Source organism: Chromobacterium sp. Panama (assembly GCF_003052555.1).
GTDB lineage: Bacteria > Pseudomonadota > Gammaproteobacteria > Burkholderiales > Chromobacteriaceae > Chromobacterium.
The window spans coordinates 647506-702252 of record NZ_QARX01000001.1 but is presented as its reverse complement, the minus strand read 5'-3'; the positions used below and the strand labels follow the sequence as shown (position 1 = coordinate 702252).

Below are 54747 nucleotides of genomic sequence, written 5' to 3'. Positions count from 1 at the left end.
GCAGCGACGGCATCCTCTGCGTGCGCAACGACAGCAGCAACGGCCGGCCGGAACTGGAAATCCTGGCCGCCTCCGGCAATTACGAACCGCTGGGGCAAAGCGGCGACCTGAGCCCCTTCCCCGAGCTGGAGCAGGTGATCCTGCGTTCCTTCGCCGAGAAGCGCAGCATCTACCAACACCCCTACGACGTGCTCTACATCACATCGCGCAACGGCCGCGAGTTCATCATCCACTTCACCCCGCAATGGCCGCTGGAAGAAGTGGAGCGCGATCTGCTCGACGTGTTCTGCCAACGTATTTCCGCCGCTTACGACAATCTCTACCTCTACAGCCAGCTGCGCAGCGCGCAGGAGGCCACGGTGGTGGCGCTGGCGGATCTGGCGGAATTCCGCGACACCGACACCGGCAATCACGTGCTGCGCGTGCAGCGGCTGACCGACGCCATCGCCGGGCAGATGCGGGACAACGGCGCTTATCCGGAACTGATGGGCAAGGAGTTCATGGACATGGTGGGCATGGCCAGCATCCTGCACGATGTCGGCAAGGTGGGCACGCCGGACCACATCCTGTTCAAACCGGGCAAGCTGGACCCGGACGAACGGGTGATCATGGAGCAGCACGCCACCATAGGCGCGCAGATTCTGGCCAGATCGGCCAGCATGGTGGAGGGGATGAGTTATCTGTCCCTGGGCTCGGAAATCGCCGGCGGCCACCACGAGCACTTCGACGGCAACGGCTACCCCAGGAAGCAGAAAGCGCACGAAATCCCGCTGTCGGCGCGCATCGTCGCGGTGGTGGACGTATTCGACGCCCTGCTCAACAAACGGCCCTACAAGGAGCCGTGGACGCTGCACGACACCATGGAATACATTTCCGGCCGCTCCGGCAGCCAGTTCGATCCCGAAGTGGTGCGCGCGCTGGAAACCCTGGTCAAGGAGCGCCGGCTGCAGGACTTGCCGGACGCCTGAGCGAGCGCCAGCGTCCACGCCGCAATAAAACAGGGCGAAAGCAGCGTTTGCGCTGGTTTCGCCCTTCTTCTTCGTCCCGCCGCGGCGCGGAGGACTTCAAGCCTCGGCTCAGGCCACGTAGAACAAGACGCTGACAAACTGGCAGACGCTGCCGCCCAGCACGAACAAATGCCAGATGCCGTGGCCGTGGCGGATTTTCTCGTCGTTGAGAAACCAATAGATGCCGACGCTGTACAGAATCCCGCCCAAGGCCAGCCAGAACAGGCCGCCGCTGGGCAAGGACTCGATCAAGGGCGGCAAGGCCACCAGCACCAGCCAGCCCATCACCACGTAAAGAATCATCGACAGCAAACGGGTGCGCCGGCCCAGGGTCAGTTCCTGGATGATGCCGAACACTGCCAGGCCCCAGCTGACGCCGAACAGGCTCCAGCCCCAGGCGCCGCGCAAAGTCACCAGCGCGAACGGCGTGTAGCTGCCGGCGATCAGCAGATAGATCGCCGAATGGTCGCACTTCTGCAGCACCGCCTTGGCGCGGCCGCGGAAGCTGTGATACAGCGTGGAAATCAGATACAAGGCCACCAGCGTGGCACCGTACAGGCTGAAGCTGACCACCTTCCAGGGGTCGCCCTCGCGCGCGGCCATGGTCACCAGCACCACCAGGCCGGTAATGGCCAGCAAAGTGCCGATCAAATGGGAAATCCCGTTGAAACGTTCCCCGTGATACATAGGTATTATCCTTGCGCCGGCATCGCGCCGGCTTGACGCACAAAAACTTTTGGAGCCGCTCACGGGCTCCGGGTTCAATTGTCCGCCTGTTGCCGCCGCCGCGCCAGCCCTTTCTCTACACGTCAAAAGAAAAGCGGGCCAGGGCCCGCTTGTCTTCTTGGAGAACCCGGAACAGGTTCTCAGGCGCCCAGCGCCTTCAGCACCTCGTCGCGCACCACTTCCACCGCGCGGGTGCCGTCGATCTTGACGTATTTCGGCGCCTTGGCGTCGCCGCTGGCGGCGCGCTCGCCGTAGAAGCCCACCAGCACCGCAGTCTGTTCGTGGTAAACCGACAAACGCTTCTTCACGGTTTCTTCGCGGTCGTCGTCGCGCTGGACCAGCTCTTCGCCGGTCACATCGTCCTTGCCGGCCACTTTCGGCGGATTGAAGCTGATGTGGTAGGTGCGGCCGGAGGCCATATGCACGCGGCGGCCGGCCATGCGCTCGACGATGGCCGCGTCCGGCACGTCGATCTCCACCACGTAATCGATGTCCACGCCGGCGGCGATCATCGCCTCGGCTTGCGGAATGGTGCGCGGGAAGCCGTCGAACAGGAAACCGTTGGCGCAATCCGCGTCGGCGATGCGCTCCTTGACCAGGCCGATGATGATGTCGTCGCGCACCAGGCCGCCGGCGTCCATGATCGCCTTGGCTTCCAGGCCCAGCGGCGTGCCGGCCTTGACCGCGGCGCGCAGCATGTCGCCGGTGGAGATTTGCGGGATGCCGAATTTTTCCTTGATGAAATTGGCCTGGGTGCCTTTGCCGGCGCCAGGCGCCCCCAACAGGATCAGTCGCATGAAGATCGCTCCGTCAATTTGAATAAGATGATTTGATATCGAAATCCGGGCCGCGCCGACGCGGCCCGGCTTATGAGTTCCGTCCGGCGCCCAGCAAGCGGCGCACCCGCTCCAGGTCCTCCGGCGTGTCCACGCCGGCCGGCGGCGCGGACTCGACCACCGCCACCTTGATGGCGAAGCCGTGCCACAACACCCGCAACTGCTCCAGCGCTTCGAAACGCTCCAGCGGCGCCGGTTCCAAACGGTTATAGGTCTTCAGAAAACCCGCCTGATAGGCGTACATGCCGATATGCCGCAGCACCGGTAGGTCCGCGGGCAGCGCGCTCACATCCTGTGCGAAGGCGTCGCGGGCATAGGGAATCGGCGCGCGGCTGAAATACAATGCGCGGCCGGCGTGGTCCAGCACCGTCTTGACCACATTGGGATTGAACATGTCGGCGGCGTCGTGAAACGGATGCGCCAGCGTCGCCACCGGCGCGTCGCCGGCGGCCAGGAGCGCCGCCAGCTGATCGATCAGCGCCGGATCGATCAGCGGCTCGTCGCCCTGGACATTGACCACGATCTCATCGTCGGCCAGGTTCAAGGCCTGCGCCACTTCGGCCAGCCGGTCCGTGCCGCTGGCGTGGTCGGCGCGCGTCATCAACGCCTCGACGCCGTGAGCGCGACAGGCGTCCAGCACATCGGCGTGGTCGGTGGCCACGATCACTCGCGTCGCGCCGCTCTTGGCCGCCTGCTCGGCGACCCGCGCCACCATGGGCTTGCCGGCGAGATCGGCCAGCGGCTTGCCCGGCAAGCGGCTGGACGCCAGACGCGCCGGGATCACCACGCAAAAGCCGCGGCTCATTTTATTTCTTCTTCCGGCGCCAGCTCGCGGGCTTCGGCTTCCAGCATCATCGGGATGCCGTCCTTGATCGGGTAAGCCAGTCGGTCGCCCTTGCAGACCAGTTCCTGCTTGGCCTTGTCGAAAACCAGCGGGCCCTTGCACAGCGGGCACACCAGAATATCCAGGAATTTAGCGTCCATGTTTTATCTTCAGTCGATCCAGAATCCAAGCGCTCAGATCAGGCTCCAACTCCGCCTGAACCGGCAAAACCCATAGTCTAGCACGCTGCGCTGCATCATGAATCACCCGCCGCAGCTTGACCGCGTCCTTGCTGGTGACGATCACCGCGTCCATGTCGGCCGGCAGGTCCGCCGCGGCGAATTGATGATGGTCGGGCCAGGCCAGGCAAAGCTCAGGCCGCAGGCCCAGGCCGGCCAGCGTGTCGAAGAAGCGCTGCGGGTGGCCGATGCCGGCCATCGCCGCCAGCCTCAGCCCGGCGAAATCCGCCGCCGCCCTCGTCTCCTCGGGCCGGTCCAGCCGCTGCAGCGCGGCCGGACGCAAACGCATGGCAAAACGCCGCGGCCCGGCCGGCAAGGCCAGGCCGGCGGCGTCCCCGCCGTTGATCACCACCGCGCCGACGGAGCGCAGCCTAGACCACGGCTCGCGCAGCGGACCGGCCGGCAGCAGCCGCCCATTGCCGCCGCCGCGCGCGCCGTCCAGCACCACGATCTCCAGATCGCGGCTTAAGCGGTAATGCTGCAGACCGTCGTCGGTCAGTATCAATTCCAAATCGGGATGCAGCGCCAGCAAATGACGGCCGGCGGCGACCCGGTCGCGCCCCACCACCACCGGCGCGCCGGCGGCGGCCAGCAAGAGCGGCTCGTCGCCCACTTCTTCCGGCGAGCTGTCCGGCCGCACCAGCGTGGGCTGGCGGTGGCTGCCGCCGTAACCGCGGCTGATCACCCCCGCCTTGACGCCGCCTTGTTGCAAATCGCGCAACAGGGCCAGGGTCAGCGGCGTCTTGCCGACGCCGCCCACATTGATGTTGCCGATCACCGCCACCGGCGCGGCCAGGCGCTCCGCGCGCAGCCAGCCGCGGCGGTAAGCCAGCCGCCTGGTCGCCGCCGACAGGGCAAACAGCCCTTCCAGCGGAGCCAGAAGGGCCGTCAGCCACCAGCGCGGCCGATACCATTGCCGTTCTATCCAATGCATGCGGCTACTGCGAACGAGTGGCGAAGGTCAGCTGATTCAGACCGGCCTCGCGCGCCGCCTCCATCACCGTCACCACCGATTGATGGGTGGCCTTGGCGTCGGCGTTGACGATGACGATCACATCGCTCTTGCCCGCGGCGTCGTCCTTCAGCTTGCTCAACAGCGCCGCCTTGTCGCCGGCGGCCAGCTTGGCCTCGCCCACCGCCATTTCGCCGTTGGCGGCCACCGCCACGGTGATTTCCGACGACTTGGTCTTGGCCTGCTCGCCCTGGGCGGCCGGCAGATTGATCTTGAGTTCGGCGAACTTGGAATAAGTGGTGGTGACCATCAGGAAGATCAGGATCACCAGCAGCACGTCGATCAGGGGAATGAAGTTGATCTCGGGCTCTTCGCGGCTGCGGCCTCGGCGGAAATTCATGCTCAACCCCCGTTTTTACGCTCGCCGTGCAGCACTTCCACCAGCTTGACCGCTTGGGACTCCATCTCCACCAGCAGGCCGTCCACCTTGGAGCGGAAATGGCGATAGAACATCATGCTGGGAATGGCGACGATCAGGCCGAAGGCGGTGTTGTACAGCGCGATGGAAATGCCGTGCGCCAATGCTTGCGGGTTGTTGCCCGCCGGCGACTGCGAACCGAAGATCTCGATCATGCCGATCACCGTGCCCAGCAGGCCCAGCAAGGGCGCCATCGCGGCGATGGTGCCCAGCGTGGTCAGCAAGCGCTCCAGTTGATGCGCCACCACACGGCCCTCGTCCTCGATCGCTTCCTTCATCACTTCGCGATTGCCGCCGACATTGCGCAGGCCGGCGCAGAACAGGCGGCCCAGCGGCGAATGCTCCTGCAGCTTGCGCAACAGCTCCTCGCTGGCGCCGGCGCGGCGGTACTCCTGCAGAGCCTGCCCCAGCAGGCCCTCCGGCGCCACGCTGCTCTTCCTCAGGCTGAACAAGCGTTCAAAGATAATCGCCAGCGACACGACCGAGGCGGCGATGATGGTCCAGATCGGCCAGCCGGCCGCTTCAATGATTGACCACACGAGGAGGCTCTCCGAAAAACGATTGCAAACGCTGAACTTTAGCGGCATCCATGCCGGTTCAGCAACCGGCTCCGCTACGCGCCGCCGCCGCCGCGCCCTCAAACAGGCGCTTAGCGGCGAAAACTACGCAGAGTTGTCAACAAAGCCGTCTAAACCCATCTTTTATAAAGGCTTTCGAATGCCGGCCCCATTTCATCGGCGCCGCTCGAAACTCAAGCCGGCGAAAGCCGCGCCAGGCAAGGCTTTCAACCCAGACTATCAAGATCCGCGCCATGATTGGAGGCTGCCGCTTTTTTAACCTTTGCCAGCAAAAGCCAAGCCCTGGCAAGCGATCCACACAGTTATCCACAAGGTTATTCAGCCGCCGCTGTGGATAATTGCCGCGCCTCAATCGCGCAGCGAAATCACCCGCCAGCCCTCTTGCTCGGCGTGGGCGCGCAGGGTGTCGTCCGGGTCCACCGCCACTGGATGATCCACCAGCTTCAGCAAGGGCAGATCGTTGTGCGAGTCGCTGTAGAAAAAGCTCTGGCCGTAGCTGTCCATGCTCAGGCCGCGCTCGTCCAGCCACTGCTGCAAACGGGTGATCTTGCCCTGCTGAAAGCTGGGCACGCCGCTGACGCGGCCGGTGAAGCGGCCCTGCTCGTCTTCCTCCAGCTCGATGGCGATCAGATGCTCCACGCCCAGCTCGCGGGCGATAGGCCCGGTAATGAAGCGGTTGGTGGCGGTGATGATGATGATCTCGTCGCCCTGGGCCGCGTGCGCGGCCAGCAAATCGCGCGCCTTGCGGGTGATGATGGGCTTGATGTGTTGTTCCAGGTAGTCCGCATGCAAGGCGTCCAGTTCGGCGCGGCTGAAACGCTTCAAGGGCTCCAGCGCGAACACCAGGTATTCGTGGATGTCCAGCGTGCCCTGCTGATACTGCCGGTAGAAATAATTGTTGCGCTCGTCGTAATGCGCCTGCTCCAGAATGCCGCGCTGGATCAGGAAGCGCGGCCATTCGAAATCGGAATCGCCGGCGATCAGGGTGTGGTCTAGGTCGAACAGCGCCAGATTGCGCAATGCAGAAGTGTCGGTCATGGTTCCGGGCTTGCGGTTTGCAAAACGTTTTTCACCAGCGGCACGGTGATCGGCCGCCTCATGGCCAGAGAATAGCGGTCCAATATGTCAATCATGCCGATCAGGCTGGACAGGTCGCGCCGCCAATGGGTCAGCAGGTAGCGGTAGACATCGTCCGGAATCGACAGCTGGCGGCTGGCGGCGTGGCTGCGCAAGGCGGCCAGCTTGTCCTCGTCCGACAGCGCCTTGACTTCGAACACCAGGCCCCAGCCCAGGCGGGTGCGCAGATCGTCGCGCACCGCCAAGGCCATCGGCGGCTGGCGGCCGGCCATCAACAGCCGCGACTCCCCGCTCTCTTTCAGCGAGTTGTAGAAGGAAAACAGAGTGATCTGGTCGTCCGGCGCCAGGTCGTCGACATGGTCGACGGCGATGAAGCTGGCTTCGCGCGCGAAGTCCGGCAGATGCTCGGTCTTGCCGTCCAGATAGATGGAGGCGCGCCCCAGCCGCTCGGCGTGGGCGATCCAGGCCTGCAACAGATGCGTCTTGCCGCAGCCGGGCTCGCCCCACAGATAGATGAAGCGCTCGCCGGCCTCGGCCGTCAGCGCGGTAATCACCTCGCGGTTGCGTTCGGCCAGGAAATTGTCGAAGGCCGGCAAGGGGGTGGGCGTCAAATCAAGTATTAACTGGTCCAAGTGAAGGCGATCAAACTAGGTTTTGATGTCTATTCCTGATTTTACGCTGATAAAAGCGTGTGTTGAAATAAGCGCGCGCCAGAAAGCGGCAGATCACCAAGGTGGCGGCCGCCATCGGCAAGGCCAGCAGCAGGCCGGCGAAGCCCAATAACTGCCCGAAGGCGAGCAGGGAAAAGATCACCGCCACCGGCGACAGGCCGATGCGCTCGCCCACCAACCAAGGCGTGATCAGCAGGCTTTCCAGCAATTGTCCGGCGCCGAACACGCCCAGCACCAGCAGCACCTCGCCGGCGGAATCGAACTGCAGCGCGGCGGCCAGGCCCGCCAGCGCGAAACCGAGAAAAGTGCCCAGATAGGGAATGAACACCAGCAGGCCGGCCACCACGCCGATGGCGATGCCGGACTCCAGGCCCAGCAAGGCCAGGCTGGACGCGAAGATCACCGCCATGATCAGCATCACCGACAGCTGGCCGCGCAGGAATTCGCCCAGCACCCTATCCAGCTCCCGCGCCAGGGCCGTCACCTCGTCCGCCCAGCGCCGCGGCACCAGCGTGGCCAGCGTCGCCGCCATCCGCGGCCCGTCCTGCAGGAAATAAAACAGCAGCACCGGCAGCAACAAGAGATTGAACAACAGGCCGGCCAGCATGAAACCGCTCTGGGTGGCGCGCAGGGCCACCGCCGACAGCGCGCTCTTCAAGGCGCCGGCGTTGGCGGCCAGCACCCGCTTCCAGCCGGCGGCGTCCAGCTCCAGCTGGATGGCGAACTCGGCGCGCAGCCAGGGCAGCACCCGGCCCTGGGCGAAATCCACCAAGACCGGCAGGCGGTCGATCAGGCCCTGGGTCTGCTTGAACAGCATGGGCGCCACCACCAGCAGCAAGGCGAAGGTGGCGGCCATGCCGGCCAGCGTCACCAAGCCGGCGGCCAGCGGCCGCGGCAGGCCTTTGCCGGCCAGATAGCGCATCGCGGGATTGAGCACATAGGCCAGCACCGCGGCCACCGCGAACGGCGTCAGCGCGGCCGCCAACTGCTGCAACAGCCAGCCGGCGAACAGCAGGGCTGTTGCGCCGATGACCCAGGGAATCAGACGGTTTTGGGAGCGTTTCATCGCGACTTCAGTTAAAATGTGCTGCTTTCGCGTCGGCGAAAGCTTGATGTAAAAATACTTCAAGATTTGCAGAAAGCGAGTTTACCTTGAACACCACTTCCCTCAGTTACCGTGATGCCGGCGTCGACATTGATGCCGGCGACGCGCTGGTCGAGAACATCAAGCCTTATGCCAAGCGCACCATGCGCCCGGAGGTGATCGGCGGCATCGGCGGTTTCGGCGCACTGGTGGAGATTTCCAAGAAATACAAGGAACCGGTGCTGGTTTCCGGCACCGACGGCGTCGGCACCAAGCTGAAACTGGCCTTCGACTGGAATCGTCACGATACCGTGGGCATCGACCTGGTGGCAATGAGCGTCAACGACATCCTGGTGCAAGGAGCGGAACCGCTGTTCTTCCTCGACTATTTCGCCTGCGGCAAACTGGACGTGCCCCAAGCCACCGACGTGATCAAGGGCATCGCCGCCGGTTGCGAACAGGCCGGCTGCGCGCTGATCGGCGGCGAGACCGCGGAAATGCCCGGCATGTACCCGACAGGCGAATACGATCTGGCGGGCTTCGCCGTCGGCGTGGTGGAGAAGAGCGCCGTGATCAGCGGCCGCGACATCGCCCCGGGCGACGTGGTGCTGGGCCTGAAATCCAACGGCGTGCACTCCAACGGCTACTCGCTGGTGCGCAAGATCATCGACCGCGCCCAGCCGGACCTGGACGCGCCGTTCGAGGACGGCCGCAGCCTGCGCGACGCCATCATCGCCCCCACCCGCATCTATGTGAAGCCTCTGCTCAAGCTGATGCAGGCGCTGCCGGTCAAAGGCATGGCCCACATCACCGGCGGCGGCATCACCGAGAACACGCCGCGCGTGCTGCCGGAACATGTCGTCGCCCAGATCGACGCCGCGGCCTGGCCGCAGCCCAAACTGTTCCAGTGGCTGCAACAGGAAGGCAAGGTCGATAGCCAGGAAATGTACCGGACCTTCAACTGCGGCATCGGCATGGTGGTGATCGTGGCGGCGGAACAGGCGGAACAGGCCGTCGCCCTGCTGCAGGCCGAAGGCGAGACCGCATACCGGATCGGCGCGGTGCGCGCCCGCAATGGAGACGAACATCAAACTCAGATCGCCTAAAGCGCTGCGTTGGATGCTACTGGCGCCGCTGGCCCTGCTGGCGGCGTTTGTCATTTATCGCGAGGCCGCCATCCTGGCCGACCTCGATCGCTGCCTGGACCTGGGCGGCGGCTGGCACGAACAAGAGTTGCGCTGCATCACCGATGCCGCCGACTGGGAACACTATCTGGCAAAGTCTCCGTCGATTCCATCATGAAGAATATCGTCATCCTGATTTCAGGCCGCGGCTCCAATATGCAGGCCATCGTCGACGCCAAGATCGCCGGCGCGCGCATCGCCGCGGTGATCTCCAACCGACCCGACGCAGCCGGCCTCGCCTGGGCGGCCGAGCGCGGCATCGCCACCGCGGCGCTGGACCATAAAGCCTTCGCCAGCCGCGAAGACTTCGACGCCGCGCTGGCGCAGCTGATAGACGGCCACCAGCCGGACCTGGTGGTGCTGGCCGGCTTCATGCGCATCCTCAGCGCCGGCTTCACCCGCCGCTACGAAGGCCGCATGCTGAACGTGCACCCCTCGCTGCTGCCGGCCTTCACCGGCCTCAACACCCACCAGCGCGCGCTGGAAATGGGCTGCAAGGTGGCCGGCTGCACCGTGCACTTCGTCACCGCCGAGCTGGACCACGGCCCCATCGTCGCCCAGGGCGTGGTGGAAGTGCTGGACGGCGATAGCGCCGACACGCTGGCCGAACGCGTGCTGCAACTGGAACACCAACTCTACCCGGCCGCGGTGCGCCGCTTCGTCGCCGGCGAGCTGAACATCGTCGCCGGCAAGATCGCCAGCCGCGCCGCGCTTGCCGGCAGCCTGATGGCGCCCGCGCCCTGAACCCATGAAAAGCCGTCGCCTGATCCTGCTGGCCCTGGCCCTGTCGCTCGCCCTGCATCTGGGCGTGCTGGGCTCCGGCCTGCTGCCGGAAGCGGCTTTGGAACTGCCCCCGGATCAGGACTTGCGCAGCATCAGCGTCAAGATGCAGGCGCTGGACGCCGATGAGCCGGCGGCCAAGCCGGCGCTGCAAGGCGCGGTCGCCCAATTGCGGCCGGCCGCGCCCAAACCGGCGCCGGCCAAGCCCAAGCCCGCCGCCAAGAAGACAGAGGCGTCGGCGCCGCGGGCGGCGTCGGAACCGATGGCCGCCCAGGTGCGGCCAAACAAGAACGCCGGCAGCGCGCCGCTGGCGGAGGCCAAGCCCGACGCCTCCATGCCCGACGCGGAGAACAAACTCGCCTCGTCGGCGCCGGTCGCCGATAATGTGGCGGCGAACGACAAGGACGAGGCCAGCGCGCCGGCGGCCGAAACCGCCGCAGCCGACGACGGCTACCTCCATCCCAAGAGCAAGCTGCGCGGCTTTCCGCGCCAGGCCACGCTGGGCTACCAGGTATTCTACGGCTCGGCGATGCTGGGCACCGGCACGCTGGAATGGGGCCGCGGCGACGGCGGCTACCGCTTGGAGATCAACGCCAATCCGTTTATCGGTCCCAAGCTGCGTTACCTTTCCGAAGGCCGTTTCAAAAACAAGGCGGGCTTGCTGCCGGACAGTCTGCAAGCCTGGCGCGGCGGCCAAAGCAAAGAGTCCGCGCATTTCGACTACAATGCGGGTCAGCTGCGTTATGGAGATCAGGGCGACAAGCTGCTGGACTTGAAGCCCGGCGCCCAGGATGTGTTCAGTCTGGCTTTCCAGCTGGGTCTGAAAGGCGGCGAACTGGGACCGGAAGCGATCCAGATCACCACCGGCAAGAAAGTGTACGAATACCCGATGCGCCCCAGCGGCGAGGCTGACTACGACACCGGCGCGGGCAAGATCCGGGTCATCGTGTTCCGCGCCCAGGGCGACGGCGACATTAATGAATTCTGGCTGGCGCCGGAATTCTCCAATCTGCCGGTGCGCATCCAGCGCATCGACAAGGACAAGCGGATCGACCTCAGAGCCGTCCGCATCGACGTGAACGGCGCGCCGCAATGGAAGCTGCCGCCGCAACCCACGAGAAAACACAAGAATGACTATTAATCACCATCAACTGAAACATATCGAAACCGTCATCGGCCAGATGATCCGCTTCGACCGCCCAGCCGACGCGGTGCTGTCGGCCTATTTCCGCGAACACAGCAAACTGGGCGCCAACGACCGCCACATCATCGCCGAAACCGCCTTCGGCGCGCTGCGCCGCCTCTTGCAGCTGCGCGCGCTGATCGCGCCGGACAAGGCCACCCCGCGCCGGCTGGCCCTGGTGGCCCTGCTGAAAATCCACAGACTCAACGTCAAGGAGCTGGGCGACGCCGCCAGCGCCGGCGAAAAGGAATGGCTGGGCCAAATCAAGGGCAAGGCGCTGCCGGCCAGCCTGGAAGTGGACGCCGAACTGCCGCAGTGGGTGATCGAGCGCCTGGGCGAACAGACGCCGGAACAGGTGATCGCGCTGGGCAAGGGCCTGGCCGAAGGCGCGCCGCTGGATCTGCGCGTCAACACCATGAAGATGAAGCGCGACGAATTGCTGGGCCGGCTGCAAGCCGACGGCCTCGAGTGCGAAGCCACGCCCTACTCTCCGCTGGGCATCCGTCTCAAAACCAAGCCCTCGCTGGCCAAGCACGAGCTGTTCAAGGCCGGCGTGTTCGAGGTGCAGGACGAGGGCAGCCAGCTGCTGGGCCTGATCACCGGCGCGCGCCGCGGCGAAATGGTCGTCGACTTCTGCGCCGGCGCCGGCGGCAAGACCCTGCTGTTGGGCGCGCAAATGGCCTCCAGCGGCCGCTTGTACGCCTTCGACGTTTCGGAAAAGCGCTTGGCCAAGCTGAAACCGCGCCAGGCGCGTTCCGGCCTGTCCAATGTCCATCCGCAGCTGCTGGCCTCGGAAAACGACACCAAGGTCAAGCGCCTGGCCGGCAAGGCCGACCGCGTGCTGGTGGACGCGCCCTGCTCCGGCCTGGGCACGCTGCGCCGCAATCCGGACCTGAAATTCCGCCAGAGCCCGGAGAGCGTGGCCGAGCTGAACGCCAAACAGGCGTCCATCCTGGCCTCCGCCGCCCGCCTGGTGCGCGCCGGCGGCCGCCTGGTCTACGCCACCTGCAGCCTGTTGCCGCAGGAGAATCAGGACATCGTCGCCGCCTTCCTGGCCGATCACCCCGAGTTCAAGCTGGTGAAAATGGACGAGGTGCTGGCGGAGCAGAAGATCTCGCTGCAAATGGGCGATTATCTGGAACTGAAACCGCAGTTGCACAATACCGACGGCTTCTTCGCCGCGGTGCTGGAAAAAAACGCCTGAGCATGCTCAAACCCCGGCCCTTGATGCGGCCGGGGTTTGTCATTCCGGGCAATACGCCTTACCATTGAATATTAGAAAAATCTCACATATTCATTCGCAAAGGCCGGCTCCATGCCAGACACCCCCACTGCCAGACAAGTCCGCAGCCGCGTCCAGCGCCGCCTGCGTTACCTCTACTTGTCCGCAGTCCTGTGGCGCCGCCACATCCCGATCTGGACCGCCGCCATTCTGATTGGCCTGATGGCCAGCGTCTTCGCCAACGGCAGCCATCTGTCGCACGCCATCTTCACCCGCATCTACGACAACTCGCCGTACTGGAGCCTGCTGATCACTCCGGCCGGCCTCGCCCTGGCCATCTGGCTGATGCGCCATTACTTTCCCGGCTCCGCCGGCGGCGGCATCCCGCAGTCCATCGCCGCGCTGGAAGGCGGCATGCAGGCGCTGCGCGAGCGCATCCTGACCATACGCGCCGCCATCGGCAAAATGCTGCTGACCCTGATCGGCATCAGCTCCGGCGCCACCTTCGGCTATGAAGGCCCCATCGTGCAGGTGGGCGCGGCCATCAAATACTCGCTGAACCGCCACGCGGCGCTGCGCCACGAGGGCGCGGCGCGCAGCTTCATCCTGGCCGGCGGCGCCGCCGGCGTGGCCGCCGCCTTCAACGCGCCGCTGGCCGGCATCGTGTTCGCCATCGAGGAAATGGGCCGCACCTTCGATTTGCGCGCCAGTTCCACCATCCTGCTGTCCGTGATCGTCTCCGGCCTGACCGCCACCGCCATCCTCGGCAATTACAGCTATTTCGGCATGGTGTCGGTGAATATGGAACTGGAGCAGTCCTGGCTGGCCATCCCGGTCTGCGGCATCATCGGCGGCCTGCTCGGTGGCGTCTGCTGCCGCATCATGCTGGCGCTGACCCAGCGCCTGCCCGGCCCGCTGCACGGGTGGCGGCTGCAAAAACCGGTGCTGTTCGCCGCCGGCTGCGGTCTGGCGCTGGCGGTGATCGGCATCGCCAGCGACGGCGTCACCTTCGGCACCGGCTATTTCCGCGCCCGCGAAATCATCGAGGGCAGCGGCGCCGGCATGCAGGGCTACGGCCTGCTCAAACTGCTCAGCATGTTCATCAGCTTCATCAGCGCGGTGCCCGGCGGCATGTTCGCGCCGTCGCTGGCGGTGGGCGCCGGCTTCGGCCTGAACATGGCCAATCTGCTGCCCTTCCTGCCGCAGACCCTGATCGTGCTCTTGGGCATGGTGGGCTTCTTCGCCGGCATGACCCGCGCGCCGATGACCGGCTTCATCATCGTGATGGAGATGACCGACTCCTCGGCGATGATCATCCCCTTGATGGCCACCGCGCTGCTGGCGTCCAATGTGTCGCGGCTGATTACCCGCCGCGCGCTCTACGACGGCCAGGTGCACATCTTCCTGCGGCAATGGCACGCCGCGCAGGCGGCGCCCGCTGCGAAGCAAATTGACCCGCGGGCGGCCGAAAAGTAAAATAACCCATTGAAACGCTCGGGTATTTCGCCGCAGGCGGCCCCGCAGCCACATTGACGATCCAAGCAAGGACCACTGAATGAGCGCGCAACAAACCATCCAGCAAACCGTGACCGACAACCCGGTAGTGCTGTTCATGAAGGGCTCGGCCCAATTCCCGCAATGCGGCTTCTCCTCCCGCGCGGTGCAAATCCTCAAGGCCTGTGGCCTTGAACAGTTCGCGACCGTGGACGTGCTGCAAGACGCCGACATCCGCCAGGGCATCAAGGACTTCTCCAACTGGCCGACCATTCCGCAGCTCTACGTCAAAGGCGAGTTCGTCGGCGGCTCCGACATCATGTATGAAATGTTCCAAAACGGTGAATTGCAAGAGCTGCTGAAAGACCTGTAAGCGCCTCTCCCAGGTCCCGGCCATGGCCGGGACCTTTGTTTTTGAAGCGGAATTTAGCGTTTCGAAAACACCCGCCATGTCATACAATCAGGGTGACATCCGCTTGCCCGACCCAAATCGCCCCATGCCGACACATCAGGAAACCAAAGCCGCCCTCAGCCCCGCCAGCGCCATGCCCATCGAAGAGATCTGGCGCGCCTTGGTCAACGATCAGCTCATTCCCTGGTTTCAGCCGATAGTCGAAATCTCCAGCCGCAAGGTGATCGCCGCCGAGGCGCTGGCGCGCTGGCAGCACCCGGCGCTTGGCGTGCTGTCCCCGGTCAGCTTCGTACCGGCGATGGAAGAGCGCGGCATGATTCGCGAACTCACCGAACTGATCCTGGAAAAATCGCTGTACGCCTGCAGCGACTGGCAGGAGCGCGGCCACGACATTCCGGTCACCATCAACCTGACCTCGATGTCGCTGGACGATGAAAGCCTGTGCGAGCAATTGCTGCAGAAAGTGCGCATCCTGGGCCTGGAGCCGGCCAAGCTGACGCTGGAATTCTCCGAATCCACGCTGCGCCAGCACTGGCAGAAGGCCGACGCGCAGCTGTCCCAGTTGCGCGCCGCCGGCTTCGGCATCGGCATAGACGAGTTCGGCATCGGCGTCACCCTGACCGACAAGCTGTTGATCAGCCATTTCAGCCTGCTGAAAGTGGACCGCGCCTTCGTGCAGGGCGTCAGCTCCAATCAGCATCTGCAAGCCATCCTGCGCGAAGACATCGGCCTGGCCAAGGCCTCCGGCCTCACCACGGTGGCCATCGGCGTGGAGGACAGCGCCGACTTGGCCACGCTGGCCGAGCTGGGCTGCGACGCGGTGCAAGGCTATATCTGCAGCCCGCCGCGGGCCGCCGCCGAATTCTTGCAGTGGATTTCGGAATGGGAAAAGGGGTAAAATACCGCCCCATACCAAATACCCCGCACCGGCAGCCCGGGATCATCGAAGGCTGCCGGCTTCATAATTAATACCAAGAGCTGCTTTTGGCGCGCCCGCGCCGAAAGCAGCTCTTTGCCAAGGTATGGGAACGTCTCATGAACATCACCGTCGTCCAGCATCCGCTGGTGCAACACAAGCTCGGCCTGCTGCGCGAAGCCGACACCAGCACCATGAAATTCCGTCAGCTGACCCAAGAGCTGGCGCGTCTGCTCGCCTATGAAGCCACCCGCGACTTCGAACTGGAAAACGTCACCATAGACGGCTGGTGCGGCAAGATCGACGTCCAGCAGATCAAGGGCAAGAAGGTCACCGTGGTGCCCATCCTGCGCGCCGGCATCGGCATGCTGGACGGCGTGCTGGACCTGGTGCCCTCGGCCAAGATCAGCGTGGTCGGCCTGGCCCGCAACGAAGAAACGCTGGAACCGGTGTCCTATTTCGAGAAGTTCGTCGGCAATCTGGACGAGCGCATCGCCATCATCATCGACCCGATGCTGGCCACCGGCGGCTCCCTGGTCGCCACCATAGACCTGCTCAAGCGCAACGGCTGCAGACAGATCAAGGCCGTGGTGATGGTGGCCGCGCCCGAAGGCGTGAAGATCGTCAACGACGCCCACCCGGACGTGCAGATCTACGCCGCCTCGCTCGACAGCCACCTGAACGAGCACGGCTACATCATCCCCGGCCTGGGCGACGCCGGCGACAAGATCTTCGGCACCAAGCAAGCCTGATCATGAGCCCGTCCAGCGCCGCTGCTCCCACTCCGGAAGCGGCGCTTTTTTGCGCGCCCAGCCCGGCCCCAAGCATGAAAATACGTCCCGCTGCCGCAAGCGACCTCGCGGCGATCTGCCGCCTGGCCGACGAGATCAACCTGCAGCACCATCGCGCGCTGCCGCACATCTTCGCCGCCAACGGCGCCGCCGACCGCGACCGCGCGTTCTGGGCCGGCCTGCTGGACGCGCCCGGCGGCGCGCTACTGCTGGCGGAATCCGGCGGAGAGGTCAGCGCTTTCATCGCCCTGTCCCTGCTGGAACTCACCCTGCCCTTCCTGCGGCCGCGCCGCATCTGCCGCGTCACCACCCTGGTGGTGACGGCGGCTGAGCGCGGGCAAGGCCAAGGCAGCGCGCTGCTGGCGGCGGCCGAAGACTGGGCGCGGCGGCATTCGGCCGACGAGATCCGCCTGGAGGTGAAGGACTTCAATCAGGCCGCGCTGAATTTCTACCTGCGTCGCGGCCTGGAACCGCAGTCGCGCATTCTGGGCAAGCGGCTGGACCAGGCCCCCGCCCCCCATTCAGACCAAGACGAGCCAAAAGGTTAAAACCATGTTCCAACAACTCAAGCTGGCCGTGTCCGGCGCCCAGATCCTGTTCGTCGCCTTCGGCGCGCTGGTGCTGGTGCCGCTGCTGACCGGCCTCAATCCGGCGATGGCGCTGCTGGGCGCCGGCGTCGGCACCCTGCTGTTCCAGCTGTACACCGGGCGCCAGGTGCCGATCTTCCTCGGCTCCTCCTTCGCCTTCATCGGCCCCATCATTTATTCCATGCACACCTGGGGCCAGGGCGCGACGCAGTTCGGCCTGTTCTGCGCCGGCTTCATGTACTTCCTGTTTTCCGCCGTGGTCCGCTGGCGCGGCATGGCCTTCGTCAACCGGCTGCTGCCCCCGGTGGTGATCGGCCCGGTGATCATGATCATCGGCCTGTCGGTGGCCTCCGCGGCCTCCGGCATGGCGATGGGCGTCGCCGGCGGCAAGCAGGTGACGCCTTACGCGGTGTCCATGCTGCTGGCGGCGATCTCGCTGGCCACCACCGTCATCGTGTCCATCTACGCGCGCGGCCTGTTCAAGCTGGTGCCCATTCTGGCCGGCGTCATCGTCGGCTACATCGCCGCCGCCCTGCTCGGCGTGGTGGATTTCGCCAAGCTGGCCGCCGCGCCGTGGTTCGCGATGCCCGCCTTCCACAGCCCAGAAGTCAATTGGGCCGCCGCGCTGTTCATGCTGCCGGTGGCGATTGCGCCGGCCATCGAGCACATCGGCGGCGTGATGGCGATAGGCGGCGTCACCGGCAAGGACTACACCAAGTCGCCCGGTCTGCACCGCACCCTGTCCGGCGACGGCCTGGGCGTCTGCGTGGCCGGCCTGATCGGCGGCCCGCCGGTCACCACCTACGCCGAAGTCACCGGCGCGGTGATGATCACCCGCAACTTCAACCCGGTCACCATGACCTGGGCCGCGCTGTTCGCCATCGCCATGGCCTTCTTCGGCAAGTTCAACGCGCTGCTGCAGTCCATCCCGCTGCCGGTGATGGGCGGCATCATGGTGCTCTTGTTCGGCACCATCGCCTCCATCGGCCTGAAGACCCTGATCGAGGCCAAGGTGGACCTGATGGAACCGCGCAATCTGGTGATCATCTCGGTGGTGCTGACCTCCGGCATCGGCGGCCTCAGTCTGAAGCTGGGGGATTTCGAGCTGGCCGGCGTCGGCCTGTGCTCGCTGCTGGCCATCGTGCTGAACCTCTTGCTGCCCAAGCGCGCCGCCAGCCATGACGGCATCGTCGAGGGCCAGGACGTGTAAGAAGCTGTTTACGATCTGCTGCGTGTTGAGAGACGTGGCACGGCGAGTACGCCTTCGAAATGCTCATATACCACGTGTACATTCCGCTTTCTCAGCCGTTTTCGCCTTGTCTCGCCTTAGCTCGCGGGATCGTAAACACGCTCTAAGCACCCCCACGCAATTGAGCCTATCCGGCCGGCCTCCTCGCGGACGCCGGCTTTTTCACGGCCGCAGCTCGCCCGCCTCCACCGCCTGCTCCAGCCGCTGGATGAACCACTGCAAAGCCTTGCCCGGCTGCGCCTGCTTCCAGGCGAAACACATCTGGTGGTCCGGGCTGTCCTCGGCCACCTCCTTGGCCACCAAGTCCCCGCTGGCCAGATAAGACCCCACCATGGAGCGCGGCAGATAACCGCTGCCCAGGCCGGCCAGGATCACGTCCAGCTTGGCGCGGCTGCTGTGCACGGTCAGCACGTCCTGGCCGTCCAGCAAACCGCCGGTGCGCGGCTGCAAGCGCCGCGAGGTGTCGCCTATCGCCACCGCGCGGTGCTGGCGCAACACATGCGGCGGCAGCGGCTTGTCCTCCGCCGCCAGCGGGTGGCCGGCGGCCACCACCAAGACGAAATCGTAACTGCCTATGGTGCGAGTGAAATAATCCCCGGGCGGCGGCATATTGGGCGCGCCTATCACCAGATCGGCTCGGTCGTCGTACAGCGCGTCCCAGGTGCCGCCGAAAATCTCGCTGCGGAAAATCAGCCGCGTAGCCGAGGCCAGTTGATCGAATTCCGCGATCAAGGGAATCACCTGGGCGAAATCCACCAGGTCTCCGATCACGATGCGCAACTGGTGTTCCCAGCCCTGAGCCTGCTTGCTGACCCGCAGCTCCAGCTGACGCGCCGCGTCCAACAGATGCCGGCCGTCCTTGAGCAGGCGCTCGCCGGCCGGCGTCAGCCGGGCGCGGTGGCCGCTGCGGTCGTAGATCTGCACGCCCAGACTCTGCTCCAGTTTCTGCACGGTATAGGTGACCGCGGACGGCACCCGGAACAGGGCGTCCGCGGCGGCGGCGAAGCTGCCGTGATTATCGATGGCGTCCAGCACCAGCAAAGCGTCGAGAGATAGTTTCATATTCAAATTTACTGATGGTTCAGTGCAAATCATTCCGCTATCTGCGGCGAAAAAACATCCTTAATATTCAGTCACTAAGTCGCACAGCCCGCCAGAGCAGGCTAAGCGGCTTCTTAGCGGAGCGCCGGATCGATTCTAGCATTTTGAACATCCTCGCCGCCGCCAAGCCACTCAATCACACAAGGATTTTGACCATGTTGAAGCAAACTCTTATCGCCGCCCTGTCTCTGATCGTTCTGTCCGGCGCAGCCGCCGCCGGCGGCGAGGGCGCCGGCAACGCTCGTGAAATGCGCGAACGCATGCAAGCCCAGATCGACGCCAAGCAGGCCCAAACCCCGGCCCAGGCTCCGCAAGCCAAATAAGCGCCCGTCCCACACTTTACAAGGAATTCACCATGTTGAAACACAGCCTTATCGCAGCCCTGTCCCTGATCGTTCTGTCCGGCGCCGCCACGGCCGGCGGCGAAGGCGCCGGCAACGCCCGTGAAATGCGCGAACGCATGAACGCCCAGATCGCCGCCAAGCAAGCGCCGACAGCGCCTCAAACCAGCCAGGCCGGCCGGTAATCCGGCTTTGTAAACGCCGTCAAAACTCATTAGCACACGCTCACAATCGTTTACCGCACTGCGGCAAAGCCCGCCATAGAATGTCGACTCAAGCCCTGCCGCCGGACGCAGCAAGTCCGGCCCCGGCAAGATCGCAATGAAAGGAAACCATCATGAAAAAGACCGTACTCACCGCGCTGTCCCTGATCATTCTGTCCGGCGCCGCCATGGCCGGCGGCGAAGGCGCCAGCAACGCCCGTGAAATGCGCGAGCGCATGGAGGCCCAGATCGCCGCCAAGCAAAGCGCCGCGCAGCCAAGCGCGGCAGCCGGCGCTCAGACCAGCCAATCCGCCAGCTAAGATGGCGAACCGCCCCCTCCCGCCCGCGCTCCGCGGCGGGAGGCCAGGCCCCGCGAAACGCGATTCACACTCGTTTGCAAATTGATCACCGCCATGGCCGGACAAAGTCCCTGCCTTCACTAGAATTCAATGGCGATGCAGGCCGCCCAAACAGCGACAGGCTTCGCCAGGCCCGCAGCCGACCTCCGTCGACGCCCTGCGCCGAGCCGGTCGACCGGTCGATTTGCCATGAAAGGAAACATCATGCTGAAGAAAACCGTACTGACCACCCTGTCCCTGATCCTGCTGTCCGGCGCCGCGATGGCCGGCGAAGGATTGTCCAATATGTGGGAAATGCGCGCGCGCATGGACGCTCAGCTGCAAACGCAGCAGCCGGCGCCGCAAGCGCAGGACGCCGCAGCCAAATAAGCGCGCAGCCACGCCAGCGCCCGCCCACGCGGGCGCTTCGTCATACCGGCCGGCGCAAACGCGCCATGATCAAGGTGTCTTCATAACGGCCGGCGCGCAGTTGTTCCATCCGCCGCCTCCCTTCCAATTCGAAACCGAATTTGCGATACAGGGCGATCGCCGGCTCGTTGTCGTGCACCACCGCCAGCTCCACCCGCAACAATCCCAACCAGTTGTCGGCCAGCTCCAGCAGCGCCCGCAACAAGGCGGAACCCACGCCGCGGCCGTGCCAATCCGGATGCACGACGATGAACAGGCTGGCCGCGTGCCGGATGCGCGGACGCTCGTCGCCTATCAGGCCGGCATTGCCTATCACCCGCCCTTCGGCATTGCAGGCCACCAGGGAATGCACGTGCGGCGGCGTTTGCGCCAGCTTCCGCCGCCAATCCTCAACCGATTGGTAGGGCAGTTGCAAAGTATTGGCCACCACCTCCTCCAACACCATCATCGCCGCCAAGACGGGCGCGTCTTCCGGCTCCACCTTGCGGATATGCAGTCCATCCACGATTCACCTCCTGTCGATTATTGCGATTCGGCCTTTGAGTCATCATCAACGGAACGGGATGAGGCCGGCAAGCGAAAATGACAAAAGGATTTCGGCGCGGCGCAAGCCCGCGTCAAAACAGGTATCCTGAATGCTGCGACAAACCCCTCACACGCCCCAAGGAGCGCATTATGCTGATGCACAAGGAGTTGGCCAGCCTGCTGGTGGTGGACGTCCAGGAAAAACTCGCGCCGGCGGTCGTCGACGCGGCCGGCATGGCGGCGCGCTGCCGCTGGCTGATCAGCGTGGCCGGCGACCACGGCCTGCCGGTGGTGTTTTCGGAGCAATATCCGCGCGGCCTGGGCCACACCCTGCCCGAGCTGCTCGCCCAGGCGCCGGAACCCAAGGTGGTCGAGAAGACCCATTTTTCCTGCGTCGCCGCCCACTGTCTGCCGGACGCCGTGCTGACCCGGCCGCAAGCCATCGTCTGCGGCATGGAAGCGCATGTTTGCGTGCTGCAAACCGTGCTGGAACTGCTGGAGCTGGATAAGCGGGTCTTCGTGGTGGCGGACGCGGTGTCCAGCCGCAAGGCGTCCGACATTGAACTGGGCTTGCAAAGGATGCGCGACGCCGGAGCCGTCATCGTCAGCAAGGAGATGGTGCTGTTCGAATGCTTGCGCCAGGCCGGCAGCGAGCACTTCAAGCGGATGAGCCAGCGCTATCTGGTGGGCGAGCAGCCCTGATGCGCTGAAAATGAAACGGGGTCGCCGGCTTCGCCGATCGACCCCGATCCAAGGCGGCTTTGCCGCTCTCTTATCCCCTTTGGAGACTGGCGCGAGACGCCGGGCCATGCCCTGGCGTCACCAGATCGCTTTATAGTTAGCAATTGCCGTGCCAAGTTAACAATCACAGGCCAAGCCTTTGATTCATTAACAAATCCGCAACACAAAGTCATCCAAAGCATGGTGTAATGAAGAGCTGTCGGCATACATTGCACCAAATCAAGGCAAGACGGCCGAGCGGCCGCACCAAAAATGTGCAACGCGCGGCAGCCGGCTGAACTTTCTCAGCCGGCCCGCCGCCTAATACCCGGCTACACTGGAACGGTCTTGCATCCGGCCCGGCCCGACGCCGCGGCCCATGCGCAACGCCCCCCTCAACGGGCCGCCCCGGCGGCCCGCCACGATAACGACAATAGGAAACACATCATGCAAGCAAGCGCTTTCAAGGACATCCTCAACACCCTGCCCGCCGTCGACGACATTCGCGCCATCGTGCTGCTGGACGCCAGCGGCGAGCCGGTCGGCCGGCTGGACAATCAGCCCGGCACCGCCGGCTCGGTGCGCGTCTACCACGCCCTGATCAAGACCCACGGCCATATCGACCGCAAGGCCGCGCGCGAGGGACTGGCGCTTTACGCCGAACACACGCCGGACGCGCGCGCCAATCCGGGAAAACACCCCAATATCGACCGCCTGCTGTCCATCGCCGAGGCCGACGCGCCCGGCTTGCGCGCGCGCCTGGTGCTGAGCCAGGACGATTGATCCGCGCCCCGGCGCGCGCCCAAACAAAAAGCCCGCTCGAATGAGCGGGCTTTTTGATAAAGCGTTCCTGAAAACAGGAATTAAGCTTCGGCAACCACCACGATCTTGATCGGGGTCACGACGTCGTGATGCAGAGCGATCTCGATGTCGTACTCGCCGATGGCCTTGAACGGGCCGTTCGGCAGGCGAACTTCGGTGCGCTTAACCGCAACGCCGAAGGCGGTCACGGCTTCAGCCACGTCGGCGTTGGTCACGGAACCGAACAGACGGCCGTCAACGCCGGCTTTCTGAGCGATGGTGACAACGGCTTCGTTCAGCTTCTCGGCGCGGACCTTGGCGTCGGCCAGGATCTCGGCTTGCTTGGCTTCCAGTTCGGCGCGACGAGCTTCGAACTGTTTCAGGTTGGCTTCGGTAGCGCGCTTGGCTTTGCCTTGCGGGATCAGGAAGTTACGACCGTAACCATCCTTGACTTTAACCACATCACCCAGTTGACCCAGGTTGGCAACTTTTTCGAGCAGAATGATTTGCATCTTTTAAGTTCCTTTTCCCGGCTTAGTGCTGGTCGGTGTACGGCAGGAAGGCCAGGAAGCGAGCACGCTTGATAGCGGTGGTCAGCTGACGCTGGTAGCGGGCCTTGGTGCCGGTGATGCGAGCCGGAATGATTTTGCCGTTTTCGGCGATGAAGTCTTTCAGGAGATCAACGGATTTGTAGTCGATTTCCTTGATGCCTTCTGCCGTGAAGCGGCAGAACTTCTTGCGCTTGAAGAGTTGACGAGCCATTTTGACTAACCTTTTACAAATTCAACATATTCGATATTGAGCACTAACCGCGGATTCCTGAGGCTGCGCTGGGACAGAAAGCCGGTGAGATTCACCGTGTTTCCCGCCAGTTTCCCGGAAAACTTCCGGGCGTCTTCGCCTATCAGCACGGCCTGTATTTCGCAGGCCACATCCCGATCAAAACCGTGAGCTGTCTGTCTGGACTGATGCTTGAGCCACATTTCCAACACCGGCAAGCCGGCGGGCGTGTATCTCAGCGCATCCTCTCGGTCGACCGTGGCGGTCAGCGCCAGACGGTTCTGCAAGACTTTGCTCCGGCCAATTAGGCGGAAGCTTCAGCCTCGGCTGCCGGCTGCTGGGCGTCCAGCAGGTTCTTGGCCTTTTCGTCCTTCATCATCGGGGACGCTTCGGTAACCGCGCGCTCCAGCTTGATGGTCAGGTGACGCAGAACAGCGTCGTTGAACTTGAAGGCGTGTTCGATTTCGGCCAGGGTCTCGGACTGGCACTCTACGTTCATCAGAACGTAGTGAGCCTTGTGCAGCTTCTGGATCGGGTAAGCCAGTTGACGGCGGCCCCAGTCTTCCAGACGGTGGATCTTGCCCTCAGCGGCCAGAACCATGCCCTTGTAGCGCTCGATCATGGCCGGAACCTGTTCGCTCTGGTCCGGGTGGACGATGAACACGATTTCGTAATGACGCATGTTAACTCCTTGTGGCTATTGAAGCCTTTTGCCATGCAGTTGCAAAAGGCAAGGGGTTGAAACCGCAGCATTCTACGCGCTAAGCCGGCGGCAGGCAAATAAATCAGGGGCTTCCGCGCGGAACGGCGGCAAGGCTGTGGCGAAGACGGGATTCGGAATCCGCCCCAAGTCGCGATTCAAAGCCTCTCAAGCGAGGGCGAGGCAAGGCGAAAACGAGCGAAAAAGCGGAATGCACGAGGGGTACATGAGCATTCTGAGCTCGTACTCGCCGTGCAACGCTTCACGACGCGCAGCAGACTTTGAACAGGTTCTCAGAGCTTTTTGTCGCGGGAGATATCCACCACCACCCCATTGCTCAGCGTCACCGTGGTGGTATAGGGCACGGCGTCGTTGGCGAGCCAGGACAGCGAGCGGGTGCTGGTTTCCACCACCGCGTTGGCGTCCTTGGTTTTGACCGTGGGGCCGTTGCTGCTGTAATCGGGCGCGCCGGCCTGGGACACCAGTTCGGCCTCGGACATGCCCTTGTGCAGCTTGATGTAGACCTCGAACGGAATCGGCCCCGCCGCGGCCAGCGCGGAAGCGAGGGACAACAGGACGGCGAGCGGGGTTTTCATGTGCATTCCTTTGCGGCGACGCGGCTCAGCGCACTTTTTTGACCACGTCTATCAGTTCGGTGACCATGCCGGTGGCGTCGCCCTGATGCAGCGCGCGCGCCACGCAGCCTTTCATGTGATTTTCCAGCAATTGCATCGACACCGCGTCCAGCGCCGATTTGACCGCGGCCACCTGGGTCAGGATGTCCACGCAATAACGGTCCGCCTCCACCATGCCGCTGATGCCGCGCACCTGACCCTCGATGCGCGCCAAACGCTTGATCAGCGCGCTCTTGCCCGGCTGCACCACGGTTTTGTCGGAAAGCGGGGCCGCTGCGTCGCAACAGCCGTCCTGCGGTTTTTCTTGCGTCATGTCCATCCTAATCCAAGCGGGTTCAAAGCGAGCCCGGCCGCCGTCCGGCGGGCCGGGCTGCGGCCATTGTGACGCAGTTGCGCGCGGCCGCCTAGGCCTCCACCCGCAGCATGCCCATCATCCCCGCGTCTTCGTGCTCGAGGATGTGGCAATGGAACATGCGCAGGCCCGGCATGTCCTGGCGGAAACGCAGCCGCAGCGTCTCGCCGGCGGAGACGTTGGCCACGTCGCGCCAGGCCAGGAACGGTTCTTCGCGCCAGACGCCGTCCTTGCGGCGCGCCAGCGCCTGGAACTGGGTGCCGTGAATGTGGAAGGGGTGGTCCATATCGGCCTCGTTCACGATCTCCCACTCCTCCACCGCCCCCACCTTGCCCAGGAAGTCCGCCCGCTCCATGTCGAAGGTCTTGCCGTTGATCAGGAACATCGCGGCGGGATTGGCCATGTCTTCGGACAACACCACCCTGCGCCGCACCGCCGGCGCGCCCAGGGGCCGGATTTCACGCAGCCGCTCAGGCAGCGGCGCCGTGGCTTTGGCGACGGCGCCCCGGCGCAGCTCCAGCAGCGTCAGGCTCGCGTCCTGCTCGGCCGACATCATCTTGCCGCGCCGATACGGCAGGGCCAGCAGGCCGGCGCCGTGGCCGGGCGCGAAGCGTCCGGTCACCACCAGCTCGGCGCGGGCGCCGGGCGGCAGCGTCAGGCTGTCGATGCGTCGCGGCCGCTGCAGCAGGCCGCCGTCGCTGCCCACCAGTTCCAGTTCGTGGCCGGGCAGGGCCAGCTTGAGCACGCGCGCGCTGCTGGCGTTCCAGACCCGCCAGCGCTGGCGCTCGCCGACGCCCAGCGTCAGATGCGGCCGCCAGGCGCCGTTGACCAGCAGGAACTGGCCTTCGCGGCCGTCCATGCGATCGGCTTCGCTATTGGCCGCGATCTTGCCGTCGGCGTCCAGCTTCAGGTCCGACAACACCAGTCTTTGCTCCGGCAGATGCGCCAGCGGATCGCTGCGGCTCTTGACCACGAACACGCCAGCCAGTCCCCTATAGACCTGCTCGGCGGTATGTCCGTGCGGGTGCGGGTGATACCAGTAACTGCCGGCGCAGCCCTGCGGCAAGGTAAAGCGGTATTCGCGGCTCCCTCCCGGCGGCACCGGGTCTTGCGGATTGCCATCCTGGTCAGCCGGAATCGGCAGGCCGTGCCAATGAATGGTGGTGGGCTGGGACAGGCGGTTTTCGAAATGCAGCCGCAATTCGTCGCCTTCGAACACTTCTATCGTCGGCCCCGGCACCTGGCCGTTATAGCTCCAGAACACGGTGGCGGGCTTGCCGGGCAACAGCGGCAGCGCCTGCGCGCCGGCGCTGAGCGCCGCGCTGAACACGCCGGGCAAGGCGCTCTGGTTGCGCAACAGCGGCAGGGCCGGCAAAGCCAGGCCCGCCGGCAGGCCCAAAGCGGCCGCGGCCGGCATTGTCTCCGCCGCCGCGCCCATGCCGCCATGTCCCATCGCCGCGTGATCGACGGCGGGCGGCTGCGCCGCCCAGACCTGCCGCAACAACGGAACCAGAGCCAACGCCGCGCCGGCGCCGATGAATCCACGTCTATCCATCACTGCACTCCCCCTCTCGCAAATAGGATACCCAGGTAAGGTATCAACAAGACTGCGGCGGCGCCAGATCGGTTCCGTATTCTGTCTACTTTTTTAGGCTCGCATCTGATCACAGTCAAACCCCGCGCCCAAGAAAAAGCCCCCGAGGACGGGGGCTTGGCGGTGCGGGCGGCCAGGGCTCAATCGGCCTTGGCCTGCGCCAGCGTGCGCTGGCGGCGGCTTTCCGACAGCACCATGCCGGCGGACACCGACACGTTCAGGCTTTCCACCGTGCCGAACATCGGGATGGACACCAGCACGTCGCAGTGCTCGCGGGTCAAGCGGCGCATGCCCTCGCCTTCCGAGCCCATCACCCAGGCCAGCGGGCCGGCGGCGTCGCAGTGGTAGAGGTCGGTATCCGCCTCCATGGTGGTGCCGGCGATCCAGATCCCGGCGTCTTTCAAGTCGCGCAGCGTGCGCGCCAGATTGGTGACCGTGAGATAGGGAATCACCTCGGCGGCGCCGCACGCCACCTTGGATACGGTTGCGTTGAGGCCGGCGGAACGGTCCTTGGGCGCGATCACCGCGTGCGCGCCCATCGCGTCCGCCACCCGCAGGCAGGCGCCCAGATTGTGCGGATCGGTGACGCCGTCCAGGATCAGCAACAAGGGCGGTTCGCTCAGATTGTCCAGCACGTCGTCCAGGTGCACGAAGTTGCGGCTGGCGTCTATCATCGCCGCCACGCCCTGGTGGCGGGCGTTGCCGCTCATGCTGTCCAGGCGTTCCTTGTCGACGATGTGCAGCTTGATGCCCTCCTCGGCGGCCTTGTCCAGCACCGCCTTGGCGCGGGCGTCGTGGCGGCCGCCGGCCAGCCAGACTTCCAGCAGGCTCTTGGGGTTCTGCCACAGACGGGCATTGATGGCGTGAAAGCCGTGGATCAGGCGTTTGTTGCTCATGGCGATTCTCTAATGACAATCCCGCCATTTTAGAGCGCGCGGCGGTTCAGGGCAAAACCGGCTTGCGTTCAGCTGCCCAGCACCTCCACGCCGGACATCAGCCCGAGCTGCCGCTGCTCGCCCACGGCGACGATGCCGGCCAGCAAGGCGGGTAATTCCGCCGCCGGCACCGGGCGGCCGAAGTGATAGCCCTGCAGCAAGGCGCAGCCCTTGCTGGTGAGGAATTGCGCCTGGCGCTCGCTCTCCACGCCCTCCGCCACCACTTGGAACTGCAGCTTGCGCGCCATCGCCAGAATGGCTTCGGCGATGGCGGCGTTGTCGCCGTCGTCCGGCAGGCCTTCGACGAAGGATTGATCGATCTTCAAGGTATCCAGCGGAAAACGCTTCAGATGGGACAGCGAGGAGTAACCGGTGCCGAAATCGTCGATGGACAGGCCCACGCCCAGCGCCTTCAATTCGCCCAGCTGGCGCACCGCCTCGCCAGGGTTGAGCATGATCATGCTTTCGGTGATTTCCAGCTCCAGCCGCGCCGCGGACAGGCCCGCCGCCCGCAACGCCTCCGCCACCTTGAGCGGCAGCAGCTGCTGTTCGAACTGGCGCGCGGACAAATTCACCGCCAGCCGCGGCACCGCCACGCCCTGACGGTCCCATACCGCCAATTGGCGGCAGGCTTCCTGCAGCACCCAGTCGCCTATGGGCTTGATCAGGCCGGTTTCCTCCGCCAGCGGGATGAAGCGGCCCGGCGGCACCAGGCCCAGTTGCGGATGGCGCCAGCGGATCAGCGCTTCCGCGCCCAGCACCCGGCGGCTGACCGCGTCCACCTGCGGCTGGTAATGCAGTTCCAGCTCGCCGCGCTCCAGCGCCAGCCTCAGGCCGTTCTCCAGCAATAGGCGTTCGAAGGTCTGGGTGTTCATTTCCGCGGCGAAGAACTGGTAAGTGTTCTTGCCTGCTTCCTTGGCGCGGTACATCGCCACATCGGCGTTCTTGAGCAGGGTCTGAGCGTCGGTGCCGTCATTGGGGTAGACGCTGATGCCTATGCTGCCGGTGACGTAGACCTCGTGGTTTTCCAGCCGCAGCGGCTGGCCCAGCGCCGCCAGCGTGTCCTCGGCGGCGGTCACCAGCGCGGCGGCGTCCTTGAAGCCGGTCATCACCAGGGTGAACTCGTCGCCGCCCAGCCGCGCCAGCAGGCCGCGCCCCCCCACCGCCCGTTGCAGGCGCAGCGCCGTCTCCCGCAACAACTCGTCGCCGGCCTGATGGCCGAAGGAGTCGTTGATCAGTTTGAAACGGTCCAGGTCGATGAACATCACCGCCAGCGAGCCGCTGGCGCAATCCAGGCTGATGATGGCCTCGTCCAGACGCGTGGTCAGGCTGCTGCGGTTGGGCAGCTGCGTCAGCGGATCATGATTGGCCAGAAACTGCAGACGTTCCTCGGACTGCTTGCGCAGGGTGATGTCGGAGAATACCGCCACGTAATTGCTGAGCGCGCCGCCGGCGTCGCGCACCGCCGAGATCGCCAGCTCGGCCGGATACCACTCGCCGCTCTTGCGGCGGTCCAGCATCTCGCCCTGCCAATGGCCGCCGCCCGCCAGCGCCTCCAGCATCGCCTGCCGGCTCAGCTGTTTCTGATCGCCAAAAATGCGCGACACCTTGCCCAGCGCCTCGGCCTCGGCGTAACCGGTAATGCCGCTGAAGGCGTGGTTGACCGCGATGATGCGCGCCTCGGCGTCCATCAGCAGAATGCCTTCCGCCGAGTTTTCGAACACCTTGGCCGCCAGCCGCAGATTGGCGTCCGCCGCCAGCCGTTCGGAAACATCCATCACCACGCCGATGATGGCCTTCTTGCCCTCGTAGTCGAACAGCCGGCTGTGGATTTCCACGTCCACCACCACGCCGTCCTGGCGCACCGCGCGGGTGCCGTATTGCAGCACCGCGATATTCTCGCGATAGCGCTTGACGATTTGCTGGCGGATGCGCGCGGCCTCGCCCGGCACCAGCAGTTGCTCCAGACCCATGCCCTCCATTTCCTTGGGCTGATAACCGATGATGGCGGCCAGCTTGGGGTTGGCGTAGATCAGCTTCTCGTCCTGCAGGATGTAGATGCCCACCAGCGATTGCTCCACCAGCGCGCGGTAACGCTCCTCCGTTTCGCGCTTGGCTTTCTGCTCCTGACGGGTTTGGGTGATGTCGGTGTCCACGCTGCCCACCCCGGCCGGGCGGCCATGGGCGTCGAACAAGGGAAACTTGGTGACCAGCAAATGGCTGAGCACGCCGTTGAACAGAAAGCTCTCCTCGAACTGGCGCGGCTCCAGGCAGGACAGCACCACCGCGTCCTGCTCGCGGATCTGGGCGGCGTCCTGCTCGTCGAACAGCTCCTCCACCGTTAGACCCTGCATGCCCTGAGGGGCGCGCCCCACCCGGCGCGCATAGGCGGCGTTGGCCAGCAGAAACCGGCCGTCCAGCCCCTTAAGCGACATCATATTGGGACTGTTGTTGACCAGGGACTCCACCCGCGCGCGAAACTCGCGCAGCGCGCTCTCGTTCTGACGATGGCCGTCGGCCAAGACCGACACCAGCAGGGTGGCGCAACTCAAGGCCAGGGTCAGCGCCACCTCGCTGGCGCCGTTGAGCACGCTGGCGTGCATGGTCAGCTCCGGCGCCAGCACGTATAGCGACAGCAGGCCGAGCACCCAGGCCCCCACCAGCGCCGCGCCGCGGAAACCGACGCGGAAAGCCGCCCACAGCATCAGCGGGAAAAACAGCAATTGGCAGGGCAGCGAATAGGCGACGCTGCTGCCCAGCAGGCTGAACCACATCACGCTGGCCAGGGCCAGGATCAGGGCGGTTTCCAAGACCTGGCGCCGCGTCGGCGGCGCGCCGGACGCGTACAAGGCCGGCGGCGCGCACAAGGACAGGGCCAGGCCGGACACGCCCCAGGCCTGCGCCGCCCACGACCACAAGCCCTCCATGCCGAACCAGCGCCAGCCGGCGCCGGCGGCCAGGCCGGCCAAAAGCACCGAGGGATAGCAGGCGAGCCGCAGCAGCAGCCGCAGCAAGTCCGCCGGCTGACGCACCGCCAGCCCCCCGCGCAGGCCGGCCGCGTATAGGCCGGGCGCCAGCGCGTACAGGCTGATCAGCAGCAGGGCCGCCCATTGCGGCGGCGACCATTGCGCCGCCAGCGCGGCGGCGGCCAGCGGCCACCACCAGGACTGGCGCCAGCCGCGACGCAAAAAACGATAGCTCCATACACCGTGGGCGAGGAAGGCCGCCAGCGAAAATCCCAATACCGGCTCGCGCGGCCAAAAAGCCGTGCACGCCAAAAACCCCAGAAACACCGCCGCGTCCCGGCAAGCCGATCCGACTGTCACGCCACCCCGCCCCCATTCGCGCCGGCGCCCCGCCGCGCGCCGAAATTAATTTTGCATTAACAAATCAAGCGCATATATGCCAAACGAAAAACAAAATCACCCGGCTGACATACAATATATGCAATTGCCGGATGCAGCCAGACAATGACGATGAAAATATTCACCCCGCTGGACACAAGCGACGCCCGCCCAGCGCAAGCCGGGTAAACGGCGCGCGCCGGACGGCTGCTATAATCCCGAAACCGCCAAGCCCGAAACCGCCAAAACTAGTGAAGCAGCATGCTGGATAACCTCCCGCGGATCCCTCCCGCCAGTCAGAAAACTCGTCACGGACGCCTGCCCGCCGGGCTGGACGCCAACATCGTCGCCCGCCTCGCCGCAGAGCGGCGTCCGCTGCTCATCCTCGCCGCCGACGCGCAATCGGCGCAGCGCCTGCAAGCCGAAGCTCCGTTCTTCGCGCCCTCGCTGCGCGTGGCGCTGCTGCCGGACTGGGAGACCCTGCCCTACGACCATTTCTCCCCCCACGGCGAACTGGTCAGCGAGCGGCTGGCCACCTTGTGGCAAATCCATCAGCGCGAATGCGATGTGATCATCGCCCCGGTCAGCACCGCGATGACGCGGCTGGCGCCGATCGGCTATCTGCTGGGACGCACCTTCTTCCTGCAGGCCAAGCAGCGGCTGGATGTGGAGCAGCTGCGCGCCAATATGGTCACCGCCGGCTACCACCACGTCACTCAGGTGATGGCCCCGGGAGAATTCTCCATCCGCGGCGGTCTGATCGACCTCTTCCCGATGGGATCGGCGCTGCCCTACCGCATCGATCTGTTCGACGACGAAATCGACAGCCTGCGCACCTTCGATCCGGACAATCAGCGCACCCTATACCCGGTGCCGGAAATCCGCCTGCTGCCGGCGCGGGAATACCCGGCGGATGAAAGCGGGGTCACCGCCTTCCGCCAGCGCTACCGTGAGCGCATCGAAGGCGACCCCAGCAAGAGCCGCATTTACAAAGACGTCTCCCAGGGCCTGTGGCCGGCCGGCATCGAATACTTCCTGCCGCTGTTCTTCGACGACACCGCGACTCTGTTCGACTACCTGGGCGAAGACGCGCTGATCGTGTTGCACCACGATGTGCAACAGGCCGCCCAGGTCTTCTGGCAAGACGTGGAAAGCCGCTACGACATGGCGCGCGGCGACACCGAGCGCCCGGTGCTGCCGCCGGCCGACATCTTCCTGCGCCCTGACGAACTGATGGCGCGGCTCAAGCCTTACGCCCGCGTGGAACTGGCCGGCGACGGCGAACTGGCGGAAGGCTGCGCCCCGCTGCCGGAACTGGCGGTGGAGCGCCGCGCCGAACAACCGCTGCACAAGCTGGACGCCTTCATCCGCAGCGGCGGGCAACGCATCCTGATCACCGTGGAAAGCCTGGGCCGCCGCGAAACCGTCCATCAATTCCTGCAAGAGCACGGCATCAAGCCGCGCCCGGTGGACGGCTGGGCCGAGTTCCTCGCCGGCGACATGCCGCTGGCGCTGAGCGTGGCCCCGCTCTACACCGGCTTCGCCCTGCCCGGCGCCGGCATCGCCGTGGTCACCGAATCCGAGCTCTACCAGCATGTGGCGCGCAGCCACACCCGCCGCAAAAGCGCGCGCGCCGGCTCCGACTCCATGCTGCGCGACCTGGCCGAGGTCAAGGCCGGCGACCCGGTGGTGCACGAACAGCACGGCATCGGCCGCTACGTCGGCCTGGTGTCCATGGACCTGGGCGAAGGCGAAACCGAGCTGATGCAGCTGGAGTACGCCGACAGCGCCACCCTCTACGTGCCGGTCAGTCAGCTGCATCTGATTTCCCGTTACGCCGGCGGCGCGGCGGACCAGATCCACCTGCACAAACTGGGCAATCCGGCCTGGGAGAAAGCCAAGAAGCGCGCCGCGGAAAAAGCCCGCGACACCGCCGCCGAGCTGCTCAACCTCTACGCTCAGCGCGCCGCGCGCGAAGGCCACAGCTTCAGCCTGTCCCACCACGACTACGAAGCCTTCGCCGCCGGCTTCGGCTTCGAGGAAACCCCGGACCAGGCCAGCGCCATCGAAGCCGTGGTGCAGGACATGTGCTCCGGCAAGCCGATGGACCGCCTGGTCTGCGGCGACGTCGGCTTCGGCAAGACCGAAGTCGCGCTGCGCGCCGCCTTCGTCGCCGTCCTCGGCGGCAAACAGGTGGCGGTGCTGGTGCCCACCACCTTGCTGGCGGAACAGCACTTCCAGAACTTCTCCGACCGCTTCGCCGACTGGCCGGTGAAAATCGCCGAACTGTCCCGCTTCCGCAGCGCCAAGGAAAGCAAGGCCGCGCTGGCCGGCCTGGCCGACGGCGGCGTGGACATCGTCATCGGCACCCACAAGCTGGTGCAGCCGGACATCCAGTTCAAGAACCTGGGCCTGGTCATCATCGACGAGGAACATCGTTTCGGCGTGCGCCAGAAAGAGCAACTGAAACGGCTGCGCGCCAATGTGGACGTGCTGACGCTGACCGCGACGCCGATTCCGCGCACGCTGTCGATGGCGCTGGAAGGCCTGCGCGACTTCTCCGTCATCGCCACCGCCCCCAGCCGCCGGCTGGCGGTGAAAACCTTCGTCAGCCCGATGGCCAACGGCGTGATCCGCGAAGCGGTGCTGCGCGAACTCAAACGCGGCGGCCAGGTGTTCTTCCTGCACAACGAGGTGGACACCATAGAAAACATGCGGGAAAAGCTGGCGGAGCTGGTGCCGGAAGCCCGCATCGGCGTAGCCCACGGCCAGCTGCGCGAACGCGAGCTGGAACAAGTGATGCGCGACTTCCTGCAGCAGCGCTTCAATGTGCTGCTGTGCTCCACCATTATTGAAACCGGCATCGACATCCCCAACGCCAACACCATCCTGATCAACCGCGCCGATAAGTTCGGCCTGGCCCAGCTGCACCAGCTGCGCGGCCGCGTAGGCCGCAGCCACCATCAGGCCTACGCCTATCTGCTGACGCCGGACGGCATCACCAAGGACGCGATGAAACGGCTGGAAGCCATCCAGATGTCCGAGGAACTGGGCGCCGGCTTCTACCTGGCGATGCACGATCTGGAAATCCGCGGCGCCGGCGAAGTGCTGGGCGAAGGCCAGTCCGGCGAGATGCAGGAAGTGGGCTTCTCCCTGTTCACCGAAATGCTCAAGCAGGCGGTGCGCGATCTCAAGAAAGGCCGCACCCCGGACCTGGACGCGCCGCTGGGCGTCACCACCGAAATCAATATGCACAGCCCGGCCCTGCTGCCGGACGGCTATTGCCCCGACGTGCACGAGCGGCTGGTGCTCTACAAGCGGCTGGCCACTTGCGAGAGCGAACAGGAAATCGACGATATCCACGAAGAACTGATAGACCGCTTCGGCCTGCCACCGCAAACCGTCAAGACCCTGATAGACAGCCACCGCCTGCGTCTGCTGGCCAAGCCCTTGGGCGTGCAAAAGCTGGACGCCAGCGAAGTGGCCATCCAGGTCCACTTCGCCAAGAACCCGCCGATAGACCCGATGAAAATCATCCAGCTGCTGCAAACCAAGCGCAACTACAGGCTGGCGGGACAGGACAAGCTGCGCGTGGAGGCCGATATTCAGGACGTGGCGCTGCGCGTGGTCAGGGTCAAGGAACTGTTGAAGGAGTTAAGCTCCTAAAGTCTGTCGCGCGGCCTCGCGCAACGGCGAGGGCCGGGCAATGCCCATGCGCCAAACACGCATGCCGCTTTCCCGGTCCCGGCGCCTTTATCGCTCAGGCTCGCAAAAGGCAACACCCGCTTTGGGATGGCAAACGCCCGGCTCAGCCAGGCGGCCGGCAAGCCAATCCAAAGGCATAATGAAGCAACAACGCCAAGCCTTCGGCATGGCCTGCGGACGAAAGAAGAAAGCGCTTACTTGAGCAACATCAAGATAAACGAGGACAGCGACTCTGAGGCAAAAAGCCTTGCCCCTTGTTTTTACAGGAAAAAATAGCGTCACAGGATTGAAACCGAAAACCCTGTGGATAACTTTGTTGATAAAACTGTGCAAATATGCTCTCAAGCCAAGCGCCAAGCCGTTTTGAGCTGAAAGCCGCCCTGGATAAGAAAACAATCAAGTTATTGATTTTATTGATTTTTTTAGAGATATCAAACGCTACGCAAGCCAAGTTGCAACTCGCTTTAGCTGAAAATATTTTCCACCCACCGCTGTGGATCACTTGACAATCATGTTTTTTACCGCACCCCAGAACGACGTCATCAGCGTCTCCTCCCTCAACCGCATGGCGCGCGATCTGCTGGAAAGCGGACTGCCGCCGATGTGGATAGGCGGCGAAATTTCCAACCTCACCCTGGCCGCGTCCGGGCACGCCTATTTCTCCCTGAAAGACGGCGGCGCCCAAGTGCGCTGCGTGATGTTCCGCGGCAAAGTGTCGCAACTGCCCTTCCGCCCGGCGGAAGGCATGCAGGTGGAACTCAAGGGCACCGTCACCCTGTACGAGGCCCGCGGCGACTTCCAGATCAACGTCGACCAGATGCGCTCCGCCGGCCTGGGCCGTTTGTACGAGGCCTTTGAAAAACTCAAGGCCAAGCTGCAGGCGGAAGGCTTGTTCAACCCGGCGGGCAAACGTCCGCTGCCGGTCCACCCCGCCGCCATCGGCATCGTCACCTCGCCCGCCGCCGCCGCGCTGCGCGACGTGGTCAGCACGCTGCGCCGGCGCATGCCCTCCATCCCGCTGATTCTCTACCCGGCCCAGGTGCAGGGCGAAGGCTCGGCCCAGCAGGTGGCCGACGCCATCCGCCGCGCCGGCGAACGGCGCGAGGTGGACGTGCTCATCGTCTGCCGCGGCGGCGGCAGCATCGAGGACTTGTGGTCGTTCAACGAGGAAATCGTCGCCCGCGCGGTGGCCGCCAGCCCCATTCCCACCGTCAGCGGCGTCGGCCACGAAACCGACTTCACCATCTGCGACTTCGTCGCCGACAAACGCGCACCCACGCCCACCGCCGCCGCGGAACTGGTGTCCCCCAGCCGCGAGCACCTGAACGCTCAGCTCGAAACCGCCAAGCGCGGCCTGGAGCGCGCGCTCGGCCGCCTGCTGACCGACAAATCCCAGCAGCTGGACTATCTGGCGCGCCGGCTGGCCCACCCCGGCGAAAAGCTGCAACGCCAGCGCGAAGCGCTGCAGCGCCAGCAAGAGCGGCTGCAACGCCGGCTGGGCAGCCTGTTCGAACAACGGCGTTGGGCGCTGCAACTGGCGGACAGCAAGCTGCAGCGCCGTCGGCCGGACCTGGCCCAAACCGCGCAAACGCTGGACCGGCTGCAAACCCGGCTGCAGCGCGCGCGTCGGGATCTGCTCAACCGGCAGGCCCAGAAACTGGACACCCTGGCCGCCACCCTGCTGGCGCTCAATCCGGAAGCGGTGCTGGCCCGCGGCTACGCCATCGTGCAAAAACAGGACGGCACCGCGGTCAAATCCCCGGCGGAACTGCGCGACCGCGAACGCGTCAGCCTACGCCTGGCCGAAGGCAGCACCGAGGCCGTGATCGACCATCCGCAAGGCGCGCAGCCCAGCTTGTTCTGACGCCGCCGGCGCCCGCGCAGGCCGGCGCCGGCGGAAAACCGCACGCCCCCATTGCCACTTCCGATCAGAAATATCCAAGAGGACGCTCAGCCAGCGCCAGCATGGCGTCCTCCCACAGCTCCGGCGCGCATAGCATCATCCCCAGCGCATCGCCGCGCGCTTGCGAAGCCTCAGGCAAGACTCGGAAGCCAAAGCGTCGATAAAACTCGCAGTGGATATCGGCGTACAGCAAAAACACCTCCGCCAAACTTTGTTCTCGGTAGGCGCTCAACACTTCCTTCAAAAATAGGCTGGCAAAGCCCTGACCACGCCTGGCGGGCGCCGTGGCGATCGAACCGATGCCAACTGCCTCCCGTTCCGCCAGCGACGGCAAGCGATAGGCAATCGCCGAACACAGCAAGCTTCCATCCGTATCCGCCAACACATGCCAGCTGCCGCGTCGATACTTATGCGAATCCCGGCAGATTCGCAAATACTCGGCCTCGGAGCAGCCCTCGCCCCAAACATCCCGGCCCATCAGATAAACCGCCTCCATCTCCTCCGCAACCGCCGCCCGCAAGAGCAGACCGTTGCCATGCCGGGCCGGCAATGCCGGCGCCGGGCTTAAAGCTTCAAGCGCCATCCTCTCCCCCAATCAATGCTGGCCGGACATGACCAAAGTCTCGCAGGCCCAAGCAATTTATGCGCTTGGACTCAAGCTATGCTAGCATCCGGCCCCTAGCGCGGCCCGCGCCCGCAACCATCCCCCCTCCAGCCACCGCCAGGGAAGCCCCATGTCGCCAGTACACAAATGGGAAATCACCGTCGCCGCCGGCGGCTACTATCCCGATCTCGCTCATCATTTCTTCGGCAACGACATCGATCTGGGCTACGAGAACGACCACATCGGCATGCAGTTCTACGCCTATTCGCGCCACATCGACGAACTGGACGATCCCGATCACGTATCCGAACGCCTCTACAGCCTGCAACTGCTGCTCAACGGCGCCTTGCGCGCCGCCGCCGGCTGCGTGAGCAGCATGCCCATCCAGTTTCTGGGCTTCAGCGCTTATGAGAACGGCTGCAGCTATCCCGTCAGCGCGCACCGGATCGAAGAAGACCCGTTCAGCCGCAACCCCAGGATCGACCAGATCCACACCCGTTACGAAGATCCGCGCCAGCGCTACCCGTCCTACCTGCTCTACCTGGCCAAGCGCGACCCCTGTCTGCGCGATCTGCTCTTCCTGCTGGGCCTGATTTCCACCAACACCACGCTGGAAAAAGTGCTGGCCTGGAGCACGCTGTACAAGATACTGGACAGCGTCAAACACTACGCCAAGGAGATCGACGCCGGCATCGACGCCTTCGCGGATCCGGAACAGCTCAGCCTGTTCACCGCCGCCTGCAACAACACCAGCATCCTGGGCATCTACGCCCGCCACGGTGCGTCGGAAAACCCGCCGCCCAAGCGCGCGCTCACCAATATCGACGACGCCAGCGCGCTGATCGCGGGCATGACCGCCCGCTTCTGCCGCGGCTATATCGCCGCCAAATATCCCTGAGCCGCGCAAGCCGCGCGCCATGCCCACCGCCCGCGGCCGCAGGTGCGCGACGACGCCGATCCCCATGAGGAGATCACTTACCAGATCCACCTGAACAACGTGTCGGTCAGCGCTGACATCCCGCCCAATGAACCACGGTCTATTCCGCGGATTGAAAACGGCAAGGGCATCGCCACCTTCGCCGGCCTGCTGCCCGGCGGCACATGGTCGGTGGCCGTGGCTGGCGGCGAGCGGCCTAACCCGCTGCAAGAAGGCATGACCGTCACCATCGCCGGCACCAATGTCGCCACCGGCAAGCCCTTCCACATTCCGGCGGTCTTCGAGACCAAGGAAACCGGCGATCCCGCCGAGTTCGTGGAGTGGCGCGTGCTGCGGGAACGATAAGCGGAACGGCCGGCTGTCCGCCGGCCGCCTTTGACGTCTCTTTGCGGACGACAACCCAAGCTGCCGTCCGCAACGGTTTCCAAAGCGCTTACTTGACTTGCAGCAGGTCCGCCAGATGCACGTCCACGCCGCCGGCCGCGCCCACCGCGTTGACGTGATCGAAATAATCGTACCAGCCGCTGGCGCGGATGCCGGCCAGCATCCCCTCACAGGCCTCTTGGTCAGGCAGGCTCCACACGCCCAGGAAGTGATAGGGCGCCGCCTGATCGGCGTCGGCCGCGATCTGGCTCAAGGTCAGCAGTTGAATGCCCAGGCCGGGCAGCGCCTCGATATTGCTTTTGACCTGATCCAGGAAGTCGGTGCGGTGCAAAAAACTCAAGGCCAGCCAAGCCGGCTTCGGGCTGTACAATTCCACCAGATAATGCGCCATAGAAAATCTCCGTGAGTGTGAACGGCCTAAGAACCGGTTTACGATCTGCTGCGCGTCGTGGAGCCTTACACGGTGAGCACACCTTCGAAATGCTCATGTACCACGTGTACATTCCGCTTTCTCAGCCGTTTTCGCCTTGCCTCGCCTTAGCTCGCGAGATCGTAAACAGGTTCTAAGCCGCGGCCTGCTGATTAAGCCGCGCGCCGCTTCGCCTGTCATTGCATCTTATTGCCAGCTGAAAAACTTTAATGTTATAAAAAGCATCCGCCCGCTCCCATTGAAATTTACAGGAGCGGCGTTCAGCCACCGCGGCCACGGCCGCGCCAGCCAATTCCCCCAACAAGAGCATTCCGCGCGCCCCTCCCTGCCTGGCAGCAGCCGGGCGCCAGCGGCATTGCCACCGCAGGACAAAGATCCATCATGCAGTGTAGACACGCCCTATCGCTGTCGCTGGCCGCCTTGAGCGCGAGCCTGGCGGCGGCGCCTCTGCCTTCTTACGACTTCGCCGTCAAAGACCCTTGGGAGACGCGCGCCAAGCCGTCGATGAAGGCGAAGGACAAAACCGATAAAGCGCTCAAGTACAAGGGCGCGGTGCAATTGAAGAACCTGGACGCCGGTCCGGATTTCTCGGTCAAGGCCGAAATACGCAGCCCCAGCCTGCTGGAGCGGCGGCAAAGAGAGCAAATGCAGCATTGCGTCGGCGTCAACCCGCCGCCGGGCTGCCCCGGCTTCAACCCGCTGCCGCGCTGCTTCGGCCAGAGCGACTGCGGGCAGCACGCGCCGCCGCCGGCCCATCCGCTCAGCGGCCCCACGCGGCAGCAAGCCGGCGATTACTCGTTGAGCGGCAGCTGGCTGCCGCGTTAAGACGCAAAAAAGCCCGCTCCAAAAGAGCGGGCTGACAAGACGGCGGCGCGCGCTCAGCGAGCGTTCTGCGCCAGCCGCGCCACTTCCTCGGCGCTGCGCTTGTTGTAGCCCAACAGATAATAGGCCACCACCAGGAAGGCCAGCCAACCCGGGCCGATGATCAAGGCGATGCGGGTATCCGGGAAATAGGCCATCAAGCCCACCACCAGGATCAGGAAGCCCATGGCGATGTAGGAGCCATACGGCCATAACGGCATCTTGTAGGCCAGCGCCGCCAGCTGCTCGCGGCTCAAGGTGCGGCGGAAGCGCAGCTGGGCCAGCAGGATGATCACCCAGGTCCAGATCGCGCCGAAGGTGGAGATCGCGGTCAGCCAGGTGAACACTTCCTTGGGCGCCAGATAGTTGAGCAGCACGCCCACCAACAGCGCGAACACCGACATCAGCAAGGCGAACACCGGCACGCCCTGACGCGACACTTTGGCGAAGATGGGCAGCGCCTGCTGTTGCTGGGCCAGGTTGTACAACATGCGGCCGGTGCTGAAAATGCCGCTATTGCACGAGGACAGCGCGGCGGTGAGCACCACGAAGTTGATGATGCCGGCGGCGGCGGGGATGCCCAGCTGCTCGAAAGTGAGCACGAAGGGGCTGCCGCGGGTGCCCAGCTCGTTCCACGGATAAATCGCCAGGATCACGAACAGCGCGCCGATGTAGAAAATCAGGATGCGCCAGAACACCGAATCCACGGCGCGGGCCAGCGCTTTCTTCGGGTTCTTGGCTTCGCCAGCGGTCAGGCCCAGCATTTCCACGCCCAGGTAGGCGAACATCACCATTTGCAGCGACATCAGCACGCCGCCAAAGCCGTTGGGCATGAAGCCGCCGTGGCTCCACAGATTGGAGATGCCGGTGGCCACGCCGCCGTGTCCCAGGCCGAACACGATCATGCCCAGGCCGCCGATGATCATCAGCACGATGGTGACGATCTTGATCAGCGCGAACCAGAACTCGAATTCGCCATAAGCCTTGACCGCGATGAAGTTGACGCCGCCCATGGCCACCAGCGCGGCCAGCGCCCAGTACCAGGCCGGAATGTCCGGGAACCAGATGCCCATATAGACGCCGACGGCGGTGATTTCCGCCATGCCGGTCACCAGCCACAGAAACCAGTAATTCCAGCCGGTCAGGTAGCCGGCCAAGGGGCCGAGGTAATCCAGCGCGTAGCGGCTGAATGAGCCGGCCACCGGATTGTGGATGGCCATTTCGCCCAGCGCGCGCATGATGAGGAAGATGGCGAAACCGCCCAGGGCGTAAGCCAGCATGATGGCGGGGCCGGCCATCTTGATGGCGGTGGCCGATCCCAGAAACAGGCCGACGCCGATGGTGGCGCCCAAGGCCATGAGGTTGATATGCCGCTCTTCCAAACCCCGGTGCAGGGTGTCTTGAGCAGGTTGCATAGTTGCTCCTTTAACTGTCTTTGTATTGCGTAAGGGTTGTGGCCTTGGCGCTTAAGGCCTGTTCAAAGCGTCGCGTGCAAGAGCGAGACAAGGCGAAAACGGCCGAGAAAGCGCACGGCGCACAAGGCACATCGGCGTTTCGCAGCGGTACTCGCCGCGCCGGCTTTCACGAAGCGCAGCAAACTTTGAACAGGTAAACGGCAGCGCCGCCGCCGGTGCTATGGCTTTGGATTGTCGTTATGGCCCATAACACATGGGGGTCGAGATTACCTCAAGACCCTTGTCATGTCATGTTTCAGAATATACATGCGCGCAAAAGGCATAAACGCGACGCTTTGTGATCAAGCGTCCCCGCTTAATGCCATAAGGATTTAACGCAAGCCCCGCCGCCGTTTCCGCCGCCGGCATCCGGCGGCCCGGCCCAAGCCGACAGGTGCTATCAATAAAGCGTTGAATCGGTTTATCGAGCCGGGAGCATGCACCCATGCGGCACCACAGCATCAGCCTGAAGCTCAACCTGGCCTTCATGCTCATCATGTCCGCCCTGCTGGCGGCCTTCGGCGCGCTGGACTATTGGCGCACCCAACAGGAACTGCGTCAGGAACTGGACGGAGAAATCGCCGCGATCAGCGCGCGGCTGGCGGCGAATCTGGCCGGACCCATGTGGAATTTCGACAGCGCCCAAGGCTTGCGGGTGCTGGAGGCTGAGATGGGCAAATGCGCGCTCCGCGGCGTGTTCGTCCGCGACGCCAACGGCGTTCCCTTCGCCGGCTACCGCCGCGAGGCCGACGGCTCGCTGCTGCGCGGCGCCGCTCCGGCGCCGGACGCGGACCTGACGCGCGAACGCGCCGTGGTCTTTCACGACGGCGCGACCGCGCGCGTCGTCGGCAAGCTGAGCCTGCAAGTGTCCACGGAAGAAATCCGCGAGAAACTGCGCGCGGTGCTGTGGCGGGTGACGGCGGAAATCCTGCTGCTGGACCTGGTCACCGTCCTGGTGCTGTCCCTGCTGGTGCGCCGCCTGCTGCACCGGCCCATCCGCGAGGTGAGCCAGGCGCTGCACGCCATCGCCGACGGCGATCTGACCGCGCCGCCGCGCTACGCCAGCCAGGACGAACTGGGCGATCTGGCCGAATCCACTCGCCGGCTGGTCGCCAAGCTGGCCGGCATTCTGGCGCATATCGACGCTTTTTCCTCGGACCTGGCCAACGCCGCGCGCCAGATCAGCCAGGCGGTGGACACCCTGAGCCAGCAAGCGTCGGAGCAGGCCAACAACATCGACAAGAACAGCGCCAGCCTGGAACAGATTTCCGCCTTCGTGTGGAAGAACCGGGACGACGCCCGCACCACGGATCAGATGGCCAGCGACAGCAGCAGGCACGCGGCGGCCGGCGGCCAGGCGGTGGACGAGACCATCGCCGCGATGTGGGACATCGCCAACAAGGTGCTGATCATCGACGACATCGCCTACCAGACCAATCTGCTGGCGCTGAACGCGGCGATTGAGGCGGCGCGCGCCGGCGAACACGGCCGCGGTTTCGCGGTGGTGGCCGGCGAAGTGCGCAAGCTGGCGGCGCGCAGCCAGCAGGCGGCCAAGGAAATCAGCCAGCTGACGCAAAGCAGCGTGCGCCGCGCCGAACACGCGGGCGAACTGTTCAATCAGATGTTGCCGACGATACAGAGCACCGCCAGCTTCGTGCAGGAAATCAATCAGTCCTCCAACCAGCAGGCGCAGCGGGTGGAACAGATCAATCAGGGCGTCAGCGAAATCAGCCGTTCCATGCAGGCCAACGCCGCGGCGTCGGAACAGCTGACCGCCACCGCGCGCGGCATGAGCGAGCAGGCGGTGGAGCTGGCGCAGACCATAGGTTATTTCAAGTACTGAGCCGCGCCGTGAAAAAGCCGCCGGGCTGAGGCGCGGCGGCTTGACGGACGGCGGCGGGACTCACACCGCCTTGAGCTTGCCCTTGGCCGGGCGCGCCTCGGACTTGGCTTCGGCGCCCGCTTCGCGCTCCCAGCTTTCCTTGTAGGCGCGGCCGTAATAGCTGTCCAACAGCAGCTGCTTCAGTTCGCTGATCAGCGGATAGCGCGGGTTGGCGCCGGTGCACTGGTCGTCAAAGGCGGCTTCCGCCAGCAAGTCCACCTTGGCCAGGAAATCCGCCTCGGCCACGCCGGCGGCCTGGATGGACGCCGGAATGTCCAGCGTGCGCTTGAGCTCGTCCACCCACTCGATCAGCTTCTCCACCCGCTCGTGGTCGCGGCTGGCTTCCAGGCCCAGATGGCGGGCGATTTCAGCGTAGCGCGCCACGCTCTTGGGCCGATCGTACTGGCTGAAGGCGGTCTGCTTGGTCGGCACGTCGGCCGCGTTGTAGCGGATCACATTGCTGATCAAGAGCGCGTTGGCCAGACCGTGGGCCAGGCCGAACTCGGCGCCTATCTTGTGCGCCATCGAGTGGCAGACGCCGAGGAAGGCGTTGGCGAAGGCGATGCCGGCGATGGTGGCGGCGTTGTGCACCTGCTCGCGCGCCTTGGGGTCTCCGGCGCCGTTGCGGTAGGCGGACGGCAGATAGTCCTTGAGCATCTTCAAGGCCTGCAAGGCCTGAGGGTCGGAATACTCGTTGGCCATCACCGAGGCGTAGGCCTCCAGCGCGTGGGTCACCGCGTCGATGCCGCCGAAGGCGGTCAGCGACTTGGGCATATTCATCACCAGATTGGCGTCGACAATCGCCATGTTCGGCGTCAGCTCGTAGTCGGCGATCGGGTATTTGACCCCGGTGTTCTCGTCGGTGACCACGGCGAACGGCGTCACTTCCGAACCGGTGCCGGAGGTGGTGGGCACAGCCACCAACTCCGCCTTGCGCCCCAGTTTGGGGAACTGGTAGATCCGTTTGCGGATGTCCATGAAGCGCAGCGCCAGGTCTTCGAAATGCACTTCCGGGTGTTCGTACATCACCCAGATGATCTTGGCCGCGTCCATGGGCGAACCGCCGCCCAAGGCCATGATCACGTCCGGCTTGAAGGCGTGGGCCAGGTCCGCGCCCTTGCGCACCACCGCCAGCGTGGGATCGGCCGGCACCTCGAAGAACACTTCCACCTCCAGACCCATTTTCTTCAGCAGGCGGATGGGCTCGTCGACGAAGCCGTTGTCGAACAGATACTGGCCGGTGACGATCAGACAGCGGCGTTTGCCGGACAGATCCTCCAAGGCCACCGGCAGGCAGCCGCGGCGGAAGTAAATCGACTTGGGCAGCTTATGCCACAACATGTTCTCCGCCCTCTTGGCCACGGTTTTCTTGTTGATCAGGTGCTTGGGGCCGACGTTCTCCGAGATCGAGTTGCCGCCCCAGGAGCCGCAGCCCAGCGTCAGCGACGGCGCCAGGCTGAAGTTGTAGAGGTCGCCGATGCCGCCTTGGGACGACGGCGTATTGATCAGGATGCGCGCGGTCTTCATCTTGTCGCCGAAGTAGCGGATGCGCTCGCCTTGCAGATCCTGGTCGGTGTACAGCGCCGAGGTGTGGCCGATGCCGCCCATCGCCACCAGCGCCGCGGCCTTGTCGCAGGCGTCGATGAAATCGCCGGCGCGGTACATCGCCAGCGTCGGCGACAGCTTTTCATGCGCAAAGGCCTCGGCGGCGGACACATCGCTGACTTCGCCGATCAGCACCTTGGTGGCCGGCGGCGCTTCGATGCCGGCCATCGCGGCGATCTTGGCCGCGCTCTGGCCGACGATGGCGGCGTTGAGGCTGCCGTCCTGCAGAATCACCTTGCGCACCGCCTCCGCTTCGCGCTTGGACAGGATGTAGCCGCCGTGCTTGGCGAAGCGCTCGCGCACCGCCTCGTAGATTTCATCGACGATGATGACGGACTGCTCGGACGCGCAGACCACGCCGTTGTCGAAAGTCTTGGACATCAGGATGGAGGCGACGGCGCGCTTGATGTCGGCAGTCTCGTCTATCACCGCCGGGGTGTTGCCGGCGCCCACTCCGATGGCGGGCTTGCCGGAAGAATAGGCGGCGCGCACCATGCCCGGCCCGCCGGTGGCCAGGATCAGATTGAGGTCGGGGTGGTGCATCAGCTGATTGGACAGCGCCACCGAGGGCTCGTCTATCCAGCCTATGATGTCCGGCGGCGCGCCGGCCGCCACCGCCGCCTGCAACACCAGCCGCGCCGCCTCGCAAGTGGAACGCTTGGCGCGCGGATGCGGCGAGAAAATGATGCCGTTGCGCGTTTTCAAGGAGATCAGCGCCTTGAAGATGGCGGTGGAAGTGGGATTGGTGGTGGGCACGATGCCGCAGATCAGACCGATGGGCTCGGCGATGGTGATGGTGCCGAAGGTGTCGTCCTCGGCCAGCACGCCGCAGGTTTTATCGTCCTTGTACTTGTTGTAGATGTATTCGGAGGCGAAGTGGTTTTTGATCACCTTGTCCTCCAGCACGCCCATGCCGGTTTCCGCCACCGCCATCTTGGCCAGCGGTATCCGCGCGTCCGCGGCGGCCAGCGCCGCGGAGCGGAAGATGTGGTCCACCTGCTCCTGGCTGAAGCCGGCAAACGCGGCCTGCGCCTTTTTCACCCGCGCCACCAGCGCGTCCAGTTCCAGTTCATTGCCAACGGTCATTTCAAGTCTCCCAAACAGTTAAACCTGTCGCAGCGAGAGAATGACTAATTAGCGACATTTTACTTTCATTTATGAAAATAAAATCTAGACAATAATATTGTCCATTCACCGCCCATTCTCATCGCTTCAAAACTTTTTTGTAGCAAGCGCATTACAGCGATACGCTTTCAACACCGAAAAACCCTGTCGCCCGCAAACGCGAAACCATAGCGGCGGCATCAATAAGTCCATGCTAAGCGAAAAAACGATATTCGTTTTTGCGCATTGCCAAACAAATACGGATTAAGCGGAGAAAAAATGTCACAACCGGAATCATGAGGGGAAAAGCGCGCGCATCGGCTGTAACGGCGACGCTACCGCGCCGACGCCGCGCAAATAGAATGGCCGCCTGTCGGCGGCCATGGGCGAAGCGGAAATGCGCCGCGCCGCTATTTCATGAAACTGTATTTGAAGAACTGGCCGGCGCGGCTCATTTCGCGGATCTTGGCCGGATCGGTCTCGCCGTTCAGATTGGTGATCACCAGCTTGCCGTAGCCTTGCTTCAGATCGTTGCGGAAGTCGTAGAACGCGCCCAGCACCGCCAGCTTGCCCGCCTCCACCTCGCCGGCGTAGGTCATGATCGCGGTTTCCACCTGATTGTTGACGTTCAGCAGCGCGCCGTTGGTGGGGTCTATGCCCTTGGGAATGTCGATGGTGGACAGCTCTTTGCGGATTGCCGGCTCCAGCCCGCCGTAGTCGCCGGAGGCGGCCTTGATTGCGCCGCAGGCGGCATGGCCGATGATGATCAGCAAGGGGGTATGCAAATGCCTCACCCCGTATTCGACCGAACCCTCGGCGGTGGCCAATTGATTGCCGATGTCCCGCACCATGAACAGATCGTTGACCGCGTCGCCGTGGAAGGCATTGGTTTGCACCCGGGAATCCGAGCAAGTCACCACGGTGGCGCGCGGGCTCTGATGCTCGGCGAAGCGCTCAAAATAGGCTTTGTCGTGCGCCTTCATATAGCGGGCGTTGGCTTCGACTATGGTCTCCACCACGCCGCGCACTTGCTGGGCCTCGGAGGCCAAATGCGCGCCGGCGTGCGCGTCGCCGTGCTCGGCAGCAACCGCCTTGCGCTTGGGCTTGACCACGCGGCGCTTTTTCACCGGCGCGTGCACTTCCGGGCTGGGTTCGCTCAAATTCTTGGCCGCCGGCGGCGGCGCCATCTTCACCGCCGGTTCCATTTTTTCCGGCGGTTTGGCCTCGGCGTGTTTGGCTTCAGCAGGCTTGGCCTCCGCCGGTTTGGCTTCCGCGTGCTTCGCCTCCGGCTTGGCCTCCGCTTTGGCCTCCGCCTTGGCGGCGGGCTTGGCCTCGGTCTTGTGTTCCGCCGCCGGCGCGGCCGGCTTGGCCGGCTCCGCCTTGTGGGCTTCCGGCGCCGCCGGCTTCAACTTCAGCGGCAGCTTGATCACCGTCTTGGGCTGAGACCCTTCGGCCGGCGCCGCCTCCTCCGCCCAAGCCTGGGCCGTCAACAACAAGAGACAAAGCGCCAGTCGGCGCTTGCGTCCAAGCATCCCCATTTACCACTCCTTATTGTCATCTTGGCGGTCATTATATTTATGCAATATCGGCTATGTTTGATAAAACTGAAAGACGATATTAATTGACCGGTAATTAGCCCAAAAAAATGACAATAAGTTAAATTAACGCCGTTCAACATGCAAACGGCGCCGGCGGCTCAGCTGCTTTGTATCCAGTACTCGACAATGCGGCCATTCGCCACCCGGTAGCAGGCGCTGCCGATCTGGCGCAGCGGCTCGCCGCTGGGCGGGCGGCCGTCCAGGCCGGCCAGGTCATGTCCCAACTGGGTCCAGCGCGCGTAAGCCTTGTCTCCGTCCACCAGCAATTCGTCCACCCTCAGTTCAAAGGCGCCGTAGTCGCGCAGGAAGTCCCGCACATGGGCGGCGTAGTCGGCCGGGCTGCGCTCCAGCGTATGCGGCGACTCCGCCACCAATTGATGCGCCAATACCTTGGGCGCCAGATAATCGCCGGCCGCGTCCGGATTGCGTCCGGAACGCACCTCCTTCAAAAACCCTGTCACTACCGCTCTGGTATCCTGCATTTTCGTTTCTCCTCGATTCGACATCACGGTCAATGAAACACCCGTCGGTTCCGCGCGCAATCCACCGGATTGGCGCACTGCCGCCCTCCGTTCGACGCCGCGCACCTCGCCCGCTCCAGCGCCTCCGTTTCATCGCGCAACGCCCGCCGCGTGTGGGCTTGCATGCCCTGCCACCACAAACGGCCCAGCCGCCCCCAGAATCGACTCCACGCCCCCCAGGCTCCCAATGCCATGATGCGCTCCAATTGTTCTGCTATTGATCACGCAAGCATGCTAATCTACATGCGCATACAATAAAATCCGTGAAATATCCACACACTGTTCTGAAATGAAAACAAACCACCCTCCCTCTCCGGATGCTCTGCTGGCCTTCGACGCGCTGGCCCGCCACGGCAGTTTCACCGCGGCGGCCGACGCGCTCGGCTGCGCCAAAAGCCGCGTCAGCCAATTGGTCAAGCAACTGGAGCTGGAGCTGGGCGCGGTGCTGGTGCTGCGCAATACCCGGCGCGTGGCGCTGACCGAGGCCGGCCAGCGGCTGGCCGTGCACGCGCGCCAGCTGCGCGAGATGCTGGACCGGGTGCGCGGCGACGTCGGCAATGTGCAGGATTGCGTGGAAGGGCCGCTGGTGATCAGCTCCGCGTCCGCCTTCGCCCAGTTCCTGCTGGTCCCCATCCTGTCCGAGCTGTCCAATCAATACCCGGGGCTGGAGATGCAGCTGCAAGTGGAGAACCGGCTGCAAGACCCGGTGGCGGAAGGGCTGGATTTTTGCGTGCGCACACGCAATGTCTACGACGACGGACTGGTGGCCAAACCGCTGGGCTTCATGCGCGAGACCGTCTACGCCTCGCCCGGCTACCTGGCCCAGGCGCCCAGGCTGGAACACCCGGAAGACCTGTGCCTGCACCGCGTGCTCTACGATTCCAGCAAGGCGCCCAGCGAGGCGGTGGAATGGGCGCTGGAGAAGGACGGCGTCTATGTGCGCATGCCGGTGCGGCCGGTGCTCAGCTGCAATCAGTATTCGCCGCTGGTGTCCGGCGCGGTGGCCAGCTGCGGACTGGCGCTGCTGCCCCATTACGTGGCCAGCAGCTTTCTCGCCACCGGCCAGTTGGTGCCGGTGCTGCCGGGCTGGAGCCACGATTGCTGGCCGGCCTTCCTGGTCTACCCTTACCGTCACCCGCTGCCGCGCAAGAACGAGATCTTCGTCCAGCACGTGGTGCCGCGGCTGCGCGCGCTGCTGGCGGCGGAACCGCAAACGGCTTGATCCAGGCCAAGACGCGCGGCGCCTCCCCTGGGCTATGCTGGCGCGCGACCCGGCGCTCGGCGAAAGGCGCGGGCAAACGATTGGAAAGGGATTTATGCAATACAGCGATATTCTCATCGTCGGCGGCGGCATGGTGGGCTCGGCGCTGGCCGCCGCGCTGTCCGGCCACGGCCTGAGCATTGCGGTGCTGGAGCAAGCGCCGCCCGCCCCGTTCGACGCGGCCCAGCCGCCGGATCTGCGGGTTTCGGCGATCAGTCCGGCCTCGGCTCGCTTTCTGGCCGGCATCGGCGCCTGGGACGCGGTGCTGGCGATGCGCGCGGCCCCCTATCTGCGCATGCAGGTGTGGGAGGGCGAAGAAGCCGACGGCACGCTGTTCACCGCCGAGGAGGCCGGCGAGGCCGCGCTCGGCCACATCGTGGAAAACCGGGTGGTGCAACTGGCCGCCACCCAGGCCCTGCGGCAGCGGCCGGACATCGACTACCTGGCCCCGGCCGCCATCCGCCGCATCGTCTACCAGCCCTTCGCCTCCCGCGTGGAGCTGGAAGACGGCCGTCAATTGAGCGCCCGCTTGCTGATCGCCGCCGACGGCGCGCGCTCGTCGGTGCGCGACGCCGCCGGCATCGGCGTCACCAGTTGGGACTATCCCATGCACGCGCTGGTGGCTTGCTGCGAGCAAGAGCAAACGCAGCAGGACATCACCTGGCAACGCTTCACCCCCACCGGCCCGCAAGCCTTTTTGCCGCTGACCGGCGAATACGGCTCGCTGGTCTGGTATCACCGTCCGCCGGACGTCCAGCGGCTGCTGGCGCTGGACGAGGCCGAGCTGGCCGCGGCCTTTCACGCCGCCTTCCCCCGCAAGCTGGGCGCGATCCGCCGCATCGTGGCCAAGGGCAGCTTCGCGCTGACCCGCCGCCACGCGCAGCACTACGTCAAGGACGGCGTGGCCCTGGTGGGCGACGCCGCCCACACCATCCACCCCTTGGCCGGCCAGGGCGTGAACCTGGGCTTCCAGGACGCGGCCAAGCTGGCCGAGGTGATACGGGAAGCCGCGGCCCAAGGCCGGGACTTCGCCGCCGTCGGCGCGCTGCAACGCTACCAGCGCGCGCGCAAGCCGGCCAATCTGGCGATGCAGACCGCGATGGACGCCTTCTGCTACGGCTTCGGCAACGATATCGCCCCGCTGCGGCTGGCGCGCAAGCTGGGGATGCGCGTGGCCAACCACGCCGGCCCGCTGAAACGCGAAGCGATACGCTACGCGCTGGGCTTGAAAGGCGGCTGACGCCGGCGGCGCCTCCTTGAGCGGCCGGCGTCATCGCCCCTTGGCGGCTATGCTGAAGCGTCTGGCCCTCATCAGCGCCGCCGTCGCGGCGGGCCGGCCATCGCTCAAGGAGGCTTCCATGACACGTCTGACATTGCTGGCGGCGCTGCTTTACGCGCTCGGCGCCCTTTCCTCCCCCGCCTGGTCCTTCTCGCCTGCCCACGGGCCGCTGCTCAGCCAGGCTGGTGGCGGTGGCGGTGGCGGTGGCGGTGGCGGTGGCGGTGGCGGTGGCGGTGGCGGTGGCGGTGGCGGTGGCGGTGGACACGAGGGCGGCGGCGGAGGTTCCGGCGGCAGCGGACATGAGGGAGGCGGCGCCGGCGGTGGACACGAGGGCGGCGGCAACCATGACGGCGGCCCACAGGGCGGCGGTCATGCTCCCGGCAACGCCAACGGCGGCCCTCAACACGGCGCGGCCCCCGGCAACGCGCCTACCGGCTCGCCCCATGGGGAACCGCCGGGAGACCGCCGCGCGGCGCCGGGCGCCGACGATGCGGCCGCTCAGGGACAGGCTCCGGCCGGCAACAGCCAATAAACAAGCACAGGAAAGCAAACAGGCCGCATCCGAGGATGCGGCCTGTTTGCTGTCAGCGCGCCGTCATGCCTGATTTGGAACAGGCCCTCAAACCGCCTCCACATTGTTGTGGACTTCGCTGTCGCGCAAGACCACCTGCGCCCACACCGCGGCGTCCATATAGTACTGGTTGACCAATTCCACCTCGAAATCCAGCACCTTGGCCAAGGCTTCGATCTGCTCGGTGTCGCCCTGCTCGCAGGCCAGCGCCATCGCCAGGAAGGGCGCGAACATGCCGCGGCGCTCCACCACCGCCTCGCGCACCGGCGAGGCCAGCTCCAGCGGGTCCAGCACATCGGGAAACGGCACCCCGAGCAAAACGTCCAGCATGGAGAACATGCCGGTGAGGAACAGATGTTCGGCCTCCACCCGGTTGCCGCGATAGCTGCCCATGCGCTCCAGCAGGCGGGCGCGGATCAGCGACTTTTCCAGCAGCGACACCGCGGTGCCGTCGTCCTTGCGCGCGGTGAACAACAGCATGGACAGCCACTTGAACAAGGTTTCCCGGCCCAGCAGCAGCAGGGTTTCCTCTATGGTCTGCACCTTGCGCGACAAACCGTGCACCGGCGAATTCATGAAACGCAGCAGTTTGAACAGCAGCACCGAGTCCAGCTTGAACTGGGTCTCGATCTCGGCGGCTTCGGCATTGGCGCGCAACATGCGCATGATTTGCAGCACCCGGGTCTGGCTGGCGTCCACCTTGCCGCCCTCCAGCGCGCGCACGGTGGCGATGAAGGGGCCGTGGAACAAGGCGAAACGATTATGCCCCGGCCCGCGCAGACAGACGTCCAGATCCTCGGCGGTGCCGACGTTGCGCGCCATCCAGCGCACAGTGGGATAACGCTTGGGCAGTTGATCCAGAATGGGCTCCAGCACCTTGCCGGACGGCGCGTCGAAGTCCAGGATCATGAAGTCCATGCGGCTGAACAAATCGTTCTGCAGGTGCGCCGGCAGGCTGCCCGGATCGTAGCCGGCCGGCTCCAGCGCGAAGCGCATCGCTTTTTGCTTGAGCGCGTCCAGCTGCCGGATCATCTCTTCGGACACCGAACCGGTCTGCGACGGCTCCAGCACGAAGATCACGCTGCTGGCCGGCATATTCGACAGCATAGGCTCGTCCAGGGTGTCGATGGAGATATGGACAAAGGCGCGGCGGAAAGCCAGCAAGCGGAAGATGTCCATATTCTGCAGCGTGCTGAGCATCAGCCTGTCGAACTCTTGCTGCTTGCCGGCGGCGATATTGCGCTTGCCCTGGCGCACGAAGAAATCGTAAGCCACCACCCTTTGCAGCCTGTCCATCACCGGCTGGTGCGAAACAAAGCCCAGGGTGGGCGGCAAATCCAGCGGCGGCGCGTTTTCCAGCTGCCGGCTGGCCGGCGAGTCGTGCGCCAGCTCGGTGAACGGCGCGGGCACGACCTGTTCGTCGCTGGAGGAGTCCGAAGATTTCTTCATACGGCCGGTCAGGCCGCTGATCAGATTTTTCAGCATGTTCCATCCTACCGGATATGCCGGCGTCGTCCCGGCTTACGGTTTACAGTCTAGCCGATTCGGCCGGCAATTCTGGGAGTATCTACCGAAACATCGCCGCATTGCGCGCGATGGCGCAAGGCGTGGTCGATCAACACCAGCGCCAGCATCGCCTCGGCGATCGGCGTGGCGCGGATGCCGACGCAAGGATCGTGGCGGCCGTGGGTTTCCATGGTCAGCGGCTGGCCCTGCTTGTCTATGGAGCGGCGCGGCTGGGCGATGGAGGACGTCGGCTTGATGGCGATGGACACTTCGATGTCCTGGCCGGTGGAAATGCCGCCGAGCACGCCGCCGGCGTGATTGCTGGCGAAGCCCTGCGGCGTCAGTTCGTCGCCGTGCTCGCTGCCGCGCTGGGTCACGCAGCCGAAGCCGGCGCCGATCTCCACGCCCTTGACCGCGTTGATGCTCATCATCGCGTGGGCGATGTCGGCGTCCAGCCGGTCGAACACCGGCTCGCCCCAGCCCACCGGCACGTTTTCAGCCACCACCCGCAGCCGCGCGCCGATGGAGTCCAGGCTCTTGCGCACGCTGTCCATATAGCTTTCCAGCTGCGGCACCACCTCGGGATCGGCGGCGAAGAAGGGGTTGCCGGACACATGCTCCCAGCTCTTGAACGGAATGGCGATTTCGCCGATCTGGCTCATGTGGCCGCGGATGACGATGCCGTAGCGCTGATGCAGCCATTTCTTGGCGATGGCGCCGGCGGCCACCCGCACCGCGGTTTCGCGGGCGGAGGAACGGCCGCCGCCGCGCGGATCGCGGATGCCGTACTTATGCCAATAGCAGTAATCCGCATGGCCGGGACGGAAGGTGTCGGCGATATTGCCGTAGTCCTTGCTGCGCTGATCGGTGTTGCGGATCAGCAGCGCGATCGGCGTGCCGGTGGTCTTGCCCTCGTACACGCCGGACAGGATTTCCACCGCGTCCGGCTCGCGGCGCTGGGTGACGTGGCGGCTGGTGCCGGGCTTGCGCCGGTCCAGTTCCGCCTGGATGTCGGCTTCGCTGATCTCCAGCCCCGGCGGGCAGCCGTCCACCACGCAGCCAATGGCCGGGCCGTGGCTTTCGCCGAAGGAAGTCACCGTGAACAACAACCCCATGGTATTGCCTGACATCTTCACTGTCCTTTGTATGCGGAATCCTTGGCGAAGATTCTAGCACGAGCCGTCGGCCTACCAGCCGGCCGCCGTCGCCATGCGGCGGCGAAACCAGCCGGTGATGGACAAACGCTGCCGGCCGGCCGGCAACACCTCGTGCCAGAAGCGGTCGGATAAAAACAGCGCCAGGGTGCCGGCCTCCGGCCGGACGTCGACATGGCGCTCGCCGTCCTCGTCCAGATAAAGCCGCATCTCGCCGCCGGCGTCGGCCGGCCAGTCGTCGTTCAGGTAGAGCACCGCGGTCAGCGCGCGCGCGTCGTCGTCGCGGAAGCGGTCCAGGTGTTTTTTATAGAAAGCGCCCTGCGGGTACACGGCGAAGTGGGACTCCAAGTCCTCCAGCCCCATGTAGAAGGCCTGGTTGACCGCCTGGCGGACGGCGTCCAGCTTGGAGAAATACAAGGATGCGGCGGAATCGGCGTTGTCCGGCTCCAGCCACAGCACCGAGTCGGAACGGATTTCGCTGCGGCGGTTTTGCTGCGCGGCGCGCCCGACGGCGGCTTCATGGAACTTGCCCTGCCGCCAGTGGACGAGGCATTCCTCGCGCAGCAGGCGGATGTCTTCGGCAGAGAACAGGCTGCGGTCTACGACCCAGCCCTGTTCGGCAAGGTTGTCGATAACGGGCCCTAGCAAATAGGGCGAAACTTCAAAGTCTTGTGTCATGGTTCATTCTCCCAGGCGCGATTTCTACCACAGCCGCGCGCCAAGGAAAATGTCATTTATCAGTAATTTTCGCTGACCTGATCATACTCACCATGCAGCCATGCCAATACCAGCGGGAAATGGTCCCGGATGGCATCAGGATGGGTCAATAATGACACATGGTTGTAATCGTGCAGATGGCCGACGCGCCGGGACAGCAGGCGCAGCCGCGACAGGTGCGGGC

At 64.7% G+C, this 54747-nt stretch carries 61 protein-coding genes (2 of these 61 cut by a window edge); 29 read left to right on the top strand and 32 right to left on the bottom strand.

All coding sequences use genetic code 11. The features are described 5' to 3' along the window. A protein-coding gene (locus DB032_RS03325; RefSeq protein WP_107798236.1) for a DUF3369 domain-containing protein crosses the window boundary here: on the top strand, positions 1–968 show its 3' portion. It extends 631 nt beyond the left edge of the window; only the last 968 of its 1599 coding nucleotides appear in the window; its start codon lies off the left edge, out of view; its stop codon occupies positions 966–968. A gap of 108 nt (positions 969–1076) precedes the next feature. Here DB032_RS03325 and DB032_RS03320 read toward each other — a convergent pair whose 3' ends face one another. From DB032_RS03320 to DB032_RS03290, 7 genes are all read right to left on the bottom strand, one after another. After that, on the bottom strand, positions 1077–1694 hold the full coding sequence (locus tag DB032_RS03320; RefSeq protein ID WP_019100472.1) for a hemolysin III family protein: 618 nt from the start codon (positions 1692–1694) through the stop codon (positions 1077–1079). 179 nt (positions 1695–1873) lie between these two features. Further along, the gene (adk, locus tag DB032_RS03315; RefSeq protein WP_107798235.1) at positions 1874–2530 is read right to left on the bottom strand and encodes an adenylate kinase; all 657 of its coding nucleotides are present in this window, start codon (positions 2528–2530) and stop codon (positions 1874–1876) included. A gap of 70 nt (positions 2531–2600) precedes the next feature. Next, on the bottom strand, positions 2601–3374 hold the full coding sequence (gene kdsB, locus DB032_RS03310) for a 3-deoxy-manno-octulosonate cytidylyltransferase (RefSeq protein WP_107798234.1): 774 nt from the start codon (positions 3372–3374) through the stop codon (positions 2601–2603). Further along, positions 3371–3553 (bottom strand): Trm112 family protein, encoded by a 183-nt coding sequence (locus DB032_RS03305; protein ID WP_048408720.1) that lies wholly within the window; start codon positions 3551–3553, stop codon positions 3371–3373. The genes kdsB and DB032_RS03305 overlap by 4 nt, the downstream gene beginning before the upstream one ends. Beyond that, positions 3543–4565 (bottom strand): tetraacyldisaccharide 4'-kinase, encoded by a 1023-nt coding sequence (lpxK, locus tag DB032_RS03300; protein ID WP_107798233.1) that lies wholly within the window; start codon positions 4563–4565, stop codon positions 3543–3545. Before lpxK ends, DB032_RS03305 begins: the two co-directional genes overlap by 11 nt. A 4-nt stretch (positions 4566–4569) precedes the next feature. Continuing rightward, positions 4570–4983 carry a biopolymer transporter ExbD gene (locus tag DB032_RS03295; RefSeq protein ID WP_107798232.1) on the bottom strand — a complete coding sequence of 138 codons (414 nt, stop codon included), beginning with the start codon at positions 4981–4983 and terminating at the stop codon, positions 4570–4572. A gap of 2 nt (positions 4984–4985) precedes the next feature. Continuing rightward, on the bottom strand, positions 4986–5600 hold the full coding sequence (locus DB032_RS03290) for a MotA/TolQ/ExbB proton channel family protein (RefSeq protein ID WP_107798231.1): 615 nt from the start codon (positions 5598–5600) through the stop codon (positions 4986–4988). A 22-nt stretch (positions 5601–5622) separates the two neighbouring features. Between DB032_RS03290 and DB032_RS23500 the strand changes: the two genes are divergently transcribed. Continuing rightward, on the top strand, positions 5623–5898 hold the full coding sequence (locus DB032_RS23500; RefSeq protein WP_146176567.1) for a hypothetical protein: 276 nt from the start codon (positions 5623–5625) through the stop codon (positions 5896–5898). Between the two features lie 89 nt (positions 5899–5987). Here DB032_RS23500 and DB032_RS03285 read toward each other — a convergent pair whose 3' ends face one another. Genes DB032_RS03285 through DB032_RS03275 form a run of 3 tightly spaced genes read right to left on the bottom strand, consistent with a single transcriptional unit; the run spans position 5988 to position 8453 of the window. Further along, positions 5988–6677: an HAD family phosphatase gene (locus DB032_RS03285; RefSeq protein WP_107798230.1), complete on the bottom strand. Its 690-nt coding sequence runs from the start codon at positions 6675–6677 to the stop codon at positions 5988–5990. Further along, on the bottom strand, positions 6674–7348 hold the full coding sequence (gene hda / locus DB032_RS03280; protein ID WP_043591991.1) for a DnaA regulatory inactivator Hda: 675 nt from the start codon (positions 7346–7348) through the stop codon (positions 6674–6676). Before hda ends, DB032_RS03285 begins: the two co-directional genes overlap by 4 nt. A 10-nt stretch (positions 7349–7358) precedes the next feature. Continuing rightward, on the bottom strand, positions 7359–8453 hold the full coding sequence (locus DB032_RS03275) for an AI-2E family transporter (RefSeq protein WP_107798229.1): 1095 nt from the start codon (positions 8451–8453) through the stop codon (positions 7359–7361). A gap of 86 nt (positions 8454–8539) precedes the next feature. Here DB032_RS03275 and purM point away from each other — a divergent pair, with 86 nt between their 5' ends. The 11 genes from purM to DB032_RS03220 all read left to right on the top strand — a co-directional run bounded on the left by purM (position 8540) and on the right by DB032_RS03220 (position 18250). Continuing rightward, positions 8540–9577, top strand: a complete 1038-nt coding sequence (purM, locus tag DB032_RS03270) for a phosphoribosylformylglycinamidine cyclo-ligase (protein ID WP_107798228.1) — start codon at positions 8540–8542, stop codon at positions 9575–9577. Next, positions 9546–9773 carry a hypothetical protein gene (locus DB032_RS03265; protein ID WP_146176566.1) on the top strand — a complete coding sequence of 76 codons (228 nt, stop codon included), beginning with the start codon at positions 9546–9548 and terminating at the stop codon, positions 9771–9773. Before purM ends, DB032_RS03265 begins: the two co-directional genes overlap by 32 nt. After that, a complete protein-coding gene (gene purN / locus DB032_RS03260; RefSeq protein WP_107798226.1) occupies positions 9770–10399 on the top strand; it encodes a phosphoribosylglycinamide formyltransferase in 630 nt (209 codons plus the stop codon). The genes DB032_RS03265 and purN overlap by 4 nt, the downstream gene beginning before the upstream one ends. Before the next feature lie 4 nt (positions 10400–10403). Continuing rightward, positions 10404–11576 carry a DUF3108 domain-containing protein gene (locus DB032_RS03255; protein ID WP_107798225.1) on the top strand — a complete coding sequence of 391 codons (1173 nt, stop codon included), beginning with the start codon at positions 10404–10406 and terminating at the stop codon, positions 11574–11576. After that, positions 11572–12822 (top strand): RsmB/NOP family class I SAM-dependent RNA methyltransferase, encoded by a 1251-nt coding sequence (locus DB032_RS03250; protein ID WP_370445212.1) that lies wholly within the window; start codon positions 11572–11574, stop codon positions 12820–12822. Before DB032_RS03255 ends, DB032_RS03250 begins: the two co-directional genes overlap by 5 nt. 111 nt (positions 12823–12933) lie before the next feature. Further along, a complete protein-coding gene (locus tag DB032_RS03245) occupies positions 12934–14316 on the top strand; it encodes a chloride channel protein (protein ID WP_107798223.1) in 1383 nt (460 codons plus the stop codon). Positions 14317–14395: 79 nt separating this feature from the next. Continuing rightward, on the top strand, positions 14396–14707 hold the full coding sequence (gene grxD / locus DB032_RS03240; protein WP_107798222.1) for a Grx4 family monothiol glutaredoxin: 312 nt from the start codon (positions 14396–14398) through the stop codon (positions 14705–14707). A gap of 124 nt (positions 14708–14831) precedes the next feature. After that, positions 14832–15644 (top strand): EAL domain-containing protein, encoded by an 813-nt coding sequence (locus DB032_RS03235; protein WP_107798221.1) that lies wholly within the window; start codon positions 14832–14834, stop codon positions 15642–15644. Between the two features lie 137 nt (positions 15645–15781). Beyond that, the gene (upp, locus tag DB032_RS03230) at positions 15782–16414 is read left to right on the top strand and encodes a uracil phosphoribosyltransferase (RefSeq protein WP_107798220.1); all 633 of its coding nucleotides are present in this window, start codon (positions 15782–15784) and stop codon (positions 16412–16414) included. 74 nt (positions 16415–16488) lie between these two features. Further along, positions 16489–17001 carry a GNAT family N-acetyltransferase gene (locus DB032_RS03225; RefSeq protein WP_158274227.1) on the top strand — a complete coding sequence of 171 codons (513 nt, stop codon included), beginning with the start codon at positions 16489–16491 and terminating at the stop codon, positions 16999–17001. A 4-nt stretch (positions 17002–17005) separates the two neighbouring features. After that, entirely contained in the window at positions 17006–18250 is a 1245-nt protein-coding gene (locus DB032_RS03220) for a uracil-xanthine permease family protein (RefSeq protein ID WP_107798218.1), read from the top strand. 201 nt (positions 18251–18451) lie between these two features. Here DB032_RS03220 and DB032_RS03215 read toward each other — a convergent pair whose 3' ends face one another. Further along, complete coding sequence (locus tag DB032_RS03215) at positions 18452–19351, bottom strand: LysR family transcriptional regulator (RefSeq protein ID WP_107798217.1); 900 nt, start codon at positions 19349–19351, stop codon at positions 18452–18454. A 194-nt stretch (positions 19352–19545) separates the two neighbouring features. On the opposite strand from DB032_RS03215, the gene DB032_RS24340 reads away from it, so the two are divergent. The 4 genes from DB032_RS24340 to DB032_RS24330 all read left to right on the top strand — a co-directional run bounded on the left by DB032_RS24340 (position 19546) and on the right by DB032_RS24330 (position 20662). After that, a complete protein-coding gene (locus DB032_RS24340; RefSeq protein ID WP_199225799.1) occupies positions 19546–19713 on the top strand; it encodes a hypothetical protein in 168 nt (55 codons plus the stop codon). A 32-nt stretch (positions 19714–19745) separates the two neighbouring features. Beyond that, on the top strand, positions 19746–19916 hold the full coding sequence (locus DB032_RS24335) for a hypothetical protein (protein ID WP_199225798.1): 171 nt from the start codon (positions 19746–19748) through the stop codon (positions 19914–19916). Between the two features lie 152 nt (positions 19917–20068). Further along, positions 20069–20254 carry a hypothetical protein gene (locus tag DB032_RS03210; protein WP_107798216.1) on the top strand — a complete coding sequence of 62 codons (186 nt, stop codon included), beginning with the start codon at positions 20069–20071 and terminating at the stop codon, positions 20252–20254. A 243-nt stretch (positions 20255–20497) separates the two neighbouring features. After that, positions 20498–20662, top strand: a complete 165-nt coding sequence (locus tag DB032_RS24330) for a hypothetical protein (protein ID WP_199225797.1) — start codon at positions 20498–20500, stop codon at positions 20660–20662. 40 nt (positions 20663–20702) lie between these two features. On the opposite strand, the gene DB032_RS03205 is transcribed toward DB032_RS24330, so the two are convergent. Then, on the bottom strand, positions 20703–21206 hold the full coding sequence (locus DB032_RS03205; protein WP_233246643.1) for a GNAT family N-acetyltransferase: 504 nt from the start codon (positions 21204–21206) through the stop codon (positions 20703–20705). A 170-nt stretch (positions 21207–21376) separates the two neighbouring features. Here DB032_RS03205 and DB032_RS03200 point away from each other — a divergent pair, with 170 nt between their 5' ends. Both DB032_RS03200 and DB032_RS03195 read left to right on the top strand, forming a co-directional pair. After that, a complete protein-coding gene (locus DB032_RS03200; protein WP_107798215.1) occupies positions 21377–21928 on the top strand; it encodes a hydrolase in 552 nt (183 codons plus the stop codon). Between the two features lie 465 nt (positions 21929–22393). Then, positions 22394–22729, top strand: coding sequence for a DUF2322 family protein (locus DB032_RS03195; protein WP_227107032.1), 336 nt, complete (start codon positions 22394–22396; stop codon positions 22727–22729). Between the two features lie 80 nt (positions 22730–22809). On the opposite strand, the gene rplI is transcribed toward DB032_RS03195, so the two are convergent. The 9 genes from rplI to DB032_RS03150 all read right to left on the bottom strand — a co-directional run bounded on the left by rplI (position 22810) and on the right by DB032_RS03150 (position 30985). Next, on the bottom strand, positions 22810–23259 hold the full coding sequence (gene rplI, locus DB032_RS03190; RefSeq protein WP_048410928.1) for a 50S ribosomal protein L9: 450 nt from the start codon (positions 23257–23259) through the stop codon (positions 22810–22812). 22 nt (positions 23260–23281) lie between these two features. Beyond that, positions 23282–23509, bottom strand: coding sequence for a 30S ribosomal protein S18 (rpsR, locus tag DB032_RS03185; protein ID WP_011137185.1), 228 nt, complete (start codon positions 23507–23509; stop codon positions 23282–23284). Between the two features lie 5 nt (positions 23510–23514). Then, positions 23515–23814 (bottom strand): primosomal replication protein N, encoded by a 300-nt coding sequence (gene priB / locus DB032_RS03180; protein ID WP_048415985.1) that lies wholly within the window; start codon positions 23812–23814, stop codon positions 23515–23517. 17 nt (positions 23815–23831) lie between these two features. After that, positions 23832–24209: a 30S ribosomal protein S6 gene (gene rpsF / locus DB032_RS03175; protein WP_048410930.1), complete on the bottom strand. Its 378-nt coding sequence runs from the start codon at positions 24207–24209 to the stop codon at positions 23832–23834. Between the two features lie 311 nt (positions 24210–24520). Next, positions 24521–24823, bottom strand: a complete 303-nt coding sequence (locus DB032_RS03170; protein ID WP_048415984.1) for a hypothetical protein — start codon at positions 24821–24823, stop codon at positions 24521–24523. A gap of 25 nt (positions 24824–24848) precedes the next feature. After that, complete coding sequence (locus tag DB032_RS03165) at positions 24849–25175, bottom strand: metal-sensitive transcriptional regulator (RefSeq protein WP_043632821.1); 327 nt, start codon at positions 25173–25175, stop codon at positions 24849–24851. 91 nt (positions 25176–25266) lie between these two features. Beyond that, the gene (locus DB032_RS03160; protein WP_107798214.1) at positions 25267–26769 is read right to left on the bottom strand and encodes a multicopper oxidase family protein; all 1503 of its coding nucleotides are present in this window, start codon (positions 26767–26769) and stop codon (positions 25267–25269) included. Between the two features lie 179 nt (positions 26770–26948). Beyond that, a complete protein-coding gene (gene rlmB / locus DB032_RS03155) occupies positions 26949–27704 on the bottom strand; it encodes a 23S rRNA (guanosine(2251)-2'-O)-methyltransferase RlmB (protein ID WP_107798213.1) in 756 nt (251 codons plus the stop codon). A gap of 68 nt (positions 27705–27772) precedes the next feature. Next, on the bottom strand, positions 27773–30985 hold the full coding sequence (locus DB032_RS03150; protein ID WP_233246642.1) for an EAL domain-containing protein: 3213 nt from the start codon (positions 30983–30985) through the stop codon (positions 27773–27775). 363 nt (positions 30986–31348) lie between these two features. Here DB032_RS03150 and mfd point away from each other — a divergent pair, with 363 nt between their 5' ends. Continuing rightward, a complete protein-coding gene (mfd, locus tag DB032_RS03145; RefSeq protein WP_107798212.1) occupies positions 31349–34753 on the top strand; it encodes a transcription-repair coupling factor in 3405 nt (1134 codons plus the stop codon). Positions 34754–34840: 87 nt separating this feature from the next. Here the strand turns inward: mfd and DB032_RS23495 are convergent, their stop codons facing one another. After that, positions 34841–35125, bottom strand: a complete 285-nt coding sequence (locus tag DB032_RS23495) for a hypothetical protein (RefSeq protein WP_146176565.1) — start codon at positions 35123–35125, stop codon at positions 34841–34843. A gap of 2 nt (positions 35126–35127) precedes the next feature. On the opposite strand from DB032_RS23495, the gene DB032_RS24050 reads away from it, so the two are divergent. Next, the gene (locus DB032_RS24050; RefSeq protein ID WP_158274226.1) at positions 35128–35298 is read left to right on the top strand and encodes a hypothetical protein; all 171 of its coding nucleotides are present in this window, start codon (positions 35128–35130) and stop codon (positions 35296–35298) included. A 5-nt stretch (positions 35299–35303) separates the two neighbouring features. Further along, the gene (xseA, locus tag DB032_RS03140; RefSeq protein WP_107798211.1) at positions 35304–36656 is read left to right on the top strand and encodes an exodeoxyribonuclease VII large subunit; all 1353 of its coding nucleotides are present in this window, start codon (positions 35304–35306) and stop codon (positions 36654–36656) included. Between the two features lie 64 nt (positions 36657–36720). Here the strand turns inward: xseA and DB032_RS03135 are convergent, their stop codons facing one another. Continuing rightward, the gene (locus tag DB032_RS03135) at positions 36721–37278 is read right to left on the bottom strand and encodes a GNAT family N-acetyltransferase (protein ID WP_107798210.1); all 558 of its coding nucleotides are present in this window, start codon (positions 37276–37278) and stop codon (positions 36721–36723) included. Positions 37279–37429: 151 nt separating this feature from the next. On the opposite strand from DB032_RS03135, the gene DB032_RS03130 reads away from it, so the two are divergent. Then, positions 37430–38197, top strand: a complete 768-nt coding sequence (locus tag DB032_RS03130) for a hypothetical protein (protein ID WP_107798209.1) — start codon at positions 37430–37432, stop codon at positions 38195–38197. Between the two features lie 42 nt (positions 38198–38239). After that, entirely contained in the window at positions 38240–38581 is a 342-nt protein-coding gene (locus DB032_RS03125; protein ID WP_107798208.1) for a hypothetical protein, read from the top strand. 88 nt (positions 38582–38669) lie between these two features. Here DB032_RS03125 and DB032_RS03120 read toward each other — a convergent pair whose 3' ends face one another. Continuing rightward, positions 38670–39011 carry a DUF6616 family protein gene (locus tag DB032_RS03120; protein WP_107798207.1) on the bottom strand — a complete coding sequence of 114 codons (342 nt, stop codon included), beginning with the start codon at positions 39009–39011 and terminating at the stop codon, positions 38670–38672. 420 nt (positions 39012–39431) lie between these two features. On the opposite strand from DB032_RS03120, the gene DB032_RS03115 reads away from it, so the two are divergent. After that, positions 39432–39875 (top strand): hypothetical protein, encoded by a 444-nt coding sequence (locus tag DB032_RS03115; protein ID WP_107798206.1) that lies wholly within the window; start codon positions 39432–39434, stop codon positions 39873–39875. 53 nt (positions 39876–39928) lie between these two features. Here DB032_RS03115 and DB032_RS03110 read toward each other — a convergent pair whose 3' ends face one another. After that, entirely contained in the window at positions 39929–41326 is a 1398-nt protein-coding gene (locus tag DB032_RS03110; protein ID WP_107798205.1) for an amino acid permease, read from the bottom strand. 484 nt (positions 41327–41810) lie between these two features. Between DB032_RS03110 and DB032_RS03105 the strand changes: the two genes are divergently transcribed. Beyond that, positions 41811–43208, top strand: coding sequence for a methyl-accepting chemotaxis protein (locus DB032_RS03105; protein WP_107798204.1), 1398 nt, complete (start codon positions 41811–41813; stop codon positions 43206–43208). Positions 43209–43268: 60 nt separating this feature from the next. On the opposite strand, the gene adhE is transcribed toward DB032_RS03105, so the two are convergent. The 3 genes from adhE to DB032_RS03090 all read right to left on the bottom strand — a co-directional run bounded on the left by adhE (position 43269) and on the right by DB032_RS03090 (position 48036). Continuing rightward, entirely contained in the window at positions 43269–45938 is a 2670-nt protein-coding gene (gene adhE, locus DB032_RS03100; protein ID WP_107798203.1) for a bifunctional acetaldehyde-CoA/alcohol dehydrogenase, read from the bottom strand. A 428-nt stretch (positions 45939–46366) separates the two neighbouring features. Continuing rightward, complete coding sequence (locus tag DB032_RS03095; protein WP_233246641.1) at positions 46367–47494, bottom strand: carbonic anhydrase; 1128 nt, start codon at positions 47492–47494, stop codon at positions 46367–46369. Positions 47495–47652: 158 nt separating this feature from the next. Then, positions 47653–48036 carry an ester cyclase gene (locus DB032_RS03090; RefSeq protein WP_107798202.1) on the bottom strand — a complete coding sequence of 128 codons (384 nt, stop codon included), beginning with the start codon at positions 48034–48036 and terminating at the stop codon, positions 47653–47655. A 328-nt stretch (positions 48037–48364) separates the two neighbouring features. On the opposite strand from DB032_RS03090, the gene DB032_RS03085 reads away from it, so the two are divergent. From DB032_RS03085 to DB032_RS24325, 3 genes are all read left to right on the top strand, one after another. Beyond that, positions 48365–49297, top strand: a complete 933-nt coding sequence (locus DB032_RS03085) for a LysR family transcriptional regulator (protein ID WP_107798201.1) — start codon at positions 48365–48367, stop codon at positions 49295–49297. 94 nt (positions 49298–49391) lie between these two features. Then, on the top strand, positions 49392–50576 hold the full coding sequence (locus tag DB032_RS03080; protein ID WP_107798200.1) for an FAD-dependent monooxygenase: 1185 nt from the start codon (positions 49392–49394) through the stop codon (positions 50574–50576). Positions 50577–50625: 49 nt separating this feature from the next. Then, a complete protein-coding gene (locus DB032_RS24325) occupies positions 50626–51147 on the top strand; it encodes a hypothetical protein (protein ID WP_199225796.1) in 522 nt (173 codons plus the stop codon). 87 nt (positions 51148–51234) lie between these two features. Here DB032_RS24325 and DB032_RS03070 read toward each other — a convergent pair whose 3' ends face one another. The 4 genes in view from DB032_RS03070 to DB032_RS03055 are tightly spaced (at most 59 nt apart) and all read right to left on the bottom strand, a layout consistent with a single transcriptional unit that may run on beyond the window. Then, entirely contained in the window at positions 51235–52671 is a 1437-nt protein-coding gene (locus tag DB032_RS03070) for an EAL and HDOD domain-containing protein (RefSeq protein WP_107798199.1), read from the bottom strand. Between the two features lie 50 nt (positions 52672–52721). Continuing rightward, positions 52722–53822 carry a chorismate synthase gene (aroC, locus tag DB032_RS03065; RefSeq protein WP_107798198.1) on the bottom strand — a complete coding sequence of 367 codons (1101 nt, stop codon included), beginning with the start codon at positions 53820–53822 and terminating at the stop codon, positions 52722–52724. Positions 53823–53879: 57 nt separating this feature from the next. Further along, positions 53880–54524 (bottom strand): 2OG-Fe(II) oxygenase, encoded by a 645-nt coding sequence (locus tag DB032_RS03060; RefSeq protein ID WP_107798197.1) that lies wholly within the window; start codon positions 54522–54524, stop codon positions 53880–53882. Between the two features lie 59 nt (positions 54525–54583). Next, positions 54584–54747, bottom strand: the end of a protein-coding gene (locus DB032_RS03055) for an alpha/beta fold hydrolase (RefSeq protein WP_107798196.1). It continues 754 nt past the right edge of the window; 164 of the gene's 918 nt are visible here — the last part of the coding sequence; its start codon lies beyond the right edge, outside the window; the stop codon is at positions 54584–54586.

What these genes read in the sequence shown, in the direction of transcription:
- DB032_RS03285 (WP_107798230.1), bottom strand. Translation starts at nt 6,677, where the DNA reads ATGACCGACACTTCTGCATTGCGCAATCTGGCGCTGTTCGACCTAGAC.
- DB032_RS03160 (WP_107798214.1), bottom strand. Translation starts at nt 26,769, where the DNA reads ATGGATAGACGTGGATTCATCGGCGCCGGCGCGGCGTTGGCTCTGGTT.
- DB032_RS03135 (WP_107798210.1), bottom strand. Translation starts at nt 37,278, where the DNA reads ATGGCGCTTGAAGCTTTAAGCCCGGCGCCGGCATTGCCGGCCCGGCAT.
- mfd (WP_107798212.1), top strand. Translation starts at nt 31,349, where the DNA reads ATGCTGGATAACCTCCCGCGGATCCCTCCCGCCAGTCAGAAAACTCGT.
- DB032_RS24325 (WP_199225796.1), top strand. Translation starts at nt 50,626, where the DNA reads ATGCTGAAGCGTCTGGCCCTCATCAGCGCCGCCGTCGCGGCGGGCCGG.
- DB032_RS03090 (WP_107798202.1), bottom strand. Translation starts at nt 48,036, where the DNA reads ATGCAGGATACCAGAGCGGTAGTGACAGGGTTTTTGAAGGAGGTGCGT.
- grxD (WP_107798222.1), top strand. Translation starts at nt 14,396, where the DNA reads ATGAGCGCGCAACAAACCATCCAGCAAACCGTGACCGACAACCCGGTA.
- rlmB (WP_107798213.1), bottom strand. Translation starts at nt 27,704, where the DNA reads ATGAGCAACAAACGCCTGATCCACGGCTTTCACGCCATCAATGCCCGT.
- DB032_RS24335 (WP_199225798.1), top strand. Translation starts at nt 19,746, where the DNA reads ATGTTGAAACACAGCCTTATCGCAGCCCTGTCCCTGATCGTTCTGTCC.
- DB032_RS03295 (WP_107798232.1), bottom strand. Translation starts at nt 4,983, where the DNA reads ATGAATTTCCGCCGAGGCCGCAGCCGCGAAGAGCCCGAGATCAACTTC.
- DB032_RS03095 (WP_233246641.1), bottom strand. Translation starts at nt 47,494, where the DNA reads ATGGGGATGCTTGGACGCAAGCGCCGACTGGCGCTTTGTCTCTTGTTG.
- DB032_RS03060 (WP_107798197.1), bottom strand. Translation starts at nt 54,524, where the DNA reads ATGACACAAGACTTTGAAGTTTCGCCCTATTTGCTAGGGCCCGTTATC.
- DB032_RS03165 (WP_043632821.1), bottom strand. Translation starts at nt 25,175, where the DNA reads ATGACGCAAGAAAAACCGCAGGACGGCTGTTGCGACGCAGCGGCCCCG.
- DB032_RS03275 (WP_107798229.1), bottom strand. Translation starts at nt 8,453, where the DNA reads ATGAAACGCTCCCAAAACCGTCTGATTCCCTGGGTCATCGGCGCAACA.
- DB032_RS03225 (WP_158274227.1), top strand. Translation starts at nt 16,489, where the DNA reads ATGAAAATACGTCCCGCTGCCGCAAGCGACCTCGCGGCGATCTGCCGC.
- DB032_RS24050 (WP_158274226.1), top strand. Translation starts at nt 35,128, where the DNA reads ATGCTCTCAAGCCAAGCGCCAAGCCGTTTTGAGCTGAAAGCCGCCCTG.
- DB032_RS03110 (WP_107798205.1), bottom strand. Translation starts at nt 41,326, where the DNA reads ATGCAACCTGCTCAAGACACCCTGCACCGGGGTTTGGAAGAGCGGCAT.
- aroC (WP_107798198.1), bottom strand. Translation starts at nt 53,822, where the DNA reads ATGTCAGGCAATACCATGGGGTTGTTGTTCACGGTGACTTCCTTCGGC.
- DB032_RS03170 (WP_048415984.1), bottom strand. Translation starts at nt 24,823, where the DNA reads ATGAAAACCCCGCTCGCCGTCCTGTTGTCCCTCGCTTCCGCGCTGGCC.
- upp (WP_107798220.1), top strand. Translation starts at nt 15,782, where the DNA reads ATGAACATCACCGTCGTCCAGCATCCGCTGGTGCAACACAAGCTCGGC.
- adhE (WP_107798203.1), bottom strand. Translation starts at nt 45,938, where the DNA reads ATGACCGTTGGCAATGAACTGGAACTGGACGCGCTGGTGGCGCGGGTG.
- DB032_RS03245 (WP_107798223.1), top strand. Translation starts at nt 12,934, where the DNA reads ATGCCAGACACCCCCACTGCCAGACAAGTCCGCAGCCGCGTCCAGCGC.
- DB032_RS03305 (WP_048408720.1), bottom strand. Translation starts at nt 3,553, where the DNA reads ATGGACGCTAAATTCCTGGATATTCTGGTGTGCCCGCTGTGCAAGGGC.
- DB032_RS03105 (WP_107798204.1), top strand. Translation starts at nt 41,811, where the DNA reads ATGCGGCACCACAGCATCAGCCTGAAGCTCAACCTGGCCTTCATGCTC.
- purN (WP_107798226.1), top strand. Translation starts at nt 9,770, where the DNA reads ATGAAGAATATCGTCATCCTGATTTCAGGCCGCGGCTCCAATATGCAG.
- DB032_RS03220 (WP_107798218.1), top strand. Translation starts at nt 17,006, where the DNA reads ATGTTCCAACAACTCAAGCTGGCCGTGTCCGGCGCCCAGATCCTGTTC.
- DB032_RS03115 (WP_107798206.1), top strand. Translation starts at nt 39,432, where the DNA reads ATGCAGTGTAGACACGCCCTATCGCTGTCGCTGGCCGCCTTGAGCGCG.
- DB032_RS03265 (WP_146176566.1), top strand. Translation starts at nt 9,546, where the DNA reads ATGGAGACGAACATCAAACTCAGATCGCCTAAAGCGCTGCGTTGGATG.
- DB032_RS03215 (WP_107798217.1), bottom strand. Translation starts at nt 19,351, where the DNA reads ATGAAACTATCTCTCGACGCTTTGCTGGTGCTGGACGCCATCGATAAT.
- rpsF (WP_048410930.1), bottom strand. Translation starts at nt 24,209, where the DNA reads ATGCGTCATTACGAAATCGTGTTCATCGTCCACCCGGACCAGAGCGAA.
- kdsB (WP_107798234.1), bottom strand. Translation starts at nt 3,374, where the DNA reads ATGAGCCGCGGCTTTTGCGTGGTGATCCCGGCGCGTCTGGCGTCCAGC.
- lpxK (WP_107798233.1), bottom strand. Translation starts at nt 4,565, where the DNA reads ATGCATTGGATAGAACGGCAATGGTATCGGCCGCGCTGGTGGCTGACG.
- xseA (WP_107798211.1), top strand. Translation starts at nt 35,304, where the DNA reads ATGTTTTTTACCGCACCCCAGAACGACGTCATCAGCGTCTCCTCCCTC.
- DB032_RS03235 (WP_107798221.1), top strand. Translation starts at nt 14,832, where the DNA reads ATGCCGACACATCAGGAAACCAAAGCCGCCCTCAGCCCCGCCAGCGCC.
- DB032_RS03085 (WP_107798201.1), top strand. Translation starts at nt 48,365, where the DNA reads ATGAAAACAAACCACCCTCCCTCTCCGGATGCTCTGCTGGCCTTCGAC.
- DB032_RS03320 (WP_019100472.1), bottom strand. Translation starts at nt 1,694, where the DNA reads ATGTATCACGGGGAACGTTTCAACGGGATTTCCCATTTGATCGGCACT.
- DB032_RS03080 (WP_107798200.1), top strand. Translation starts at nt 49,392, where the DNA reads ATGCAATACAGCGATATTCTCATCGTCGGCGGCGGCATGGTGGGCTCG.
- DB032_RS24330 (WP_199225797.1), top strand. Translation starts at nt 20,498, where the DNA reads ATGCTGAAGAAAACCGTACTGACCACCCTGTCCCTGATCCTGCTGTCC.
- rpsR (WP_011137185.1), bottom strand. Translation starts at nt 23,509, where the DNA reads ATGGCTCGTCAACTCTTCAAGCGCAAGAAGTTCTGCCGCTTCACGGCA.
- DB032_RS03255 (WP_107798225.1), top strand. Translation starts at nt 10,404, where the DNA reads ATGAAAAGCCGTCGCCTGATCCTGCTGGCCCTGGCCCTGTCGCTCGCC.
- adk (WP_107798235.1), bottom strand. Translation starts at nt 2,530, where the DNA reads ATGCGACTGATCCTGTTGGGGGCGCCTGGCGCCGGCAAAGGCACCCAG.
- DB032_RS03070 (WP_107798199.1), bottom strand. Translation starts at nt 52,671, where the DNA reads ATGCTGAAAAATCTGATCAGCGGCCTGACCGGCCGTATGAAGAAATCT.
- DB032_RS03120 (WP_107798207.1), bottom strand. Translation starts at nt 39,011, where the DNA reads ATGGCGCATTATCTGGTGGAATTGTACAGCCCGAAGCCGGCTTGGCTG.
- rplI (WP_048410928.1), bottom strand. Translation starts at nt 23,259, where the DNA reads ATGCAAATCATTCTGCTCGAAAAAGTTGCCAACCTGGGTCAACTGGGT.
- DB032_RS24340 (WP_199225799.1), top strand. Translation starts at nt 19,546, where the DNA reads ATGTTGAAGCAAACTCTTATCGCCGCCCTGTCTCTGATCGTTCTGTCC.
- DB032_RS03210 (WP_107798216.1), top strand. Translation starts at nt 20,069, where the DNA reads ATGAAAAAGACCGTACTCACCGCGCTGTCCCTGATCATTCTGTCCGGC.
- DB032_RS03195 (WP_227107032.1), top strand. Translation starts at nt 22,394, where the DNA reads ATGCAAGCAAGCGCTTTCAAGGACATCCTCAACACCCTGCCCGCCGTC.
- DB032_RS03200 (WP_107798215.1), top strand. Translation starts at nt 21,377, where the DNA reads ATGCTGATGCACAAGGAGTTGGCCAGCCTGCTGGTGGTGGACGTCCAG.
- DB032_RS03130 (WP_107798209.1), top strand. Translation starts at nt 37,430, where the DNA reads ATGTCGCCAGTACACAAATGGGAAATCACCGTCGCCGCCGGCGGCTAC.